We start from the raw sequence: 57,671 nt of genomic DNA, 5'->3' as shown, positions 1-57,671 counted from the left end.
AGAACAGCAGCGGCAAGCCCGGGTGCTGCAGATGCCGGCCCCAGGCCTGCAGATGGTGGCGGGCTCCCAGCCCGCTTTTTTTGACAAAGTTGCGCGAGTTGGGCAGCAGCCAGACAAAGCCCAGAGCCGCCAGCAGATCCAGCACCGAGAGCGCGGCCAGCGCATGGCGCCAGCCCCAGAACTCCGTCATGGCGCTCATGCCTACGCGGCCCAGCATGCCGCCCAGCGCCGTGCCGCCCACATACAGGCCCATGGCAAAACCCAGGCCCTTGGGATCGATCTCCTCGGACAGATAGGCCATGGCCACGGCGGGCACGCCGCCCAACAAGATGCCCTCCAGCGCGCGGGCCGCCAGCAGCGCATGCCAATGCGGCAGATAGGAGGCCACCAGATTGCACACGGCTGCCAGCGCCATGGAGATGAACATCAGCTTGCGCCGCCCCAGACCTTCGGACAGCGCGCCAGCCAGCACGATAGAAACCGCCAGGCAGGCCGTGGAAACCGACAGTGCCAGCGCGCTCTGGGCCGGGCTCACGGCAAAGGTCTGGGCTAGCGCGGGCAACAGAGGCTGCACGCAGTACAGCAGCGAGAAGGTGGCGAAACCTGCCAGGAACAAGGCCAGGCTGACGCGCAGATATTCGCGCGTGCCGCGTTCAATCCACACAGGGGCAGGCGCGGCCTGCAACTCTGGAGCGGAGGAAGGATTCACATCCTGCGTGGCGCGATTCATGGCGGGCAATACGATGGGGACTACGGGCTGAGGGGTTCAGCGCTGCATTGTGCGCCGCATATCCGGTCTCTGCCGTCACCGACGGTTCTGCACCGGGCACTAACCTGCCTGCGGCCAAAGAATTGGCGGGCCTATAAAATGGCGTCCTTCTAGGAATTCCATCACCGCCTGCAACCAGAGACAGCAGGCCTTGGCTGGCAAACCTTGCGCGGTCGGCCCCTTGCCTGCCACACCTCTTTCAGCATGACAGCCGCTGCCGCTGGCTGTCCACTTTGCATTCAATACCGTGTCATACGCCCCAGAAACCCGGCGCCGTCGTACGTTCGCCATCATCTCCCACCCGGATGCGGGTAAGACCACGCTGACCGAAAAGCTGCTGCTGTTCTCGGGCGCAATCCAGATCGCCGGTGCAGTGAAGGGGCGCAAGGCCAGCCGCCACGCCACCTCCGACTGGATGGAAATTGAAAAGCAGCGTGGTATCTCGGTGGCCTCCTCGGTCATGCAGATGAGCTACCGCGACCATGTGATCAACCTGCTCGACACTCCCGGCCACAAGGACTTCTCGGAAGACACCTACCGCGTGCTGACGGCAGTGGATTCGGCACTGATGGTGATTGACGCGGCCAACGGCGTGGAATCGCAAACGCGCCGCCTGATCGAAGTTTGCCGCCAGCGCAACACGCCCATCATCACCTTCGTCAACAAGTTCGACCGTGAAGTGCGCGACCCGCTGGACATCATGGACGAGGTGGAGCGCGAGCTGGGCATGCCCTGCTGCCCCATCACCTGGCCTGTGGGCCAGGGCAAGAGCTTTGGCGGCATCATCAATCTGCGCACGCAGAGCATGACGGTGTTCACCCCCGGCAGCGACCGCGGCCCCAAGGACTTCGAAGTCATGCCCCTGAGCGAGGCCGACAAGCTGCGCACGCGCTTCGGCCAGGCTTTTGACGATGCGCTGGAATCCATGGAGCTGGCCGTGGGTGCCTCGGCCGAATGGGACCATGAAGCCTTTCTGGCTGGCAAGCTGACGCCCGTGTTCTTCGGCTCGGGTGTGAACAACTTCGGTGTGATGGAAGTGCTGGACGCGGTGGTCGACATGTCGCCCCCGCCCGGCCCGCGCGTGGCCTTCACGGAAGTGAACCGCCAGCGCGAAGAAAAAATCGTTCGCCCCGAGGACAAGAACTTCTCGGGCGTGGTGTTCAAGGTCCAGGCCAATATGGACAGCAACCACCGCGACCGCATCGCCTTTGTGCGCGTGGCCTCGGGCAAGTACACGCCGGGCATGAAGATGAAGGTTCAGCGCACCGGCAAGGAACTGCGCCCCACCTCGGTGGTGACCTTTATGTCCCAGCGCCGCGAGGCGGTGGATGAAGCTTACGCTGGCGACATCATCGGTTTCACCATCCACGGCGGCGTGCAGCTGGGCGACTCCATCACCGACGGCCCCAGCCTGCAATTCACCGGACTGCCCTTCTTCGCACCCGAAATGTTCATGACCGTGGTGCTCAAGAACCCGCTGCGCACCAAGCAGCTGCAGCAAGGTCTTATGCAGCTGGGCGAAGAAGGTGCGATCCAGGTGTTCAAGCCCGATGTGGGCGGCAACATGCTGCTGGGCGCCGTGGGTCAGCTGCAGTTCGAAGTGGTGCAGCACCGCCTGAAGACCGAGTACGACTGCGATGTGCGTCTGGAAAGCTGCCAGTACACGGGCGCACGCTGGATCACGGCCGACTCGCCCGCCGAACTGCGCGAGTTTGAAAACGCCTACCCCATGCGCCTGGCGCACGATGCGGCCGACACCCTGGCCTATCTGTGCACCAGCCCGTATGACGTGCGCCTGGCACAGGAGCGTTTCCCCAAGATTCATTTCCACCCGCTGCGCGAGCACGCTGGCCTGAGCTTAGGCTCAGCGAACTGAGCCTCACCCCCTGAGCGGCTTTGCCTAGGTGGCCCCGCCGCTTCCCCCTCTCTGGCTTCGCCGGAGGGGGACGACATCCTCACTGCGAGGCGGCTCTTGCTCGATGTCTCTGAGTTGGACCGCGCTAGTTTCAGGCGAGGATCAACATCGAGAGAGTTTTTTGTGAGCAACGAATTTCTGCGCCCCTTGTCTGAACTGACGGTTCCGTCGAACCTGCTGGGCGTGCTGACCGATATCGACGACACCCTGACCACCGACGGCGTGGTGCCTGAGCATGTGGTGGCCGCCATTGCGCGCCTGAAGGCTGCGGGTCTCAAGGTTGTGCCCATCACCGGCCGTCCCGTGGGCTGGAGCGTGCCTTTTGCCAGCGCCTGGCCCGTGGATGCCATCGTGGCCGAAAACGGTGCCGTGGCCTTGCGTCCCAATGGCGCAGGCGGGCTGGACAAGCTCTACCAGCAGGGCAGCGAGGAGCGCGCCAGCAACTTTGCCAAGATGCAGCAAGTGCTGGAGCAGATCGAAGCCACGGTGCCCGGCGCCAACCGCGCCACCGACTCGGCCGGCCGCGAATGCGATATTGCGGTGGACCACAGCGAGTTCACCCACATGCCCCAGGCCCAGATCGATGCCTGCGTGGCCATCATGAAGGCGGCGGGCATGAATGCCACCGTCAGCTCCATCCACATCAACGGCTGGTTTGGCGAGCACAACAAGCTCGAAGGCGCACGCTGGATTGTGGATGCGCTGTTCGGCATCAACCTCGACGCCACGCTGGGCCAATGGGTCTATATCGGCGACTCCACCAACGACCAGCTGATGTTCCAGAGCATGCCCCTGTCGGTCGGCGTGGCCAATATCGCGCGCTTTGTGCCCCAGCTGCAGCACCTGCCCCGCCATGTGACCGAAGCCGAGCGCGGCGACGGCTTTGTGCAGCTGGCGGACCACATTCTGGCCACGCAAAAATAAGAGCGGATAGCTCTTGCAGATAGTCGATTTCAGATGCATTCAATGCTGAAATCAATCAAACACAAGCGTCAGCAGCTCTCAAATTAAAAAAGCCCGCAGCCATTGGCCAGCGGGCTTTTCTTATGGGCCTGAAGAATCAGGCGCCGACGATGGCGGACACGTCCAGCACATACATCTGGCGCTGGTTCTCGTGTACCGAGTCTATGCACACCTGCTTGCCGTCGCGGCTCCAGCGCGGATGCAGATCGCAGCGGTTTTCCTTGCTCAGATCGGGGCTGGCAAAGAAGCTGCCCAGATTGCGGCGCTCGCCGGTCTGCATGTCGAACAGGAACAGAAAGCGCTCATGCGTCTGGTCGTCCGGATAGGTGTCGCTGAGCATCCAGCGCGTGCTCACCGGCGAGAAGGTCATGTGACCGTTTTCCACCAGTACGTCACGGCCTATCACCTGCACTTCGCCGCCCTCTACATCGTGATAGAGGTGGTAGTGGATTTCGCCGGCGTGCGGCCCCCAGACGATGATGTGCTCGTCGTCCTGCCACAGCGGGTGCGAGATCTGGTATTCGGACTTTTCATAGTCGAAAGTACCCACGGCAGCGGGATCGAAATCATCGGCCAGCTGCGGCAACGGATGGTCCGAGCACTCCAGCAGACGCATATCCGAACCGTCGGGATTCATGGTGATCAAACGGTGCAGAAAGCAGGTCTCGTCCTTGACGCGCTCGGTCCAGCGATGCAAGAACAGAATGCGCGAGGAGGCGGGATTGATCTCGATGTGGCTGACCCAGTGGATGGCCTTGTCCATCGATGCCTTGTGGTGGAAAGCCTTGAGCTCGTCGTAGCTGACCAGCAACTGCGCTGCGCCGCTGGCGATGTCCATGCGCCAGATGCCGTCGTCTGCGGGAGCCAGAGGCAGCTCGAACGGGCCGCCCGCTTCGCTGTAGCCAATGGTCTCGTGCGTCACATACAGGCGGCGATAGTTGACCGACAGTGCCCAGGCGCTGCTGGGCGCCACCACATACACGGGCATGGGCAGCAGGCGGCGCTCCTGCGTATCCACATCCACGACCACGGCGCCAAAGCCGGGGTAGCGGGCATTCATGTCGCCCGTGCGGTCGTTGTAGATCAGCTTGCGGCCCTGGGCGCCATCGAGCCACTGCAGCTGGCTGCCCATCTGCCAGTTCCAGGCGCCGGTTTCGCCCACGGCATGAAAGCGGTCGCCGTCCTCGGTGTCGAAATAGCCGATCGTGGCCTTGACTTCGGGCGTCAGATACTGGTCCATCCAGGGCGTGCGCTGGCCGGTGATCAGGCGGTTGGTCCTGTCCCAATTGGACTTGTTGTAGTAGCCGAAAAAGTGGTGCTGGCTGCCGTCACCCACACGGCGGCAGGGTACGAACTGGTCAGTGGCAGAAGTCGTCATGGCAATGCTTGCAAGAATCAAAAATACGCAGCCGCAAACTCCAACAAATGGCTTGCGGCCGAAACACGCGGCCCATGCAGACGGTCATGCCTGGTGCACGCCGTCAGCAGGAATGCGCCGATTAGTTGGCCGTGATCTGGCCTTGGGCAATCACATGGTCCCAGCGCTTTTTTTCGCGGGCCACAAAGGCCTGGGCATCGGGCAAGGAGTTGGCAACGGCGCTCATGCCCTGATCCTGCAATCCCTTGCGGAACTCGGGTGTGTTGATCACCTTGCGCACATCGGCGCTGATCTTTTGCACCACCGCTTCCGGCACCTTGGAGGAAACCGCCACCGTGGTCCAGGAGGTGGCCACATAGTCCTTCATGCCGGCTTCGGGTGCGGTGGGCACATCCGGCAGAGCGGCCAGGCGCTCCTTGCTGGTCACGGCCAGGGCCTTGAGCTTGCCGCCCTTGATATGGGCCAGCACCGTGGGCGGGTTCTCGAACATCAGCTGGATCTGGCCGCCCAGCAAATCATTGAGCGCAGCCGAGCTGCCGCGATACGGCACGTGAACAATCGGCGCACCGGACTGCATCTTGTACAGCTCGCCCATCATGTGTACCGATGAGCCCACACCGGCCGAACCGAAGTTGATGCTGCCGGCCTCCTTCTTGGCCATAGCCGTCAGCTCCTGCAGATTCTTCACCGGCAGGCCGGGCGCGGCCACCACAACATGGGGCATCTCCGCCAGCACCGTGACCACGCGCAATTCCTTGGCCGGGTCGTAAGGCAGTTTTTTGTACACGCCGTAAGCCGCGTGCAGACCGATGGATCCCACCATCAGCGTATAGCCGTCAGCGGGCTGGTCGGCCACGTATTTGCCGCCCAGGTGGCCGCCGGCGCCAGGCTTGTTCTCCACCACCACCGGCTGGCCCCACATGCGACCCAGCTTGTCGGCCAGCATGCGCGCCTGCACGTCGGAGCTGCCGCCGGCGGTAAAGGGCACGATGATGCGCACCTGGCGCGAGGGGTTGGGATAGGCGCCGTCGTCTGCCCAGGCAGTTGCGGAGCCTGCCAGCAAGAGAGCGGCCACGGCAGCCAGGCCCAGTTGGCGGCTTGTAGAACGGTTCATAGTCAAACTCCTTGGATCGAGGTGCTGTCTCGCTAAACCGATGACAAGCGCCTGCTTTTTTGTGAATGAACTGCAGTGTAGAAATTCATGACTACTCAGAAAAATTCATTTTTAAGCGGTAGCTATACAAGATTGGTATACCTTTGAGCCGTGTGCTCTCCATGCAGCCGCAGCTGCACCGCCTATGTCCCGTCCTTTGAACTTTCGTGAAATCGAAGCCTTTCGCGCCGTCATGCAAACCGGCACGACCACGGCGGCCGCTCAGCTGCTGCACACCACGCAACCCTCCATCAGCCGCCTGCTGACGCAGATGCAGGCCGGTGCCGGTTTGAAGCTGTTTGACATGCACAAAGGCCGTTTGCGCCCCACAGCCGAAGCCATAGAACTGTTTGCCACCGTGCAGCAGCATTTCGTGGGTCTGGATCGCATAGAGCGCGATTTGCAAGGCCTGCGCCAGTCCGGCGCGGGCGCTCTGCGCATAGGCTGCACCCCGGCGCTAGGCCTGTCGGTACTGCCGGCCGTGGTCCACCGTTTTCTGCAGCGCTATCCCGGCACCCATGTGAGTCTGCAGACCCTGGGCACCACACATCTGCGCGAAGGCCTGCTGCTGGGACGCTTCGATCTGGTGGTCAGCACCATGGCCATCGCCTCGCCGGAATTCAATGCCAGCGTTCTGCACGGCACGCAGGCAGTTTGCGTCATGCACCCCGATCACCCCCTCGCCCAGCGCGAAAGCCTGCATGTCAAGGATCTGCATGACCAGCCGCTGCTGACCCTGAACGCTGACGACAACATTTTTTTGCAGCTGCAGCACACCATGCAGGCCCACGGCGTGCTGCCGCGCTCGACCATAGAGACCACCTACTCCGCCACCATCTGCTGCCTGGCCGCGCAGGGCGCCGGCCTGGGCGTGGTCAATCCCTATGTAGCGGCCACCTTTGCCCAGGGCCTGTGCATACGCCCTTTTCTGCCGCGCTGCACGGTGGATGTGGTACTGGCCTTGCCCAATCACCAGGCGCCATCGGAGCGCGCCGAGTATGTGATCGAGCTGCTGCGCGAGCAATCGGCAGCCATGCTCAAGCCGGCCTGAAGGCCTGGCCGGACACCGCGACTGAGCGACACCCCATCGCCAATCGCGATGTCGCGCACCTTACATCACGCCCCCCTTGCAGGGGGGGGTCAAGGGCTTGGCCCTCACTACAATCTTTGGATTCATTTTGTCTAGAAGACACACAGGGAGAAAGCACTGCTATGCGCATGATTCGTCGCACTTTTGTTGCCACCGCCGTGGCTGCCACCGCAGCCATGTCTGCCGGTGCCGCTTTTGCCCAAGCCAAGGAAGTCAAGATCGGCTACGCCCTGGCAGTGAACTCCCACTACGGCGCCGCAGCCAACGCCTGGGCCGAAAGCGTGGAAAAAGGCACGAACGGTGCCTACAAGCTCAAGCAGTTCCCGGCCTCTGCCCTGGGTGGCGAACGCGAACTGATCGAAGGCCTACAGCTGGGCACCGTGGAGGCGGCCATCGTCTCCACCGGCGCACTGAGCAACTTTGTGCCCGATGTGGGCGTGGTGGACATTCCCTTCCTGTTCCGCGACACCCAGCACGCCCGTGCGGTGATGGACGGTGCTTTCGGTCAGGACCTGCTGGCCAAGTTCCAGAAGCGCGGCCTGGTGGCTCTGGCCTGGGGCGAGCAAGGCTTTCGCCACCTCTCCAACAACAAGCATGCCGTCAACGGCGTGCCCGACCTCAAGGGCCTGAAGATCCGCGTCACCGAGAACCCCGTGCACATCACGGCCTTCCGTACGCTGGGTGCATCGCCTACGCCCATGTCCTGGCCCGAAGTGATCGGCGCCTTGCAGCAAGGCACGATTGACGGCCAGGAGAACCCCATCTCGGTGCTGGTCTCCGCCAAGCTGTGGCAAGTGCAAAAGCATTTGACGCTGACTTCGCACGTCTACGCCCCCATGGCGCTGATCGTCTCGCCTTCGTTCTGGGGCTCGCTCAATGCGGCGCAGAAGACGGCCTTCACCGAAGGCGCCAAGAAGGGCGCACTGGCCTCGCGCGGCTTTGTGGATGCCGTGGAAAAGAAGGGCGTGGAAGAAGCCAAAGCCAATGGCATGAAGGTGGTCGAGAAGGTCGATCAAACCGCCTTCCGCACGGCGCTGGAGCCCGCGTACAAGGAGTACGCCAAGAAGTTTGGCCAGAAGACTCTGGACTCGATTACCGCCACCAAGTAAGCAGGCCATTCAAAGCAAAGCCGGCACCATCGGTTGCCGGCTTTTTTGCTTGGGCTCTGCCCTCCGCTGCTGCGGTCATTACGGATGGTTTTATTCAAGCCACGCCGCATGATGGCGCAGCCCTCATTTCCGTGACATTGGCCGGCACCTGCATGGCCAAACCAAAGCCTCACGCACCCTCCTCCTATGCTTGATCGTATTGAACGCACGCTGGTGGCTTGCAACCGCTGGCTGCTGATTTTGCTGTTGCTGGCCATGGCCTGCATCGTGTTTGCCAACGTTGTCCTGCGCTACACCACGGGCGACTCGATTGTCTGGGCCGAAGAAGTGGCCCGTCACATGATGATCTGGGTCACCTTCCTGGGCGCCGGTCTGGTGCTGCGCTTTGGCGGCCATGTGGCGATTGACAATCTGCACCGCAGCGTGGGTACGCGCAGCGCGCAAATCATCCGCACCATTGTGGTCGTGGGGCTGGGCGTGTTCTTCCTGGTGATGACCGTGACCTCGTCGCAGTACGTGTACGCCACGCGCTTTCAGACCACGGCGGCGACCGACATCCCCATCTCCTACATCTACGCGGCCATGCCGGTGGGCTTTGTGCTGATGTTTGTCCATCTGCTCTTCATCGCCCGTGGCTATATCAAGGCAGGCGACTTTGCCGAGTCCGACGAAATGGACGCCGACGCAGCTGCGTCCATTTAAGACAGCGCAGGTTCATACATCATGGGTATCACTTTATTTGTCGCCATCATCGTCCTGCTGGTGCTGGGCTTTCCGGTGGCTTTTGCGCTGGCCATATCGGCCGCACTGGCCGTGTTTGTCGGCGGGCGTTATCCACAGCTCATCGTCTTCAAGGAAATGTTCACCGGCATAGACAGCTTTCCGCTGATGGCCGTTCCCTTCTTCATCCTGGCCGCCGAGCTGATGTCGGGCGGTGCGCTCACCGCCGTGCTGCTGCGCTTTGCCGCGCAGTTTGTCGGCCATTTGCGTGGCGGCCTCGGCTATGCCAACGTCATGTCGCTGACGCTGTTCTCGGGCATCTCCGGCTCGGCCCTGGCCGATGCTGCCGGCCCCGGCTCCATGATGGTCAAGATGATGGACAAGGCCGGCTACAGCCGCCCCTATGCAGCGGCGCTCACCGCCAGCACTGCCATCGTCGGCCCCATCATTCCCCCCTCCGTCAGCATGATCATCTATGCGCTGCAAGATGAGAACGTCTCGGTAGGCGGCCTGTTCATGGCCGGCTTCATTCCCGGCATCCTGATTGCGCTGGCCATGGCTGCGGTCAACTGGTGGGTGTGCAAAAAGCGCGACTACCGTTCGACCGATCCCCGTCCCTCGGCCCGTGAAATGTGGGTCAACAGCTTCAAGGCCATTCCGGCTCTGATGCTGATCGTGCTGATCGTGGTCGGCATCCGCTTTGGCATCTTCACGCCCACCGAAGCCTCGGTGGTTGCCGTGTTCTACGCGCTGATCTGCGGCAAGTGGATTTATCGCACGCTGCAATGGTCGGCCCTGCCCGGCATTCTGGCGCGCTCGGCCATGCTCACGGCATCCGTGCTGCTGGTGATGGCCACCTCGGCCGCTTTTGCCTGGGTGCTGACGGTGGAAGGCATTCCCCAGTATCTGTCCGAGCTGATCGTCAGCTGGGAGCTTTCGCCCACCATGTTCCTGATCGCCGTGAACATCTTGCTGCTGGTCTTTGGCATCTTCATGGAGCCGCTGCCCGGCGTCATGATTCTGGTGCCCATACTGGCGCCCATTGCCTTCAACCTGGGCATAGATCCCACGCACTTTGCCATGGTGGTGATCGTCAACCTCACGCTGGGCATGATCACACCACCCGTCGGCGGCCTGCTGTTCGTCACCTCGGTCGCCACCCGGGTTTCCATCACAGCGCTGACGCGCGAGATGCCGCTGTTCTTGCTGGCACACTTCATCGTGCTGTGCCTGCTGACCTTTGTTCCAGCCCTGTCTACCTGGCTGCCGCACACGCTGGGTTTCCAGTAAGTACCCCAATCAGCGTCTGATCTGATCAGCCATGCAAAGGGCCGCCATCGAGGCGGCCCTTTTTTCTGCGTAAAGCGCTCCGTCCGCTCGGGGCTATGGCTAAAACAAAAGCTTGCCCATGCGCTGTGCAGCCGCCTGCAAATGCGGCAAGCCGGTAAGCGCCTGCTCCAGAGACATGCGTGCCTGCGGTGCATGCACCGCCAGCGCAGCACGGCACAGGCCTTTGTCATCCTTGATCGGTACGGCCACGGCAATCATTCCCAGCATGAACTCCTCGCGATCACAAGCATAGCCATGCTCTTGAATGTGCAGGCACTGCTGGACCAGAGCGGCGGCCGACTGCAATGTGTGGGGCGTGCAAGGCGTCAGCACCAGGTTGTCCAACACCGCCATGCGGCGCTGGGGCTCCATATGTGCCAGGAAAAGCTTGCCACTGGCCGTTGCGTGCAAGGGCACTCGGGAGCCGGCTTCCAGCTGCATGCGCAGCGGCCAATGCGTCTCCACCCGGTCCAGATAGCGCACGCGCGTTCCATCCAGCACCGTGAGGTTGCAAGTTTCACCAAGCGCCTGCACCAATTGAGACAGAACCTCATGGCGCAAAGCATGGCGTGGATCACATTGCAAAGCTCTCACCGCGAGGCTGAGCAAACGCGGTCCAGGCGAAAAACTGCGGTCCCCCTCATGCCGCGTCAGCCACTGCCGCGACTCCAGAGCCGAGCACAAACGCGAAGCCGTGGCCTTGGGAAAGTTCAGCGCATTGGCAATCTCCATCAGCCCTGGAGGCTCGCTGCTTTGGGTCACGTAATCCAACACCGCAAGTGCACGGTCCGACATTGAACTGGGGTCTTCCAAAGATGGCGATGCGGCATCGGAAGCACTTTGTGGAATAGCTACAGGCATGACGGGAATGATGGCACAGCTCGCAAATACGCCAGTTAAAAGCCCAGACGTCCTGGTACTTACACCAGCAAGGGAAAGCGCTGATTACAGCATTTGATCTCACACATAGAGTTCCATCAAAAGGAACAAATAGTTCCTCCAGACAAAACAAAGGAGATCTTCTGTGTCAAATGCAATCGAAAGCTATGACTACGTCATCGTCGGTGCCGGCTCAGCCGGATGCGTTCTGGCTGCACGCCTGTCCGAAGATCCCCGCAACAAAGTCCTGCTGCTGGAAGCGGGGCCGCCCGATCGCTCCCTCTGGATCCACCTGCCCATCGGTTATGGCAAGACCATGTGGAGTTCTCAATACAACTGGCGTTTCGAAACAGATCCCGACCCCAATATGAACGGACGGCGGATCTACTGGCCTCGAGGCAAGACCCTGGGCGGCAGCAGCTCCATCAACGGTCTCATCTATGTGCGAGGCCAGGCACAGGACTACGATCACTGGGCCGCCTTGGGCAACCCTGGCTGGTCTTATGAAGACGTGTTGCCCTACTTCATCAAATCCGAAGGCAATGAAAGAGGTGCGGTCGAGTCCCATGGCGGAACCGGTCCACTCAAGGTCTCGGACATTGGCGCCAAGCATGAGCTGATTGAAGCCTTTATCGCTGGGGCCCAGCAGATCGGCGTGCCACGTACCAGCGACTTCAACGGACGCCAGCAGGAAGGTGCCGGCTACTACCAGCTCACCACGAGCAAAGGCCTGCGCTGCAGCACCGCCAAGGGCTATCTGGGCCCTGCCCGCAACCGCCCCAATCTGCATATTGAAACCGACGCCATGGCCACGGGTCTGGTCATGCGCGGCAAACGGGCCATAGGCGTGAACTTTCGCCAAAGCGGCAATATGCGCAAGGCCCTGGCCAATGCCGAAGTCATCTTGTCCGCAGGCGCCATACAGTCGCCCCAGATCTTGCAGCTGTCAGGCATAGGGCCTCGCGCCTTGCTGCAAAGCCTGGACATTCCGGTCGTGCACGACCTGCCGGGCGTGGGTGAAAACCTGCAAGACCATTTGCAAATCCGCCTGAGCTACGAGTGCAGCAAACCCATCACCACCAACGATCAGCTGAATTCGTGGATCGGTACGACCAAGCTGGGGTTGGAGTGGCTTTTTCATCGCTCAGGCCCGCTGGCCGTAGGCATCAACCAGGGCGGCTGCTTCATGCGCGCTCTCAAGAATGCCGACGGAAGCGCTGCCGCCAGCACGCCAGACATCCAGTTTCATGTGTCCACACTCTCTGCGGACATGGCCGGCGGCAAGGTCCACCCTTACTCGGGCTTCACCATGTCGGTATGTCAGCTGCGCCCCGAATCGCGCGGCCATGTGCGCATCCGCTCCAGAGATCCTTTTGCACCGCCATCGATGCAGCCCAACTACCTGAGCACGGAACTCGATCGGCGTACCAATGTGGCGGCCATTCGAGCAGCCAGGGAGATCGCACAGTCGGCGGCCATGGCGCCCTATGTCAAGCGCGAAGTCAAGCCCGGATCCCCTACGCAAAGCGATGAGGAATTGCTGGAGTTTTGCCGCAACAACGGCGCCACCATCTTTCACCCCAGCGGCACCTGCAGCATGGGGCCGAATCACGACCCCATGTCCGTAGTCGACGCCCGCCTGCGCGTGCACGGCATTCAGGGCTTGCGCGTGGTCGACTGCTCGGTCATGCCCACGCTGGTCTCCGGCAACACCAATGCACCCGTCGTCATGATTGCCGAAAAAGCCGCCGATCTGATCCAGGAAGACGCAAAGCAGTTTCAAGTCGCATGACTGCTCAAAGTTCAAACCACGCGACAAGACACCAGGAGACATCATGGCAAAAGACAGTGATCCCAAGGTAGTTCGTAAGGTAGTCACCTCAGCACTTATCGGGGCCACCATCGAGTGGTACGACTTCTTTCTTTACGGCGTGGTCGCCGGCATCGTTTTCAGCAAGCTCTACTTTCCAGGAGAAGACCCGCTGATTTCCACCCTCCTGGCCTACACCACATTCGCGGTCGGCTTTGTGACCCGCCCACTGGGCGGCATCATCTTTGGCCACTTCGGCGACAAAGTCGGCCGCAAGAGCATGCTGGTGATCACGCTCATGATCATGGGCGTTTCCACCTTCCTCATCGGTCTGACTCCGACCTTTGATCAAATCGGCATTGCCGCCCCCATCTTGCTGTTGCTGCTCAGAATCGCTCAAGGCATTGGCCTCGGCGGTGAATGGGGCGGCGCAGTGCTGATGGCCTATGAATATGCACCCAAAAACAAGCGCGGCTTTTACGCTTCCCTGCCGCAAATTGGCCTGGCCATAGGCTTGTTTCTGGCGTCCGGCGTCGTGGCCCTGCTGTCTTGGTTGTGCACCGATGAACAATTCATGGCCTGGGGCTGGCGCATTGCCTTCCTGATTTCCGGCGTCATGGTGCTGGTGGGCATGTATATACGCATGCATGTGCAGGAAACGCCTGAATTTGCGGCCGTCAAGGAACGCAATGCGGAAACCGCCATCCCCTTTCTGGACATGATGCGCCGCTACCCCGGCAACGTCTTGAAAGGCATGGGCGCGCGTTACATCGACGGTGTTTTCTTCAACATCTTCGGCGTTTTCTCCATCAGCTATCTGAATGACACGGTGAAGATATCCCGAACGGATGCGCTGATGGGAGTGATGATGGCCGCCGTGGTCATGTGCTTCACCATCCCGTTCTTTGGCCGGGTTTCAGACCGCTTCGGGCGTCCTCGCATCTTCATGTGGGGGTCCATCGTCACCGCGATTTCAGCTTTTCCAGCCTTCTGGATCATGACCCATGGCGGCAGCAGCCCGCTGCTTATCTGGGCTTCGGTCGTCATCCCGCTCGGCGTGCTCTATGCCGCCATCTATGGTCCGGAAGCCGCTCTGTTTTGCGACCTGTTTGACGCCAAGGTACGGTACACCGGCATTTCCTTCGTCTATCAATTCTCGGGAATCTTTGCATCAGGCATCACCCCCATCATTGCAACCAGCCTGATAAAGGTCGGTGGCGGATCTCCCTGGCTGGTCTGCTTCTACGTTCTGTTTGCAGGCCTGGTCTCGGCCCTGTGCGCCCGATCGATAGGCAACAGCCCACAAACACATGAGCAGATTCAGGAAGAGACTTCATCGAGCACCCGTTCCTCCAGCAAATTGAGCAATGCCTGAATCGCTTCACACAGGAGTCTGGGAATCAGATGCAAGCTGCCCATGGCTGAAAGAGTGCAGCGCACTGTCTGCATTGCAGTTGCAGCGGGAGTCCTCAGGCAAGCCTGGCCATGCCAGCCTGACCTCCAACTGAGCGCCACCACCAAGTCCGATACGCCATGACGCCTGCCACAACATCGCGCGGCAAGCGTCATGGCTGCGGCACTCAGGTACGCGCCAGCACGGGCGCCAGCGCCTTGCCCGTGTGCGTACCGGCACGAACCAGATCTTCCGGCGTGCCCTCGGCCACGATGCGTCCGCCCTCTTTGCCGCCTTCGGGACCCAGATCGATGATCCAGTCGGCCTCGGCAATCACGTCCAGATCGTGCTCGATCACGATCACGCTGTGGCCGCCGTCCACCAGGCGGTGCAGCACCTTGATCAGCTTGTCCACATCCGCCATGTGCAGGCCCACCGTGGGCTCGTCCAGCACATACAGCGTATGCGGCGCCTTCTGCCCGCGGCGGCCGATTTCGTCGCGCACCTTGGTCAGTTCCGTCACCAGCTTGATGCGCTGAGCTTCGCCGCCGCTGAGCGTGGGCGATGGTTGGCCCAGGGTCAGATAGCCCAGACCCACATCCTGCAAAAGCTGCAGCGGGTGGGCAATGCTGGGCATGGAGGCAAAGAACTCCACCGCCTCGTCGACCTCCATCTGCAGCACATCGCCAATGCTCTTGCCGCGCCAGGTCACAGCCAGGGTTTCCGGGTTGAAGCGCGCACCATGGCAGACCTCGCAAGGCACTTTCACATCGGGCAGAAAGCTCATCTCTATGGTGCGAACGCCCTGGCCTTCACAAGAAGGGCAGCGCCCTTCGCCCGTATTGAATGAGAAGCGGCCCGCCGCATAGCCGCGTGCCTTGGCTTCCAGCGTCTCGGCAAACAGCTTGCGAATCGTGTCCCAGAAGCCGATATAGGTTGCGGGGCAGGAGCGCGGCGTCTTGCCAATCGGCGTCTGGTCCACCTCCAGCACCCGGTCGATGACTTCAAAACCCTTCAAGCCCTTGCAACCGATCAGCGCCGGAGACTTGCCTTCGTCCATGGCATCGCGCCCGGCCTTGGTGGAGCGCTGCTGCACCCAGGCCGCCACATTGCTCAGCAGCACATCGCGCGCCAGCGTGGATTTGCCGGAGCCCGACACCCCCGTCACCGCCACCAGCCGCTCCAGCGGAACCCGCACATCCACGCTTTGCAGATTGTGCATATGCGCGCCCAGCAGACCCAGCCAATGCAGGGCCGAAGACTGGGGGCTGACTTCAACTTCCGTAGCAGCTTGCGCTTTTACTTTCTTGGACTTGGCTCGTTTTGGCTCTGCAAGCTTTGCGTCTTCAGCGCTGACAGCACTCAATTCGATAGCAGGTTGCACCGCCGGCTGGGGCGGCTCGCCCTCGCCAATCCAGCGACGCGGCTTGAACGGATGGCGCATGGCATGCAGCAGATAACGGCCGGTGACCGAATCCTTGGCGTCCATGATGTCCTGCACCGAGCCCTCGGCCACCAGGCGTCCACCGCGTATGCCGGCACTGGGCCCGATATCGATGATGTGATCGGCGCGGCGAATCGTGTCTTCGTCATGCTCGACCACCACCAGCGTGTTGCCCTTGTCGCCCAGCTTGTGCAAGGCGTTGAGCAGGATCTGGTTGTCGCGCGCATGCAGGCCAATCGTGGGCTCGTCCAGCACATAGCACACGCCTTGCAGATTGCTGCCCAGTTGGGCCGCCAGACGTATGCGCTGGGCCTCGCCGCCGCTCAAGGTGGGCGCTCCGCGATCCAGCGTCAGATAGCCTAGGCCTACTTCTTCGAGGAATTCCAGACGGCTTTGAATCTCGGGAATCAGGTCGCGCGCAATATCGGCCTCACGACCCGACAGCGCCAGTGTTTGCGACCAGGCGCGCACATCGCTCACTGAAAGCTCGGCAATATCCGTAATGCCCACGCCATGAAATTGCACGGCCCGCGCCGTGGGGTTCAGGCGCGTGCCATGGCATTTGCTGCACTCCACTTCGGCCAGGTCTTCGACCTCCTGACCTTCGAACTTGACCTCGCGGCCCCGGTTGTCCTCGGCCAGCAAGGTGTCGTCATACACCTTGCGTTGGTCCTTGGTCAGCTTGACACCCGTGCCCACGCAATCCGGGCACCAGCCATGCTTGCTGTTGTAGGAGAACAGACGCGGGTCCAGCTCGGCATAGCTGGTGGCGCAGACCGGGCAGGCCCGCTGCGTGGAAAACACCTGAAGCGCGCCTATGCCGGCCGTGCTCTGCCCGCCGGCCATGGCTTCGGCCAGGTTCTCGATGCCGGACAGCACATGCAGCACGCCCTTGCCTATCTCCAGCGTCTGCTTGAGATGGCTGCGCAACTCAGCCTCGTTGGCCGCCGTCACCGTCACGCTGGCGACCGGCAGCTCTATGGTGTGCTCCTTGAATCTATCGATGCGCGGAAAACCCGTGGTGGGCAAGAACTCGCCATCGACCCGCAAATGCGTATAGCCCTTGGGTCGCGCCCAATCAGCCAGCTCGGTATAGACGCCCTTGCGATTGACCACCAGCGGGGCCAGCAAACCAATGGTCTGGCCGCGGAAGTTCGTCATCAGCTGTGCGGCAATGCTTTCCTCGGTCTGCGGCTGCACCACGGCATGGTCGTGAACGCAATGCTGCACCCCCAGCTTCACATACAACAGGCGCAGAAAATGCCAGACCTCGGTGGTGGTTCCCACCGTGGATTTGCGCCCGCCACGCGAAAGGCGCTGCTCGATGGCCACCGTGGGTGGAATGCCATAGACGGCATCGACCTCCGGACGCCCTGCCGGCTGTACGATGGAGCGCGCATAGGCGTTCAGCGATTCGAGATAACGGCGCTGACCTTCGTTGAACAGAATGTCAAAAGCCAGCGTGGATTTTCCGGAACCGGAAACACCGGTCACCACATTGAATTTTCCGCGCGGCACATTCACGCTCAAGCTCTTCAGGTTGTGCTCCTTGGCGTTGACGATTTCAATCGCATCTTTGCCCTGAGTCGCTTGCACCGCCTTCGCCTTGCGCTCTGCTTTGTAGAGCATGGGCGCCACTTCGTGCACGGCTTCACCGCCCACACCCATGGCCAGATCGTATTCACGCAGCGCCTGTGCAGTGTGCGATCCGCTGACCCGGCGCACATCTTCGGGCGTACCTTCGGCCACCACCAGACCACCGCCGTCGCCGCCTTCAGGCCCCAGATCGATCAGCCAGTCGCTGGCGCGAATCACATCCAGGTTGTGCTCGATGACGATCAGCGAATGCCCGGCCTCCAGCAGCTTGCGCAGGGCGCGCATCAGCTTGGCAATGTCTTCAAAGTGCAAGCCTGTCGTAGGCTCGTCGAACAGGAACAGCGTGCCCTTCTTGGCCAGAGACTGCTTGGATTTGGACTGGGCCTTGGCCGCCTCGGCCAGAAAGCCGGCCAGCTTCAGACGCTGGGCCTCTCCACCCGACAGCGTGGGCACGGGCTGGCCCAGCTTCACGTATTCCAGCCCCACATCGACAATGGGCTGCAGGGCGCGAATCACATCGCGATCCTGCGAGAACAGCAAGGCGGCCTCGGCCACGGTCAGTTCCAGCACATCGGCCACGTTCAAAGGCTTGCCACCACGTTCGATCTTGACTTCCAGAATCTCGGGGCGATAGCGCGAGCCATTGCAATCGGGGCAGCGCAGATAGACGTCGGAGAGAAACTGCATCTCCACATGCTCAAAGCCCGAACCGCCGCAGGTGGGGCAGCGCCCATCGCCGCTGTTGAAGCTGAACTTGGAAGCGGTATAGCCGCGCTGGCGCGACAGCGGCGCCACGGCAAACAGCTCGCGCAGCGTATCCCAGGCCCCCACATAGCTGACCGGATTGGAGCGCGCGGTCTTGCCTATGGGCGACTGATCGACAAACATCACATCGGCCAGATGATCGGCTCCCATCAGACGCTCAAACGCACCTGCGGCATCGGTGGGCTTGCCAAAATGGCGCATCAAGGCGGGCACCAGCACATCCTGAATCAGCGTGGACTTGCCCGAGCCCGAGACACCGGTAATGGTCACCAGCCGCTGCAGCGGAAAATCCACGGTGACATCCCGCAGATTGTGTTCACGCGCGCCTTCCAGAATCAGGCGCGGCGTGGCTTCAGTCACCATGCGCTTGAGGCCAAAACCCACCTGCTTGCGCCCGCCCAGATAGGCACCGGTCAGCGTATCGGCCTTGCGCAGATCTTCGGGCGTGCCGTCAAACACGATCTGGCCGCCGCGCGCACCTGGACCCGGCCCCATGTCAATCATGCGATCGGCGGCAAACATCACGGCCGGGTCGTGCTCGACCACCACCAGCGTGTTGCCCGCATCGCGCAGGCGGTGCATGGCTTCGGTGATGCGTTCCATATCGCGCGGGTGCAGGCCGATCGAGGGCTCGTCCAGCACGAACAAGGTGTTGACCAGGGAGGTGCCCAGGGCCGTGGTCAGGTTGATACGCTGCACCTCGCCGCCGCTGAGCGTGCGGCTCTGTCTATCCAGCGTCAAATAGCCAATACCTACATCGCACAGGTACTGCAGACGCGTCATGATTTCCTCATGCAGCATCTTGAGCGCCTGGAGTTCGCCATCGTTCTTGTCTGCATTGGCAGCCGGTGCCAGCTGCGCAAAAAATTCTCGCAAACGCGTGATGGGCAAGCGCATCAGATCGTGCAGACACAGACCCGGCAAGCCATCGAGCTGCTCGCGGCTCCAGCCCACGCCCAGGGGCAGAAAACGCTGGTACTTGCCACCGGCATCGTGGGCCGGCAACACCGCATCGGCGGCCTGCTTGCTGCCCACGCGCCACAGCAGGCTTTCGGTCTTCAGGCGTGCGCCGCCGCAAGTCGGGCATTCGGTGTAGCTGCGGTACTTGGACAGCAGCACCCGGATATGCATTTTGTAGGCCTTGCTTTCCAGGTACTCGAAGTAGCGGCGTATGCCGTACCAGGTCTGCGTCCATTTGCCGTTCCAGTTCGGCGAGCCTTCGATCACCCAGTCTTTTTGCGCCTGGGTCAGCTTGGCCCAGGAGGTATCGCGCGGAATACCTTCGGCTTCCGAGTGGCGCATCAAGTCATCCTGGATCTCTTTCCAAGCCGGTGTCTGAATCGGCTTGATGGCCCCCGTGCGCAGCGTGAGCTTGTCGTTGGGTATCACCAGGCCCCAGTCCACACCGATCACCCGGCCAAAGCCACGACAGGCATCGCAGGCACCCACGGCAGAGTTGAAGGAGAACAGCGAGGGAATCGGCTCCTGGTAGGACAGATTGCTCTCCGGGCAGTGCAGTCCCTGGGAGAACTTCCACAGCTCTGGCTCCGCACCCTCCACACCACTTTCCGGCAGCAGATAGACCGTCAGCCGGCCGCTGCCGCGCTTGAGCCCGACTTCAATCGCCTCCATGGCCCGCACACGCTCGGCCTTGCTGAGGCGAAAGCGGTCGGCGATCACATCCAGCACCTTGACCTTTTCAGGCACAGTCTGGGACTTCTTTTTGCCCTTGTCTGCTTCCTTGCTGGCCTGCTGCGCGCGCTCCACCTCGCGCTCGGCCTGCACCTTGGTAAAACCGCTGGCAGACAGCCATTGCTCCACCTCCTCGGCCGAGGTATTGGCCGGCAGCTCCACCGGGAAGGTGATGGCGATGCGCGGATCGCCTGCCGCTTCGCAGCGCTGGGCCAGTTCGGCGTAAATCGTGTCCGGCGTATCGTGACGCACGGCCATGCCGGTTTCGCGGTCGTACAGCTGGGAGGCTCGGGCGAACAGCAGCTTCAAATGATCGTTGATCTCGGTCATCGTGCCCACGGTAGAGCGCGAATTGCGCACCGGGTTGGTCTGGTCGATGGCGATGGCCGGCGGCACGCCCTCGACCTTGTCTACCGCAGGCTTGTCCATGCGATCCAGAAACTGGCGCGCATAGGCAGAGAAAGTCTCCACATACCGGCGCTGACCTTCGGCATACAAGGTATCAAACACCAGACTGGACTTACCCGAGCCGCTGGGGCCCGTCACCACGGTCAACTCACCCGTGCGGATGTCGATATCCAGATTGCGAAGATTGTGCTGGCGAGCACCACGAATACGGATCAGGCCCTGCGTCATGTTCTGCTGTCTTTCCTATGGAGGCCAAACATTCTAGGCAGTCTGAGCATGCACTTGTGTCGGCTGGCCCTTTACGCCAGCGCGCCTAATCACCACCCACCAACAGCAAAGCCCCGACCGGCGGGGCTTTGCACGCAAATGCAGCAGCGTTGCTGCTTACTTTGATTCAGCCGCCGGAACGGTGACGGCATCGGCACCGTGCTTTTCGCCACTCATATCCACGCTGTCACCCGCCTTCATGATGGCGAAAAGCGATATCGCGGCAAACACCACAAAACCCACAGCCAATTTCCACATCGTTGTCTCCTGAGTCCTTGATTGAATGAAGCAGGCCGCTTGCAGCCATTCCCCAGCATGCTCGACACGCCCACCAAACCATTGAAACCGCCTTGCATTGCATGCGGCTTACGTTGAACGCTTCAGCAAAGAAAAAAGCCCTGTGCTTTAGACACAGGGCTGGAACTTGGAGTAATGGTCTGCATTATCAGCTGCAGCTGCTGTAGACACCGCTTACGCGGTGCACCAATTAGAAGTTGTGGCGAACGCCAACGGCAATAGAGCTGAAATCTTTGCCTGCAGGTGCGTTATATGCGGCACCGCTGTCGTTGTTCACACGGGTGTAGTAGCCGTACACCTTGGAGCGCTTGCTCAGGTTGTAGTTGTAACCCAGCGTCCACTGCGTGGCTGCGGAGTCGGCAACCTTGCTCCACTTGTTGGCGTGACCAACGTTCACGTGGAATTCGGAAGCGCCCAGAGCATACATACCCGACAGGCGGAAGTTATTACGCGTACCGATCAGTTCCTGGTCGCTGCGCTGATAGTAGGCGCCAACCGTGAATTGACCGAGGGTGTACAGACCGCGCAGAGCAGCTTGCCAGTTGTCGCCAACCTTGCTGTAGCCAGCGCCCAGGTGCAAAGGACCTGCAGCGTAGTTCGCGGCCAGATCGTAGCCGTTCTTGCGAGGACCCACAGTGGGATCCTTCTCATGCAAGGACACCGAAGCATCCACCGTCAGGCCACCCAGGCTAGGAGTGCGATAGCCGATCTTGTTCTTGGTGCTCAGACCACCGAACCAGACGGGATCGTAGTACAGAGCATCAGAAGAAGAACCGGTGTCGTGGTTGTGCATGCTGATGTAGTCAGCCGTTGCATAGTAGGACTCGGGCACGAAGTTGCCCAGGCGCACCATACCGAAGCCGCCAGACAGATTCACTTCGCTCTGACGAGCAAACGACATGCCGGTGGTGGGGTGGGTCCAGGCGGAACCAGTGCCGGTATCGGAGTTGAAGCCAGACTCCAGAGTGAAACCAGCCTTCAGGCCGCCACCCAGATCTTCGGTACCGCGAATGCCCCAGCGAGAAGCATTGTTCTGCATGCCAGTGACGGTCTGATCACCAGTCTTTTGGCGTTCAACCGTGGTGTTGATACGACCATACAGCGTCACGCTGCTTTGTGCCATTGCGGTGGTTGCGCCCATCACTGCCAGTGCGGCCAGAGCGATGCGAGTCATCTTGGTCATGTGTTGCTCCTAATGTTCCGTTTTCTGTTTTTCACCGCATCAGCTGAGGAATTTCATGAATCCCTTGGCGGCTGGTTTCAGATTCTAGGTGGGGGTCGGTAAAAAATTGTGCTTGTCATTCCAAAAATATGCGCGGTGATGCATAAGTGCCACACTTGCGTCACATTCTTTAGACCTCAACGTTTTCCTCAATTGAAAAAGCCTGCGCCATACGAGAGGCACAGGCCTTGATAAGTTTGATTCGCACACCGTTCAGATGCGCGAATTCGTCCATCAGTCTTCCGCGTAAATATCGCGATCCTTGGTTTCGGGCACAAACAAGGTGCCGATCACGGCCGTCACACCGGCAATGATGATGGGATACCAGAGGCCGTTATACATATTGCCGGTCTGCGCCACGATGGCAAAAGACATGGTGGGCAGCAAACCGCCGAACCAGCCATTGCCGATGTGATAGGGCAAGCTCATCGAGGTATAGCGGATGCGGGTGGGGAACAGTTCCACCAGCATGGCGGCGATAGGACCATAGACCATGGTCACCAGCAACACCAGATATGCAAGGATGACGATCATCATGACCTTGTTCATCTTCGCGGGGTCTGCCTTGTCCGGATAGCCATCGTGCTTGAGCGTGGCGGTGACGGTCTTGTTGAATTCCGCAGTCTTGGCCTTCAGCTCATCCGGGCTCAACCCAGCCATGGAGAAGCTGGGGATGGAATCGTCGCCAATCTTGATGACGGCCGGCGTGCCGGCGGGAGCGGTTTCGCTTTCATAGCTCACCGAGCGATTGGCCAGGGCCTGCTTGGCTACGTCACAAGAGCTGGTGAACTTCGATGTACCGGTAGGGTTGAACTGGAAGGAGCACTCATTGGGATCCGCAATGATCACCACCTTGTTCTTGGCTTGTGCCGCGGCCAGATCGGGATTGGCGGCTTCAGTCAGTGCCTTGAAGACAGGGAAGTAGGTGAGCACGGCCAGAACGCAGCCCAGCATGATGATGGGCTTGCGGCCGATCTTGTCGGACAAGGTTCCGAAGACCACGAAGAAAGGCGTGCCGATCAGCAGCGCGGCAGCAATCATCAGATTGGCCGTGACTGCATCGACCTTGAGCTGCTGCGTCAGGAAGAACAAGGCATAGAACTGACCCGTGTACCAAACCACGGCCTGACCGGCCGTCAAACCGACCAGCGCCAGAATCACGATCTTCAGGTTCTTCCACTGACCGAAGGATTCCGTCAGCGGTGCCTTGGACACCTTGCCTTCGGCCTTCATCTTCTGGAACGCAGGCGACTCGGACAAAGTCATGCGAATCCATACCGAGATGGCCAGCAGCAGGATGGACACCAGGAAGGGAATGCGCCAGCCCCAATCGGCAAACGCTTCTTCACCCAAAGTGGTGCGCACACCCAGAATCACCAGCAGCGACAGGAACAAACCCAGTGTGGCCGTGGTTTGAATCCAGGAGGTATAGGCGCCCCGCTTGCCGTGCGGCGCATGCTCTGCCACATAGGTTGCCGCACCACCGTATTCGCCACCCAGGGCCAGACCCTGCAGCATGCGCAGCGCGATCAGGATAATGGGAGCGGCCACACCAATGCTGGCGTAGTTTGGCAAGATACCCACGATGAACGTGGACAGACCCATTAGCAAAATCGTCACCAGAAAGGTGTATTTGCGGCCGATCATGTCCCCCAGACGACCGAACACCAGCGCACCGAACGGACGCACGATAAAGCCCGCAGCAAAGGCCAGCAGCGCAAAGATGAAGGCCGAGCCCGAGTCCAGTCCGCTAAAGAACTGCTTGGCAATGATGGCCGCCAGCGATCCGTATAGATAAAAGTCGTACCACTCGAAAACCGTTCCTAGCGAAGAGGCAAAAATCACTTTGCGCTCTTCTGGACTCATCGGCCGCGGGGCCGACTTGCTTCCCATATTTGCTGTCGCGTTGATGGCCATGCTTGTCTCCTTGATTTTGAAAGATCAGGCGCAGCCAAAACGCCTGTATTTCCAATATCAAATCGGCAACTGACCGCTAACTTACAAAAATTCACTTTCAGAAAATTCCCGACAAGGCTTTACCCGACCCTCCCAGCGCTAACCCTTGGTTCGATTTTTTCGATATGAAAAACCGAGTGAAAACACTGATAACGTAAGTAAGGACGGGGTCAGACGGACTTTCCAGAATGCAAGCGCCTGCAGAAGTTACGCACCACAGCGGCCACTTCAAGCAGACATGCATTCATAGGAGACAAGACTGTGAGAGACCCGGTGATTGAAAGAATCCAGAGCAATCCTGAATATCAGGCTTTGCGCAAAAAACGTAATCGACTGGGTCTGATGCTGACCTTGTTGATGTTGGCCGTCTATTACGGCTATATCGCACTCATTGCCTTTGACAAGGAATTTCTGGCCACGCCACTGGGTGCAGGCGTCACCACACTCGGCATTCCCATCGGCATGGGCGTCATCATTTTTTCCGTGCTCATCACCGGCCTCTATGTGCGCCGTGCCAATGGCGAATTCGACAAGCTGACCCGCGACATACTCAAGGACGCCAAGCCATGAAGCAGCGCACATTCAATCAATGCCTGGCCGCAGCGCTTGCGATCTGCGCCGTCGCTCCGGTGATGGCCGCCGGTGGCGACGTGGGCGTAGCCGCCAAACAAAGCACCAACTGGACGGCCATCATCCTGTTCACCAGCTTTGTGGTGGCCACACTCTGGATCACCAAATGGGCGGCCGGCCGCACCAAGTCGGCGGCAGATTTCTACACCGCTGGCGGCGGCATCACCGGCTTTCAAAACGGGCTGGCGATTGCGGGCGACTATATGTCTGCCGCCTCGTTCCTTGGCATCTCCGCCTCCGTCATGGCCAGCGGCTATGACGGTCTGATCTACTCCATCGGCTTTCTGGTGGGCTGGCCGATTCTGACCTTCCTGCTGGCCGAGCGCCTGCGCAATCTGGGTCGTTTCACTTTTGCGGACGTGGCCGGCTACCGCTTCGAGCAAACGCCGTTCCGGATTTTTGCCTCCTGCGGCACGCTGGTGGTGGTGGCCTTTTATCTGATTGCCCAGATGGTGGGCGCCGGCCAGCTGATCAAGCTGCTGTTCGGCCTGGACTACTGGATTGCCGTGGTGCTGGTCGGCGGCCTGATGATGGTTTACGTGCTGTTTGGTGGCATGACCGCCACCACCTGGGTACAGATCATCAAGGCCTGTCTGCTGCTGGCAGGCGTCACCTTCATGGGCTTCATGGTCTTGTCCAAGTACGGCTTCAGCCCCGAGGCCCTGTTTGCCGATGGCGTGCGCGTTCGCACCCAGATCGCGGCCAACGGCGGTGCCGAGCCGGCACTGGCTGAAAAGCTGGGCCTGGCCATCATGGGCCCCGGCGGTTTCATCAAGGACCCCATCTCCGCCATCAGCTTCGGCATGGCGCTGATGTTCGGCACGCTGGGCCTGCCCCACATTCTGATGCGTTTCTTCACGGTGCCTGATGCCAAGGAAGCGCGCAAAAGCGTGTTCTGGGCCACGACCTGGATTGGCTACTTCTATGTGCTGATCTTCATCATCGGTTTTGGCGCCATCACCCTGGTGCTGACCAATCCTGAAATGGCCGATACCGCCAAGGGCATCATTCATGGGGGCGCGGGCACGGCCAATATGGCGGCCGTGCTGGTGGCCAAGAGCGTGGGCGGCGATGTGTTCTACGGCTTTATCTCGGCCGTGGCCTTTGCCACCATTCTGGCCGTGGTTGCCGGTCTGACGCTGTCCGGCGCCTCCGCCGTCTCGCACGATCTGTACGCCACCGTCATCAAGAAGGGCAAAGCCGACAGCGCCTCCGAACTGCGGGTCTCGCGCATCACCACGCTGTGCCTGGGCTTTGTCGCCGTGCTGCTGGGCATTGTGTTCGAAAAGCAAAACATTGCCTTCATGGTCTCGCTGGCCTTTGCAGTGGCGGCTTCGGCCAACTTCCCACCCCTGCTGCTGTCCGTGCTGTGGAAAGACTGCACCACCAAGGGCGCCGTGATCGGCGGCTTCCTCGGCCTGGTTTCCTCCGTGGGCCTGACCATTGTGTCGCCCTCGGTTTGGGAAGGCACGCTGGGCAATCCTGCCGGATCGGCATGGTTCCCATATGCCTCGCCAGCGCTGTTCTCCATGGCCATCGGTTTCGGTGGCGTGTGGCTGTTCTCCGTGCTCGACAAGAGCGGACAGGCGGCCAAGGAACGTGCGGCCTTCGCTGCCCAGCAGGTACGCTCCGAAACCGGCCTGGGCGCCGCCGGCGCATCGGGCCACTGATGACGATGGGCCCGGTGTCATGCCGGGCCTCGCTCCCTGAGCGCTGAGAACGTGATTACGATTCCCTCGACTGGCCCGCATGAAACACGGCTGTTTCTGCGGGCTATTTTCATGGCGCGGCCAGTGCGTCGGCCTGCGCCAGCTCGAACAGCAGCTCCCGCGCCCACTGGTGGCCTGGTGAGCGATGGGTGCGCTCATGCCAGGCTGCCGTCTTGGTGAAGCCGGGGATCTCCAGCGGCGGCTCCAGCACCACCAGACCCGAATCCGGTCGGACCAGACGCCGCGGCACGACGGCAATCAGATCGCTGCTGCGCAGTATCTCGGGCAGCACCAGAAAGCTGGTGACCGACACCGCCACGCGCCGCTGCCGCCCCAGGCGCTCCAGCGCCTCATCCGTCACTCCGCGAAAGCTGCCGCCACCATAGGAAACCAGGGCATGGTCTAGGGCGCAAAAGCGCGCCAGCGACAAGCTGCGCCTGCGTGCATCGGGATGATCGGCCCGCATCACGCAGACATAGTGCTCATCGAACAGGCGGCGCGCGTGCAGATCCGGCGCAGTGTTCTCCGGCGTGATCAGCGCCAGGTCGATATCGCCGCGCTCCAGCCTCTCGTGCAGCGGCAGATGCTGGGCCGGCACCACGGCCACGCACAGACCGGGCGCACGCTGGCGCAGCACGGCCAGAAACGGCAGCACCACGGCCTGCAGCGCGTAATCGGTGGCAGCGATGCGCAGCGTCATATGTGCCGTGGCCGGATCAAAGGCCTGAGGGCGCAGCAGCGCCTCGGCATTACACAGCAACTCCTTGAGCGGCCCGGCCAGCGCCTGGGCCCGCAAAGTGGGGGCGATGCCACGTTGCGTGCGCACGAACAGCGGATCGCCGAAGCTCTCGCGCAGCCGCGTCAACATGCCGCTGACCGCAGGCTGGGTCAGCGACAAACGCTCGGCAGCGCGCGTCACGCTGCGCTCGTCCAGCAGCGCGTCAAGTGCTTTGAGCAGGTTCAGGTCCAGGTTCTTGATATCAGACGGCACGATGTCATAAATCACAAATATCGATTGGATTTATTTCAACACAGCCCCGATGATTCATGCCTTCCCCGCACACAGAACCCCTGCATGCATTGCATTCATTGGCCCGCCGACCATGAGCGGGGCACGACAGAAGATTTCGCCTCCAACCAGACCATCGCCCAGAGCCTGAGCGCCGCAGCCGTTTCGGCCTGAATTTGGTTTTCCATTTTTTTGATAGCAACCACCGCTTGTCATGCATTATTTCAAGATGCATTTCACTCCATAAACAAGGAATGAAAAGCGCCAGCTGCTATCAAGTTCTTAAACATGTCCGGCGACAACGCCAGGCCATTCACCTCACTCACCGCAGCGTTTCTCCATGTCCGCACTCTTTACTCCTTTCACTCTCAAAAGCCTCACCCTGCGCAACCGCATCGCCATCCCGCCCATGTGCCAGTACAGCGCCGTTGACGGCCTGACCAATGACTGGCATCAGGTTCACTACGCATCCATGGCGCGCGGCGGTGCCGCTCTGGTGATCGTCGAAGCTACCGGCGTCTCGCCCGAAGGCCGCATCTCGCCGGACTGCACCGGGCTGTGGAACGACGGCCAGATCGAAGGCATGTCCCGCATTGCCGCCGGCATCAAGGCCGCCGGCGCCGTGCCCGGCATCCAGATCGGCCATGCCGGACGCAAGGCCAGCGCCAACAATCCCTGGGAAGGCGACGATCACATTGCCGAAGGCGATGCGCGCGGCTGGCAGCCCATAGCTCCATCGGCCATTGCTTTTGGCGGCGGACTGCCGCGCGTGCCGCGCGCCATGACGCTGGAAGATATCGCCCGCGTGCAGGCCGACTTTGTGGCCGCAGCCCGTCGTGCGTTGGAGGCAGGCTTTGAATGGCTGGAGTTGCACTTTGCCCACGGCTATCTGGCGCAGAGCTTTTTCTCCGCCCACAGCAACCAGCGCAGCGATGCCTATGGCGGCAGCTTTGACAACCGCGCCCGCTTTCTGCTGGAAACCGTGGCTGCCGTGCGCCAAGTCTGGCCCGAGCACCTGCCGCTGACGGCGCGTTTCGGCGTCATCGAGTACGACGGCCGCGACGAGCAAACCCTGGAAGAATCCATCGCCGTCACCCGACAGATGCGCGAGCGCGGCCTGGACCTGCTCAACGTCAGCGTCAACTTCGTGATTCCCGATGTGAAGATTCCCTGGGGCACGCCCGCTTTCTTGGCCCCCATCGCCCAGCGCGTAAGCCGCGAGGCCGGCCTGCCCGTGGCATCGAGCTGGGGCATGGATGATGCCCGCATTGCCGAGCGCGTGGTGGCCGACGGCCAGATCGATCTGGTCATGATAGGCCGCGCCCATCTGGCCAACCCGCATTACGTCTATCAGCTGGCCCAGACCCTGAGCACCGAGCGCCCCGACTGGACGCTGCCCGCCCCCTACGCCCACTGGCTGGAGCGCTATCGCGGCGCAGGCAAGCTGGCCACGGTGCAGTAACCTTAGCTCAGTCCGGACTTCACTTCGGCCGCCGCCGGCCAATGCCCGTCAAACCAGCTGTCGCCTTGCAGATAGCTGCGCAGCATGGGCAGGGCGTCCAGCCCCCAGAACACATGGCCGTCGACCTCCCAGGCCGGCACGCCGAACACGCCGGCCTGCTGCGCCTGATCGGTATTGGCGCGCAAGCATTGCTTGACCTCGTCACCGCCCTCGTCGTGATACTTCTGATCCTGTAGCAGGGTTCGCAGCTGCTGCAAGCGCTGTGGATCATTGGCATCTTGGCCACCCACCCAGACATGCTGCATCACGGACTGGGCCACAAAGCGGTTGATGCAGCCATCACGCCCATGGGCCAGCGCCAGCCGCAGCAAGGCAATCGGCTTGAACGGGTGCTGGGCCGGCATCTGCAACTCCACGCCCAGGGAATGGCCCAGCCAGCTCACATGTCGGTAAGTCCAGGCGCGCTTGGCCGGTATGCCGGCCGGGCCGGGGTTGCTGTTGTGCTGCAGCAAGGCCCCCAGCAGCACCGGGCGGTATTCCACGTGATAGCTCAGACCCTGCAAGGCCTTGGGCATTTGCTGCAAGGCCAGCCAGGCATAGGGCGAGACAAAATCCAGATAAAACCTGATGTGTTTCATACCAGCTCGCCTTCGGTTGTGCTTAGATTTGTGCTTCCCGCGGGTCCTTCAGGCCGGCACGCTGCAACAGCGTGCTCCAGGTCTGCAGACGCAGCTCGTTATCGCCCTTGGACCAGGCCCGAATTTCGTCAATCGTTCTGAAGCAACCCTGGCAATGGCTGCGGTCTTCCGTCATACGGCAGACATTGATGCAGGGCGAGGCCACGGGTTGATCGGCCTCGGCCCAGACCAGGGCCACTTCGGCCTTGTTGGCCAGTTGCACCAGTTGTTGCGCTTGCTGTTCTTGAAAAATTTCTGTACTCATGCCTGTACCACCACATCCGACCAGGGAGCGTCCGTCAGCTGCTGCAGCTGCACCGGCGACGCGGGAAAAACACCAAAAGGGTGACCGGCTGCAGCCCACACCGTATCAAAGCGCTGCAACTCCATATCTATCAGAGTCACCACCTTGCTGGCATGCGCCACGGGGCTCACACCACCAATCGAAAAGCCGGTGCTGCTTTTGACAAACTCGGCATCGGCACGGCCGATCGATCCGACCAGGGCAGCCACTTTTTTCTCATCCACGCGCTTGTCGCCCGAAGTCACGACCAGCACGGCCACGCCATCCATCCGGCGCTTGAAGATGATGCTCTTGGCCACCTGCCCCACCAGGATACTGAGCTGGTCGGCAGCCTCCTGCGCGGTACGCGCCGCACCGTCGAGCATCTGCGGCGCATGAGGATGACCGGCATCCTGCAAAAAGCGGCTGACACGCTGCACACCTTCGGGCAGCGCATGAAGTTCTGATCCACACATCATTGTTTTCCTGAGACGCACTGCAGCAACGCAGCGCCTTGATTCCTACTGCGCCAGCCTGAGTTTGAGCTGCACCAGCTCCAGCTGCAAATCGCGCAAGTCCTTTTGCACATAGGCGATATGGCCGGCGCTGTTCTTGGCGTTGCGAGCGTCGCGCAACTCTTTTTTCTTGGCCTCTATGCGCCGTTCCAGATCCAGCGCGGACTGCTGGGCATCGTAGCGATCACGCGCAGGACTGTAGCCGTCCAGAAAAGCCGCCTCCAGCTGCGCCGGGCAGTAGCCGGGCTGAAAGCGCAGGCCTTGCTCCGCATAGGCCTTGCCGCTTTGCGGGGTGCAAAAGTCCCGCAGGCCGCGCATCCAGCCTTGCTGATAAGCACGTGCATCCATTTGCACGCCCTGGTCCTTGCAGGTTCTGAAATGGCGTTGGGCGCGGGTTTTCAGATCCTGTTTGCCTTCCATGGCATCCAGCTGCCCCAGATAGGCCCAGTCCGTATCCCGGCACTCCTGTGCATCCATGGTGCTGCAGCCCCACAGCATGGCCGAGGCGGCCACCACCACGGCCCGTGAAAAACATGATCTCGCTTGCATGGGCGTGATGGTACCAACGCCCATGCACCGCCGTCATGCCAGGGCGATATCAGGCCCCACGTTTGGCCAGCAAAGCCTTGGCCACCCGCGATTGCGTGGGGCGACCCAGATGCTCGCTGATGAACTGGCCAGCATCGATCAGTTTGTCGAGATCAATGCCAGTTTCAATGCCCAGCCCCTGCAGCAGATAGACCACATCCTCGGTCGCCACATTGCCAGTGGCGCCCTTCGCATACGGGCAGCCGCCCAGGCCTGCCACCGAAGACTGGAAGTTCCACACCCCCAGCTGCAGCGCCGCCAGCGTGTTGGACAAGGCCTGACCATAGGTATCGTGAAAATGCCCGGAAATCGCGTCGATAGGGAAATGGGCCAGCGTGGCTTCCAGCGCTTTTTGCACCTTGACAGGCGTGCCTACGCCAATGGTGTCGGCCACATCCACGCGCTGCACGCCAATACCCTTCATCAGCCTTGCCAGATAGGACACGCGCTCGGGCGCAATCTCCCCCTCGTAAGGGCAGCCCACGGTGCAGCTCATGGCTCCACGCACGGCAATGCCTTGGGCTAGCGCCGCTTCGACCACTGGGGCAAAGCGCTCGATGCTCTCGGCAATGCTGCAGTTGATGTTTTTCTGGCTGAAGGCCTCGCTGGCCGCACCAAACACCACGATCTCGTCGGGCCTGGAAGCAACCGCCGCCTCAAAGCCCTTCAGATTGGGCGTGAGCACCGAATAAAGCACCCCGCTGGCGCGCGTGATGCCGGCCATGACCTCGGCGTTGTCCGCCATCTGCGGCACCCATTTGGGCGAGACATAGCTGGTGACCTCGATCTCCTTGAGACCGGCCTCCTGCAGCTTGTGCACCAGCGCAATCTTGACTGCCGCAGGCACAGGCTGCTTTTCGTTCTGCAGCCCGTCGCGCGGGCCTACGTCGATGATTTTCACGCGTGCGGGGTAGTTCATTTCGTTCTCCTATCGTTTCTTTACGCTGACTATTGAACAAGCACACCCCTTGCGAGAGACGTCTAGCAAGGGCCTGGGCGGCCCCGCCGCCCCGCAGCGTTGTCGCCGTCCCCCTTCCGAAGAGAAAGGGGGAAGCCGCGCAGCGGCTCAGGGGGTTCAATATCCTTTTTTTAGGTCTACGCGCCCTGTGACCGGCTCGCCCCGGCTCATGGCCGCCACCTTGCCGGTGATCTGGGCAATGCTGTCGGCCGCCAGCGTGCGGGCCGAGGTATGGGGGGTGAGAATGATTTTTTCGTGTGCCCAGAAAGGGTGATCTGCGGGCAGCGGCTCTTCACGGAAAACGTCCAGCATGGCGCCGCTGACATGACCGGCGTCGATCTGCGCGATCAGGTCTGCATCGACCAGATGGCCGCCGCGCCCCACGTTGATGACATAGGCGCCGGGCTGCAGCAACGCCAGGCTGCGGGCATTGATGATGTCGCGCGTCTCGTCATGCAAAGGCAGCAGATTGACCAGAACACGGGTTTCGGCCAGGAAGGCATCGAGATTTTCGGTGCCGCTAAAGCACTTCACGCCGTCCAGCTCGCGCGGCGAGCGGCTCCAGCCATTGACCGTGAAGTCAAACACCGTCAGCGCCTTGGCCACACGCTCGCCCATCTTGCCCAGGCCCATCACGCCCACGGGATAGTCGGCACGTCGAGGGTTGCGCTGGTGCTGCCAGATGCCTTGCGCCATATCGGCTTCGTACCGATCCAGTCCTCTGAAGAAACGAATCACGGCCTGCGCCACGTATTCGGCCATCTGCACCGACATACCAGCATCTTCCAAGCGGTAAACCGGCAGCGCAGCGGGCACTTCCAGGCGCAGCAAGGCGTCCACGCCAGCGCCTATGTTGAACATGGCTTTGAGGCCTGCCGCCTGCTCGTCGATGAACTGCTGAGGCGGAGCCCAGACCAGCGCATAGTCGGCCTGGGCGGCGCCCGGCTCCCAGATACTTACCTCGGCGTCGGGCAAGGCATCGAACAAGCCCTTGAGCCAAGGCTCGGGCCGCGTATCGTCACAGCAAAATAGAACTTTCATAGATGCGAAGCCTAACGGTTTGGCGCCAGTGCTGCAGACGTGGATGGCAATTGGTCCGCTATTAAAAAAGCAGCTTCCTGCGCTTTATTTCATTGAAATTCAGCATCAGACATGGCTGAAATCATTGACCAACCAGCACAAGCCGCTCTTTTTGTAAAACAGTTCAACCCGGCCGCCCTACGCCCATCAGGCCGTCACCTCAATGCGCAGCAGCTCGGCGCCTTCGGTGACCTGGTCGCCAGGCACATAGAGCAGCTCCACCACCGTGCCATCGCTGGGCGCCGCAATGGTGTGCTCCATCTTCATGGCCTCCATCACCGCCAGCGGCTGGCCCTTGCTGACTTTCTCGCCAGCCTTGACCGCAAACGAGACCACCTTGCCGGGCATGGGCGCGGTCAGGCGTCCGCCTTCATGGCCGCCGCCTGCCGCATGGGCCAACTGGTCCACCTCGGTGATCTGGGTGCTGCCGGCAGCGGTAAAGATCGAGAGCATCTCGCCCAGTGCATGGACCACGACCACGGTGCGCACGCCGCCCCAGTTCAGCTCCAGACGATCGTCAGACAGAGCGCGCCACTGCAGCGCGAATTCGCTGCGGCTCTCGCCCACGCCCACGCCCACTTGATACGTCTGGCCGTCATGTCCGTAGGCCAGACCGGCATTGAATTCCTCGCCACGGTAGGCAAAGCTGAACTGGCGCTCGTAACGGCCGGAGACGCGCCAGCCGTCGCGGCGGCTGAAGGGATCGGCACCCTGCTGTGCCTGCTCGTGCTGCAACTCGTGCACCATGGCGGCGGCCACGGCCAGATCGCGGCCCACCAGATCCTTGCCGAACAAGGCTTCGCGTTCGCGCTCGATCAGCGCCGTGTCCAGCAAGGCGTTGGAGAACGCCTGGCTCTTGGCCACCTGGCGCAGAAACTGCACATTGGTGGTCAGGCCCACGATATGGGTTTGGGCCAGGGCCGCATCGAGGCGTGCCAGCGCCTGGGTGCGGTCGTCGCCATGCACGATGAGCTTGGCGATCATGCTGTCGTAGAAGGGGCTGATGGCATCGCCTTCGCGCACGCCGTCATCCACGCGCACATCGCTGATGGCAAAGCTGGAGCAATCGGGCTTGCGGTACACGGCCAGCGTGCCGGTGGCGGGCAGGAAGTTGTTTTCGGGGTTCTCGGCGCAGATACGCGCTTCAATCGCATGGCCGATGATCTTCAGCTCGCTTTGCTGCTTGGGCAGAGGACGGCCACTGGCCACCAGCAGCTGCCACTGCACCAGGTCTTCGCCGGTAATGGCTTCGGTCACCGGATGCTCCACCTGCAGGCGGGTGTTCATTTCCATGAAGTAGAACTTCATGGCCTCGGGCTGGTCGTAGCCGCCGGGCTGCTCCACGATGAACTCCACCGTGCCCGCACCCACATAGTTCACGGCCTTGGCGGCGGCCACGGCGGCTTCGCCCATCTTCTGGCGCAAGGCCGGCGTCATGCCGGGCGCCGGCGCTTCTTCCAGCACCTTCTGGTGGCGGCGCTGCACCGAGCAGTCACGTTCGAACAGATAGACGCAGTTGCCATGGGTGTCGCCGAAGACCTGGATTTCGATATGGCGCGGGCGCAGCACATATTTCTCGATCAGCACCGCATCGTTGCCAAAGCTGTTGATGGCTTCGCGCTTGCAGGAATCCAGCGAGGCCGCAAAGTCCTCGCTTTTCTCGACCAGACGCATGCCCTTGCCGCCGCCGCCGGCGCTGGCCTTGATCAGCACCGGATAGCCGATGCGATCGGCTTCCTGGTGCAGCATGGCCGGGTCCTGGCCCGCTCCGTGGTAGCCGGGCACCAGGGGCACGCTGGCTTTTTCCATCAGCTGCTTGGATTCGGCCTTCAAACCCATGGCACGAATCGCACTGGCAGGCGGGCCGATGAAGACCAGACCGGCCGCTGCGCAGGCATTGGCAAAGTCTTCGTTCTCGGAGAGGAAACCATAGCCGGGGTGAATCGCTTCGGCACCGGTTTGCTTGGCCGCTTCCAGAATGCGTTCCCAGCGCAGATAGCTGTCCTTGGGGGCGCTGCCGCCAATGTGCACGGCCTCGTCGCAGGCTGCCACATGCTTGGCGCCGGCATCGGCGTCCGAGTACACGGCCACAGTCTGGACTCCCATGCGGCGTGCGGTAGCGGCCACACGGCAGGCGATTTCACCGCGATTGGCAATCAAGATTTTTTTAAACATTCTGTCTCCAATAATTCAGGTCAAATTGCCCGCCAGCGCTTGTTCAATCAGCGCAAGCAGCTATGTTTTTTGTAAAGGCTCGGCATCTCCAGCGCCCAGCCAGCCGCGCAGGCGGCGCATCGCGGTCTTCAAGAAGCGCCACAGCGCCCAGATCACCAGCCACATCAGAATCACCACCACGACCAGCACGCTGCCAAACACCAGCGGGTTGGCCAGTGCCAGCCAGATGGCCCCCACCGCCACCGTGTCTTCGGCCAGACTGGCGCCCACGTTGGAGAAAGGCTCGGGCGAGGTATTGATCAAGGCCCGCGTCGTGGTCTTGGCCGCCTGGCTGGTGGCCGCCAGCGTACCGCCCATCAGGGCCGCCACCATGGCCATGGTGCTGTTGTCGGCACCAAACACCGCGGCCGCCAGCGCTGCACCGGCGGGAATGCGCAGCACGCTCTGAAACAGATCCCACACCGAATCGACCAGGGGAATCTTGTCGGCGAAAAACTCCACGAACAGCAAGCTGCCGCTGAGGATCAGCACCATGGGATGCTGGAGCACGCCCAGGCCGCCAGGCAGCGGCATCAAACCGGTGGCGCCCAGCAAGCCCACGAGAAACACCACGGCATACAGCCTGAAACCGCTGGCCCAGCCCAGAGCCGCCGCCAGCGCCAGCAATGCGCCCATATCCATCTGAGCCACGGCATGGCCGGCCCTGGAAGCCACATCGCCGACCTGACCTGCAGCCTCGCCCACGGCCTGGGCCGTATCGGGGTCCACATGCAGACCGGCGCTGTGCAGCCAGTTGACGATGGTTTGCCAGATGTCCATGGTGTTTCAGCTCTGGGGCGGAGGCTTGCTCAAACAGGCTTCAACCGGGCAGCCAGTTGGGCTTGCGCTTGTTGAGGAAGGCCTGCACGCCTTCCTTGCCTTCGCTGCTGGCGCGGATAGTGGCAATGCCTTCCACGGTCACGGCAATCAGCTGTTCGTTGATCTCGCGCTCGGCCACCTCGATGACCAGGCGCTTGCAGGCACGCACGGCTTCGGGGCCGGCGCTGAGAAAATGCTTGATCCAGCCGTCGACCACGGAGTCCAGTTGCTCGGCGGCGACGATTTCATGCACAAAGCCGATGCGGTGCGCTTCTTGCGCCGAAAAGCGCTCGCCGCTGAGAAAGTAGCGGTGCGAGGCCCGCGCGCCCATGGCTCGGACCACATAGGGGCTGATGGTGGCGGGAATCAGGCCGATCTTCACCTCCGACAGGCAAAAGCCCGCCGTCTCTGCCGCCACCGCCATATCGCAGCAGGCCACCAGGCCCATGCCGCCGGCATACACATCGCCCTGCACCCGCGCAATCGTGGGCTTGGGGCAGTGGTAGATGACGCTGAGCATCTGGGCCAGCAGGTCGGCATCGACGCGGTTTTCATCGCGCGAATACTCGGCCATGCGGCGCATCCAGTTCAGGTCGGCACCGGCGCAGAAAGCCGGGCCTTCGGCCGCCAGCACCACGGCCCGCACATCGGCTCGCTCGCCGGCAGTCAGAAAAGCCTGGGTGATTTCGGCAATCGTTTCATCGCTGAAAGCGTTGCGGATTTCTGGACGGGCCAGCGTGATCGTGGCGATACCGGAGTTCACTACCAGGGTCAGGGCTTTTGTCGTCATTGGCTTGGCTCCAGTCATCAAGGTGCAGGCGGGGCAGCCTGGCGCTGCAAAAATTGTTGTACCAAAGGCAGGCACTGCGCAAGGTTCCGGACTGCGGTGCTCAGGGTGCGCTGTGCTTGCATGGAGACGGGCTTTTAGGCGCTCTGGCGCTTACATGCGGAACACGCCGAAACGCGTGTCCTCAATCGGCGCATTGCGCGTGGCAGCCAGGCCCAGCGCCAGCACGCGGCGGGTGTCGGCGGGGTCGATCACACCGTCATCCCACAGCCGTGCCGTGGCGTAGTAAGGGTGACCCTGGTCTTCGTATTGCTGGCGAATCGGTGCCTTGAAGTCTTCCTCTTGCTCGGCACTCCAGCTGCCGCCCCTGGCTTCGATGCCGTCACGCTTGACGGTGGCCAGCACGCTGGCGGCCTGCTCGCCGCCCATGACCGAGATGCGGGCGTTGGGCCACATCCAGAGGAAACGTGGCGAGTAGGCGCGGCCGCACATGCCGTAGTTGCCTGCGCCAAAGCTGCCGCCGATGATGATGGTGAACTTGGGCACGGCCGCTGTGGCCACGGCCGTGACCAGCTTGGCGCCATGGCGGGCAATGCCTTCGTTCTCATACTTGCGGCCGACCATGAAGCCGGTGATGTTCTGCAGAAACACCAGCGGCACCTTGCGCTGGCAGCACAGCTCGATGAAGTGCGCGCCCTTGACCGCCGATTCGCTGAACAAAATGCCGTTGTTGGCGATGATGCCCACCTGCATGCCTTCGATGCGCGCAAAGCCGCAAACCAGGGTACTGCCAAAGCGGGCCTTGAACTCGTCGAACTGGCTGCCGTCCACCACGCGGGCAATGATCTCGCGCACGTCAAAAGGCTTGCGCGTATCCACGGGGATCACGCCATACAGCTCGCTGCCCTCGAAAAGAGGCGCTTGCGGCGCAAGATCCGCCTTGTTCTCGGCTTTGTTCTTGTTCAAATTGGCCACGGCCTGGCGGGCCAGTGCGATGGCATGCAAATCGTTTTCCGCCAGGTGATCGGCCACGCCCGACAGGCGGGTGTGCACGTCGCCGCCGCCCAGGTCCTCGGCGCTGACCACCTCGCCGGTGGCGGCCTTGACCAGCGGCGGGCCGCCCAGAAAAATCGTGCCCTGGTTCTTGACGATGATGGACTCATCGCTCATGGCCGGCACATAGGCGCCGCCGGCTGTGCAACTGCCCATGACCACGGCGATCTGGGCAATGCCTTGCGCACTCATATTGGCCTGGTTGAAGAAGATGCGACCGAAGTGCTCGCGATCCGGAAACACATCGTCCTGATTGGGCAGATTGGCACCGCCGGAGTCCACCAGATAGATGCAGGGCAGGCGGTTTTGCGCAGCAATTTCCTGGGCGCGCAAATGCTTTTTCACCGTCATCGGGTAGTAGGTGCCGCCCTTTACCGTCGCATCGTTGCAGACGATCATGCAGTCCACACCGCTGACGCGGCCCACGCCGGCAATCACGCCCGCGCCCGGCGCATCGTTGTTGTACATATTGAGCGCGGCCAGCGGCGACAGCTCCAGAAACGGCGTGCCCGCATCCAGCAGGCGCTGCACGCGCTCGCGCGGCAGCAACTTGCCGCGGGCCACATGCTTGGCACGTGCGGCTTCGTTGCCGCCCAGCGCCATTTCGTCGCAGCGCGCATGCAAGTCATTGACCACGGCCTGCATGGCAGCGGCGTTGGCCAGAAAATCCGCAGAACGCGGGTTGATTTTTGTCCCCAGAATGCTCATTGCTTGCCTCTTGAATGCTTGGCTCTCAGAACGTATTCACGCCACTGGAGCGGGTTTGTGCTTTTCCTGCTGCCCGCTCAGGCGGTCTTGACCACGCGCAGATCCAGCAGCTCTATCATCTCGTCGCGAATCTTGAATTTCTGAATCTTTCCCGTGACCGTCATGGGAAAGGCCTGCACAAAACGGATATAGCGCGGCACTTTGTAGTGGGCAATCTGGCCCCTGCAGAATTCGCGCACCCCCTCCTCGCTCAGCTCCTGGCCCGGCTTGACGATGATCCAGGCACACAGCTCCTCGCCATAGCGCACATCGGGCACACCGACCACCTGCACATCCTGCACCTGGGGGTGGCGGTAGAGGAATTCCTCGATCTCGCGCGGATAGATGTTTTCGCCGCCGCGAATCACCATGTCCTTGATGCGGCCCACGATATTGACGAAGCCTTCCGCATCCATGGTGGCCAGATCGCCGGTATGCATCCAGTGCTCGTCGTCAATGGCTTCGCGGGTCTTGGCCTCGTCGTCCCAGTAGCCGTGCATGACCGAATAGCCGCGTGTGCACAGCTCGCCCGAGACGCCGGGCGCCACGATCTCGCCCGTGCTCGGGTCCACCACCTTCACCTCCAGATGCGGCTGCACCTTGCCCACGGTGGCCACGCGCTTTTCCAGCGGCGTGTCGGCGTCGCTCTGGCAGCTCACGGGGCTGGTTTCGGTCATGCCGTAGGCAATGGTGATTTCCGACAGATGCATGTCGCGCACCACGCGCTTCATCACCTCGATGGGGCAGGGCGAGCCGGCCATGATGCCGGTGCGCAAGGTGGACAGATCGAACTGGGCAAAGCTGGGGTGGTCGAGCTCGGAGATGAACATGGTGGGCACGCCGTGCAGACCCGTGCATTTCTCGGCCTGCACCGCTTCCAGCACCGAGACGGGGTCGAAGCCGTCATTGGGATAGACGATGGCCGAGCCATGGGTGAAGCAGGCCAGATTTCCCAGCACCATGCCAAAGCAGTGGTACAGCGGCACGGGAATGCACAACCGGTCCTCGGGCGTGAGGCGCATGCATTCGCCGATGAAGAAACCGTTGTTCAGGATGTTGCGATGCGTCAGCGTCGCGCCCTTGGGAAAGCCGGTGGTGCCGCTGGTGAACTGGATGTTGATGGGGTCGGTATTGCTGAGCGTGGCGGCAATGGCGTCTATGCGCGCATCGCCGGATGTGCCTTGCGCCATCAGCTGCGAAAAGCGCAGCATGCCGGGCTGCTCCTCGCCCTGCCCGGCAATGTCTATCCAAACCACGGTGCGTAGCTCGGGCAAGCGCTTGGCCTGCAGCTGGCCCGGTGCACAGCTCGCCAGCTCCGGAGCCAGCTCGCGCAACATGCCCAGATAGTCGCTGCTCTTGAACTGGGGCATGGCCACCAGCGCCTTGCAGCCCACTTTGTTGAGCGCGTATTCCACTTCCGAAGTGCGGTAGGCCGGGTTGATGTTCACCAGCACCACGCCCACCTGGGCCGTGGCCAGTTGCAGCAACACCCACTCGGCATTGTTGTGGCTCCAGATGCCCACACGATCGCCCTTGACCAAACCCAGATTCAGCAAGGCACTGGCCAGCTGGCGCGCGGCCTGGTGCAGCTGCGCATAATCAAAGCGCAGCCCCTGGTGGCGGCTGATCAGCGCATCGCTATGGGGCTGACGCGCGGCCATGTCGGCAAAGAAATCACCAATGGTCTGCTCGATCAGCGGCACATCGGTGCGGCCTTTGGCATAGCTGGTGGTGAGCAACTGCATGGGCGATGACATGACTGACACTCCTTGAATTCCTGTTTTCCCCGGCAGCGCCAGCGAGAATTGATTGCCGCAGCATAAGGGCTAGCCCTGTTCAGATGAAGTCACAAAGGTTGCAATAATTGCCACATGCTTACCCCCTCACTGGTCAAGACGCCGCTGCCACACAATGCCAGCATTGCGACCAAATCTCACCCGGCAATTACCCCCATGGCCTTTGTTCTGGCCGTTGTACAGGCTTACGAGCAAAGACAGTTATCGCCGCTAGAGGCTTTGAACAAGGCACAAATCCCGCCAGAGCTACTCAGCGATGAAACACAGTGCATCACGGCCTTGCAAATGGAAGCCCTGTGCGATGCCGCCATGCGCGAACTCGATGACGAGACTCTGGGTTGGTTCGAGCGCCGCCTGCCCTGGGGTAGCTACGGCATGCTGGCCCGCGCCAGCATCAGCGCCCCGCATCTGGGCCTGGCCCTGGCCCGCTGGTGCCGCCACCACGGCCTGATTGCTGCCGACATACGCCTGACCCTGACCGAGGAACACGGCATCGCCACCCTGACTCTGCAGGAATGCCGGCCGCTGGGTGCCATGCGCGAGTTCTGCCTGGTCTCGGTGCTGCGCAACATCCACGGCTTTGCCAGCTGGCTGATCAACGACGCCATTGCCCTGCAAAAAGCCAGCTTTCCGTTTGCGGCGCCGGCACATGCCGCGGTTTACGGCGTGCTGTTCCCACCTGGCGAGCTGGAATTCGATGCCACCGAGGCCAGCCTGCAGTTTGATGCCCGGCTGCTGCAAGCCCCGCTGGCCCGCGACGAGGCCGCGCTCAACCGCATGCTGCAGCGTGCCCTGCCGCTGCAGGTGCGCCCCTACCAGCGCGAGCGCACCCTGGTGCAACGCGTGCGCCAGCTGCTGACGGCCAGCAGCGAAGGCCAGCAAACGGCCGAGACCCTGTCACGCCAGCTCCATGTCTCGCAGCGCAGCCTGCACCGCCAGCTCAAGGAGGAAGGCGCTTCGCTGCAGGCCCTGAAGGACGAGATCCGCCGCGAACGGGCGATTGCCCTGCTGCTGCGCACCAGCCGCCCCATCAAACGCATTGCCCAGGCCTGCGGCTTTCTCAACGACAAAAGCTTTATCCGCGCCTTCAGGCTGTGGACCGGTCTGTCGCCCTCGGAATTCCGCAAATCCGCCAGCCACCGCCCCGACTGAAACACCGACCATGTACCAGCTCTACCACTGCGTCAGCGCGCGCTCGTTCCGGCCTCTGTGGCTGCTTGAAGAGCTGCAACAGCCCTACACCCTGCACCTGCTGCCCTTCCCGCCCCGGGCGCTACAGCGCAGCTATCTGGAGCTGAACCCGCTGGGTACCATCCCGCTGCTGCTGCATGGGCAGGTGAAGCTGACGGAGTCGGCCGCCATTTGCGAATATCTGGCCGCTCTGCACCCGAAGCATAAGCTGGGAGTCCTACCCCATGAGGCCGGCTTTGCCGCCTATCTGAACTGGCTGCATATGAGCGATGCCACGCTCACCTTTCCCCAGACGCTGGTGCTGCGCTACCAGCACTTCGAGCCGCCCGAGCGCCGCCATGACGATGTGGCGCAAGACTATGCACGCTGGTTTCTGGCCCGGTTGCGGGCGGTGGAAGCGACGGTGAGCACATCGGACTGGCTGTGCGCAGGCCGCTTCACCGCCGCCGATGTGGCCGTGGGCTATGCGCTGATGCTGGCCGACTTTCTGGGCCTGCTGCCACAATCGGGGCCAGCCACCCAGGCCTACTGGCAGCGCCTGAAGCAACGCCCAGCTTTTGCACGCGCCCTGCAGGCCGAGCAGGCTGCTGCCAGAGCACAAGGCGTGGACAGCACGCCCTCACCTTTGCTTCGCCCGTTTGGATGACTTGACCATGCATGAAATACAAGAAAAATGGCGCTCAATCGCTGACAACATATACACTCTTAGCTATCAATTCAGCAATATGGGCCTCCAGGTCAGCACCCGCATGACGGTGGTGAAGCTGAGCGATGGCAGCCTGCTCTCTCACTCAGCCGTGCCGCTGACGCCGACGCAAAAGCAGCAGCTGGACTCCATGGGGCCGCTGCGCCACATCGTGGCGCCCAGCGCCATGCACCATTTGTTTGTCGGCGATCTGGCCGCGCAGTATCCCAAGGCCAGGATTTACGGTACCAAGGGCGTTCGGCGCAAACGGCCCGATCTGATGACCATGGAACTCTTGCCGACGATTGAGGCGGAACCCTGGGCCGGCGATCTGGAGTACCTGCGCTTTGGCGGCATTCCCATGCTTGATGAAACCGTCTGGTTCCACCCGGCCTCGGGCTCGCTGATAGCCACCGACATACTGCAGTGCTGGAAGGGGCCGCTCAGTCTGCCGGTGCGCCTGTACCTGGGGCTGACGGGCGGCCATGAACGGCTGACCGTGCCGCGCAGCGTGCGCTTGTTGGTCAAGGACAAGGCGGCGGTGAAGGCCAGCGCGGCCCAGATGCAGCAATGGCCGGTGCAGCGCGTCATCCTGCTGCACAACAGCGTGATTGAAGACAAGGCCAGCCTGCGCCTGGCCGAAGCCCTGTCGGTCTGGAACTGACAGTCTTACTGGATTTCGTGCTCATAGCCGTCGCCACCGGTCAGGGAAGCGGCGGCCTTGCGCACTGCATCGAACATGGCGGGCAGATCGCCCATATGGCCGAACACGCAGGCAGCGCCGGCATCCAGCAGTTGCTCCGACGAAGCATGGCCTTGATCGGCAGGGAAATAGCCCCAGACCGTGGCACCGGCGGCCACACCGGCCTGCACGCCGGTGACAGTGTCTTCGATCACCAGGCATTGGGCCGGGTCAACCGCCAGCGCCTGTGCGGCCGCCAGATACACATCGGGAAAAGGCTTGCTGCGCGGCATCTCATGGCCGCTGAAGACCAGCCCCTCAAAGTAGGCCGCCATGCCCACCTGTTCCAGCTGCATCTCCACCTTGGCGCGGTCGGCCCCCGAAGCGCAGGCAATACGCCCCCCGCACAGTTCATGGATTTGCTTGACAGCTTCCAGCGCCCCGTCAATGGCCACCAGCTCGGCACGCAAGGCCGTGTTGCGACGCTCATAGAACTCGGTCATCCAGTCGTCGGTCAAAGGCTTGCCGGTGTGCGACTCGATGACGGCGGCCTGGCTGCGCACCGTCTTGCCTATGAAGTCACGCGTGCACTCCTCCTGGCTGATGGCCCAGCCGGATTCATTGAGCATGGTGCACAGCACACGGTTGGTAATGGATTCGCTGTCCACCAGCACACCATCACAGTCAAAGAGCACAGCGCCAAAAGCAGTCATAAAGCATCGCCCGCACCGACACAAAGCGATGCAAAAAGGCGCCTGTGGCGCCTTTGGTCATAGAAAAATGGATGGCGCGATTATGCGTGCATGCGGTATTTCATGCTTGCGGCCAGAAAACGCCGGCCGACGCGGGGATCACGGGCACGTTGTTGGACTCGCTCAGAACTGCTCGCCATCCACGTAATACCAGCGTCCCTCTTCGCGCAAAAAACGGCTGCGCTCATGCAGACGCACGGCGCGGCCCGCATGCCGGTAGCGGGCAACAAACTCCACCTCGGCCGTGCTCTCGCCCGTGAGCTTAAAGTCCTTGACCTCCAGGCCCAGCCATTTGCTGGCCGGATCGAACTCCAGACTCTGGGGTCGCTGGCTGGCATGCCAGCTGGCCTGCAGATAGGCGGCGTTCTCACGCACAAAAGCCGTGTAGCGCGAGCGCATCAGCGCCTTGGCATCGGGGGCTGGCTGGCTGCCCCAGTGGTCCAGATAGCGGCCACAGCATGCGGCATAGGCCAGCACCTTGCCCTTGGTTGTCGTGTTTCCGCAGGGGCAGGCGGCGGTCTGACTCTTGTCGCTCACGGTGCAATCTTTCTCTGGCAAGCCACGGGCTTGCATCAATATTCATAGCTCGATGTGCTTGAAGGACAAGCGCTAACAGCCATTTTTATCACAAGAATGCACCCCGCCCCCGTGCGCCAGGGTCAGTGCAGACCCGCGAGGAATTCTTCCAGGGCCGCGTTCACCGGCTCCGGGTGGGTGAGGTTGGAAGCATGGCCAGCCCCCACCACATCCACCCAGCGTGCCTGGGGCAGGCCTTTGAACATGGCGCGGGCGCGCTCGGGGGCGATGGCCTCGTCCTTGCTGCCATGAATGACCAGGGCCGGCATGCGGATCTCGGCCAGGCGCGGGCTGATATCGTCGCGCAGCGCCAGCGTGGCAAAGCTCTGGCCCAGATTGACGGGCGTGGCCTGCTTCCATTTGTGGCGCCACTGGGCCGCTCCGCCCCAGCCCTGGCCCAGGATGATGTGCTCCACCATGGTCGCCATATCGTCGGACAGGCCGTGCTCCATCCAGGCTTTGAGCAGGGCTTCGTGATGCGGCATTTGCTCCGGGTCTTCCAGCAAGGCCTGGGTATCGATCAGCACCAGCGCTCCCACCACCTCAGGGTGAATCAGCGCGCAGCGCAGCGAGAGATAGCCGCCTTGCGACATGCCGACCAGCACCGCCTTGTCCACGCCCAGGTATTTGAGCAGCGCGGCCAGATCGTCGGCACTGTCGTAGTAGGTGAAAGGCGCGCAATGCTCGGGGTCTGCCGTCTGCCCATGGCCGCGTTCATCCCAGCTGATGCAGCGAAAACGGCTTTGCAAGGCCTGAACCTGGGGCGCGAACATGGTGTGATCCATGAGCAGCCCATGCGAGAACACGATGACGGGACCACGCCCGCCCGTATCTTCGTAAAAGAGGTTCTGACCGTTGACCGGGGCAAAAGGCATGCTGGAGACTCCTGTGCAATAGGTTGATCGCTGCAGGGCGCTGCGTGCACCCTCTCCTGCGTTCATCCTAGGCAGGCGCCATCGCCACGGCAAGCGGCATGGCCCTTAGGCCGCCACACCCGGTTGACAAGCCCTAGACTTTTCGCGCAGGCGCGCGGCGCCTCAGGCGCTGCAGCCAGCCCAGCAGCAAGCCATAGCCGCTGACCAGCACAATCCCGGCCAGCACCAGGGCGGCACCGATGGCGAAATTGGGCTCCACCGGTTCATCAAGCAGCCAGGCCCCCAGGATCACGCCAAGAATGGGCGTGAGAAAGGAAAACACGCCCAGACGAGAGGCCAGGTATTTGCGCAGCAAGCTGAACCAGACCAGAAAGCTGAAAAAGCAGACGATCACGGCATTGAAAGCCAGCGCCGCCCATACCGGCAAGCTGGAGCGGAAAACCGTCTCGTCAAGGGCCCAGGCCGCCGCCATCAGCAGCACAAAGCCCACCACCAGCTGATAGAACAGGGTTTGCGTGGCCGGCAGGCCGGACAGCGGCGAGACGCGGATCGCCACCGTGGTCAGGCCCCAGGCCAAGGCTGCCCCCAGCGCCAGCGCATCGCCCAGCAGGATGGAGGATAGGCGACCCTGGCCGCCATCTCCCAGAAAAGCCACGGCAATGCCGCCAAAGGCCAGGGCAATGCCCAGCCATTGCAGGGGCGCCAGCCTCTCGGCCGGCAGCTTCAGGTGCAGGCCCAGGGCCGCAAACACCGGGGCCGAGTACAGAAACACCACCACATGGCCTGCCGTGGTCAGGCGCACGGCCTGGCCCAGCAGCACGAACTCCAGCGCAAACAAGGCGCCCACCAGCAGACCTGCCCGCCAGACCCCGGTTTGCAGATTGAGCCGCTCGCCCTTGAAGCGCATGTACAGCCACACCAGCAGTGCCGCAATGCCGGAGCGCAGCGCCAGCTGCAAGGTGGGCGAGAAATCAGGCGCCGTGGCCTTGAGCACGATCTGCTGCAAGCTCCAGATCAGGCACAGCATCAGCATCAGGCCCACCGCCTGGGAATCCAGCGGACGCCGGATGTCCTGACCGCTCATGCCAGAGCGCGCTGGATGATGATTTTCTGCACGTCGCTCGTGCCTTCATAGATCTGGCACACTCGCACATCGCGGTAGATGCGCTCCACCGGGAAGTCGTTGACCACGCCGTAGCCGCCCAGCGTCTGAATCGCCATGCTGCACACGCGCTCGGCCATTTCGCTGGCAAACAGCTTGGCCATGGCCGCTTCCTTGAGGCAGGGCAGACCGGCATCGCGCAGGCTGGCCGCATGCCAGATCAGCTGGCGTGCCGCTTCGATCTGCGTGGCGCAGTCCGCCAGCCTGAAACCCACAGCCTGGTGATTGAAGATGGGCTGGCCGAAGCTCTCGCGCTCCTTGCTGTAGGCCAGAGCGGCTTCGAAGGCCGCACGTGCCATGCCCACGCTCTGGGCGGCAATGCCTATGCGCCCGCCTTCCAGCGCCGACAGGGCAATCTTGTAGCCCTCGCCTTCTGCGCCGATCAGATTGGCGGCCGGAATGCGGCAGTTGTCGAAATTGATCTGCGCCGTATCGCTGCTGTGCTGGCCCAGCTTTTCCTCCAGCCGCGCCACCTGATAGCCGGGGTTGCCGGTGGGCACCAGAAAAGCGCTCATGCCCTTCTTGCCCGCGGCCTTGTCGGTGACGGCAATCACAATCGCCACATCGCCGTTCTTGCCGCTGGTGATGAACTGCTTGACGCCGTTGATCACATAGTCATCGCCCTCGCGGACGGCCGTGGTGCGCAGCGCACTGGCATCTGAGCCCACATGGGGCTCGGTCAGACAGAAAGCGCCCAGCATGGCGCCTTGGGCCAGCGGGCGCAGCCACTGCTCTTGCTGCTGGGCATTGCCGTAGCGCATCAAGATGGCGTTGACCGGGCAGTTGGTCACGCTGATCACGGTGCTGGTGCCGCCATCGCCGGCAGCAATCTCTTCCAGCACCAGGGCCAGGCTGATGTAGTTCAGCCCTGCGCCGCCCAACTCCTCGGGCACGCAGATGCCATAGGCGCCGAGCTGGGCCAGGCCTTGGTGCACATCCTTGGGAAAGTGGTGCTCCTTGTCCCAGCGCGCGGCATGGGGCGTGATTTGCTCGCGCACGAAATCGCGCACGGCATCGCGGATCATTTCCTGGTCAGAGGTCAAAAGCATGGATGTCTCCTATTATTTTTTAATACATTTTTGATAGCGCAGAGCCTAGATAAGAACTAGGCCTGCCCTTGGTTCAACCGTGTTCTCAAGCCATCGTGGCGCAGCAGACAGCCCTGGTCTTCAGGCGTCACCGTGGCCAGGGCCTGCATCAGGCCCTGCACGCTTTGCTGCAGAGTCAGCGGCGCCTGTGCACCGCCCATCTCGGTCTGCACCCAGCCCGGGTCCAGCGCCAGCAGCGTCATGCCCGGCCATTGCTGGCAGGCCGACACCACGGCCATATTCAGAGCGGCTTTGCTGACACGGTATAGCCAGGCATAGCCATCGGCCTGCGCCAGCAGCGACATCTCGCTGGAAAACGCTCCCATCACGCCGCCCGCAGCCTGGACCATGGGCGCGATCTGCGGCAGCACCTGCATGAAACCCAGCACATTGCTGTGCATGACGGCATCGAACTGCGGCTGCGAGGGCGGAACGCCGGCGTCCTTGCCATCCCAGACGCCCGCCACATACAGGGCCAGATCGATGCTCTCGCCGTCCAGCCGCCAGGCCAGGCCGCTGACGCTGGCCGGATCGGCCAGATCCATCTGCAGCACCTCGGCACTCAGGGCCTTCACGCCCGCCATGTCCTCGGCCTTGCGCACCGTGGCGATGACGCGGTGGCCTTGCTGTGCATAAGCCTCGGTCAAAGCCCGGCCCAGACCGCGCGATGCGCCCAAAATTAGTATCAAAGCCATAGCTGCTTGCGCCTATCTTTCATTGAATTCAAGTCAAAAAACACTTCAATCCCTTTCAGTTAAAGCGCCTGCAGCTATCAATTATTTTTTGCCCTGCTCGGCAGCGATTTGGGCGTTGTAGCGGTTGACCATCAACTCCTGCGATTCAGGCGCCGTGGTCATGCCCATTTGCGACTGAATCATCTGGTTGAGCGTGGGCATCACATTGCGCTGCACCTGGGCTTCGGCACTCCACAGCCTGGAGCGCATCAAAGCCTTGGCGCAGTGCAGATAGGCTTCCTGCACCTCGATCTCGATCACCAGCTTGGGCCTGAAGTGCTCGGACGCAAACAGCGCCGTGTAATGCGCCTCGTCGCGCAGCCTGGCCTTGCCGTTGACGCGCAGCGTCTCGTCAAAGCCGGGCACGAAAAACAGCAGACCCACACGCGGGTCTTGCAGCAGATTGCTCAGGCTATCGAGCCGGTTGTTGCCGCCGGCATCGGGTATCAGCAGCGTGTTCGCATCGGGGGCTTTGACAAAGCCCGGCTTGCCGCCACGCGGCGAGGCATCGAGCAGCGCGCTGCTGGCACCGCCCGTGGCCATGACCAGCAGCGGAGACAGGGCAATAAAGCGCAAGCAATAGCGGTCCAGCTCCAGCTGCTGCTTGAGCAAGGCCCGCTCTGCCGGCGGTGCATACAGCTGCTGCAGTTGCTCTAGCGAGGTGATCACGCGTCACCCTCCTGCCCATGCTGGCGGTGGATAGCGGCATACAGGGACAGGTATTCGTTCCACGCGGGATCGAAGCTCAGGTCCAGCTCGGCTTCGAGCCCTGGCGCATGCCGGGCTGCCAGTTGCTGGGCCAGTTGCGCGGCGTGGACCGGATCGTCCACATAGAAAGCGGCCACGCGCGAGCTCATGCTCTCCACCCTTGTAAAGGCCAGAATGCCGCGCTGCTGGCGGGCCAGCTCCGCCTCCAGCCCGTCCTGTGCATCGCGCACGGCATCGAGTTCCTGCTGACTGGAAAACGGCAAGCGCCACAGCATGAAATGCGAAAGATCGGCGCGCGTGGCCACGGCATTGGCCGAGTCGTGGAAGGACAGAATATCCGGTGCATCATCCTCGTCAGCATCCCGGGCCCGCACTTCCAGCGACAGCCAGCGACTGTCCTGCTCCTGCGGAAACTGGAAGCTGCGGCCCAGCACCTCGCGCTGAAACGCATCAAAGACGGGAGCAAAATCCCGCAGCGGCACCGGCCCCGAGCTGCCATCCGACAGCTGCTGCACAAATTCCACCGGCCCTACGCGCACGGAGAAATCCCACTCGCCCAGCACATGGTCGAGCATGATGAAAGCCATGTGCTGGGCATGCGCCGCCATGTCCTCGGGAATGGCTTTGCCAAACGACAGCTCCAGGCCGGTGATGCCGCCGGCGTCGTAATAGCCCACCAGCACCTCGGCGCTGGACAGCTCGAAATCTTCCATGCGCATGGCGAAATCACCGCCGGCGGTGCGGCTGCGAAAGGCCTGCACGCCATAGTTCTCGAAGTGCGGTGCATGACGCACCAGGGCTTGCACATTCTCAAACTGCGCCGTGTTGCCGTGGGCGGAAATCACCAGCCTGGAGCCGGCCTGCCGGAGCTGGCCTTCCAGCTCCACGGCCAGACCCGGCGCATGGCGCTGCAGCAGCTCGTTGGCGCGCTCCACGAAGTCCGGGCCATCCAGGGTTTCCAGCGAGCTCAGCTGCTCGGAAAAATCGCTCCAGAACGCCGCTATCTGCGGCATGCCAAGCGGCAGCACATGAGGGGTGTCGTCTTCTTGAATGTCTGCGCTCATGAATGGTTTTCGCTAAATGCCTGTGCACACCTTGGCAGGTGCGCACAGGCCGTTGAACATCCGCTCAATGTAGTGCACGCAGGCAGGGCTTGAGCCTCACACCAGCTCGATCGCCATGGCCGTGCCTTCGCCACCGCCTATGCACAGCGTGGCCAGGCCTTTTTTCTTGCCATGGGTCTTGAGTGCATGGATCAGCGTGACGATGATGCGCGCGCCGCTGGCGCCAATCGGGTGACCCAGGGCGCAGGCGCCGCCGTGTACATTGACCTTGTCGTGCGAGATGCCCAGCTCGGCCATCAAGGCCATGGGAACGACGGCAAATGCCTCGTTGATTTCCCACAGGTCCACATCCTCCACCTTCCAGCCGGCTTTCTTCAGTGCCTTCTCGGTGGCGCCCACGGGCGCGGTGGAGAACCACTCGGGTGCCTGGGCATGGCTGGCATGGGCCACGATGCGGGCCAGCGGCTTGCAGCCCATGGCTTGGGCGGTGGACTCGCGCATCAAAACCATGGCGGCGGCGCCGTCATTGATGCTGGAGCTGGATGCGGCCGTGATCGTGCCGTCCTTCTTGAAAGCGGGCTTCAGGCTGGCTATCTTGTCGAGCTTGGCCTTGGCCGGACCTTCATCCACGCTCACCGTCACATCGCCCTTGCGAGTCTTGACGGTGACGGGCGTGATTTCCGCATCGAAGGCACCGCTTTGCGCCGCGGCTTGTGCACGCTGCACGCTGGCAATGGCAAATGCGTCCTGCTGCTCGCGGGTGAAACTGTATTTGGCAGCGCAGTCTTCGCCGAAAGTGCCCATGGAGCGGCCTGGCTCGTAAGCGTCTTCCAGACCGTCCAGCATCATGTGGTCAAAAATCTTGTCATGGCCCATGCGATAGCCGCCACGGCCCTTCTTGAGCAGATAGGGCGCGTTGGTCATGCTCTCCATGCCGCCAGCCACCATCACATCACGGCTGCCGGCCACCAGCTGGTCATGGGCCAGCATCGTGGCTTCCATGCCGGCGCCGCACATCTTGGACAGGGTGACCGCACCCGTGCTTTGGGGCAGACCGCCCTTGAAGCCGGCCTGGCGTGCCGGCGCCTGGCCTTGACCGGCCATCAGACAGTTGCCAAACAGCACTTCCTCGACCTTGTCGGCCGCAATGCCTGCGCGCTCCACGGCGGCCTTGATGGCGGCACCACCCAGATCATGGGCGGCCAGATCGGAAAAATCGCCCTGAAATGCGCCCATGGGCGTGCGGGCGGCGCTGACGATGACGATGGGGTCGTGTTGCATGGTGAGTCTCCTGGGTTGTAGTGGTGAACAATGCAAAGTCAAAAGATGAGCGCTTGATGGCTGCCTGAAATACGTTTCAGGCTCGCTTCAGGCAGGACACGGAACGGAACGAACCGAGAACATGGCCGGCCATTGCTCGTTTTCGTCCAGAAAGCGGCTGCTCTCGTAGGGGAATACATCGGGCATCTGGCCGGCACGGATGCTGACCTGGTGCTGCTGCCAGAAAGCGGGCTCCAGCAGATCGGCGTGGTGGCGCATGAAGACCTCTCGCACCGCCGGGTGACCCAGAAGAAAAGGGCCGAAGGTTTCGGGAAACACATCCTTGGGGCCTACCGAATACCAGATCTCGCCCGACATCTCGTCGGCGTCATCTCGCGGCGCAGGCACGGCGCGGAAGTTGCATTCCGTCAGGTATTCGATCTCGTCATAGTCGTAGAACACGACCTTGCCGCCGCGCGTCACGCCAAAGTTCTTCCACAGCATGTCGCCTGGAAAGATATTGGTGGCCACCAGCTCCTTGATGGCATTGCCGTATTCGATCACCGCCCGCTCCATGGCGGCGCAGCGCTCGGGCTTGGTCTCGGCTTCGGCCAGACATTCCTGCAGAAAGAGGTTCAGCGGCACCAGACGCCGCTCGATATAGAGGTGGCGGATGATGACTTCTTCCTGCCCGTCGCCATCGCGGTCGCTGATCTCGATCTGCTCGGGGGCCTGTGCCTGCAACTCGGCCAGCAGCTCGTCGCTGAAGCGACTGCGCGGCAAGGCCACCAGGCTGTATTCCATGGTGTCGGCCATGCGCCCGCCCCGGTCGTGGCGCTTGACGAGGCGGTATTTGCCTTCGACCTGGGCGCGCGTGATGTCCTTGCTGCTGGCGATGCGGTCCTTGATGAGCTTGAACACATAGGGAAAGCTGGGCAGATCAAACACCAGCATGACCAGGCCCTTGATGCCGGGCGCTATGCGCAGCTGATCGCTGGAGTGGCGCAGATGGTGCAGAAAGTCGCGATAGAACAGCGTCTTGCCCTGCTTGGCCAGACCCAGGGCGTTGTAAATCTCGGCACAGGGTTTGCGTGGCATCAGGCTGTGCAAAAAGCGCACATAGGCGCTGGGCACTTCCATGTGCACCATGAAATAGGCACGCGCAAAGCTGAACAAGCCGTGCAAATCGTCTTCGCCAAACAGGGCTGCGTGCAATACCAGCTTGCCCTGGGCGCTATGAATAATGGGGACGGCAAAGGCCAGCTCGGTATAGCCGGTGATGATCTTGCCCACCAGGTAGGCACCCTTGTTGCGAAAGAACAGGCTGGAAAGCACCTGCAGCTGGAAATTGGGGCGCAGCGTGAGACCTTGCAGGCGCCCGCGCACACGCTCGGTCAGGCGCGCCACATCCCGGGTCAGATCCTCGAACGGGCATTGCAGTGCCAGTTGCGCCACCATCTGCGTCAGGCTGGCGGGCAACTGCTCCCGGCTGGCGGGGTAGTAGCCACGGTAGATGGGCACCGCGCCCGGCGCGTGGTTCTCCAGATATTCGGTGCTGACCGCCGCACGCACAAAGATGAAGTCGTTGTGAAAGTGCGTGCGGTGCAGGATCTTGGTGGTGACCGAGTTGAAAAAAGTCTCGGCCAGCTCGGGCTGCAGGTGATCGACCATCAGCCCTATGTAGTGCAGCTTGACCTGCTGCCACACATTCATGGGCTGCCGACTGGCGGCAAATTCTTTTTCCAGTCTGCGCATGCATTCACGCACATGCAGGTCGTAGAACTCTATGCGTTCACGCTGGGCGCGTTGCTGGCCCAGCCAGTCCATGGTTTCAAAGCGGTGCTTGGCCCGCGCCGATTCGGCGCTGAACATGCGGTAGTGCTGGCTGAAACCATGCATGAGCGCCTGCGCAATCGCATAGGCCTGTGGGGCATCCAGTCGTTGGGGAAACATGGCTGGGCTTGCTGCCTTTCAGGCCTTGGAGTTTGCGCAGGGCTGCATGATGGCTGCGGGGTTTAGCTGCGTTCGCGCTTGGCCACTTTTTCGATGGCAGCGGCGTACACCTCATCCAGCCCACCCACGCCAGGCACGGTCATCTCCAGGTTGGTGATGTGACCGTTCTTGAGGCTGTAGCACCAGCTGTGCAGCGTGACCTTCTGGCCGCGGGCCCAGGCATCCTGCATCACCGTGGACTGGGCCACGTTGACCACCTGTTCGATGGCATTGAGTTCGCACAGCGCATCGTGGCGGAACTGGGTGGAGATGCTTTCCAGCAGCTTCAGGTGCTTGTCGCGCACATCGCGCACGTGGCGCGTCCAGTTGTCCACCAGGCCCAGACGCAGATTGTTGAGGGCGGCATAGACGCCGCCGCAGCCGTAGTGGCCCACCACCATCAGGTGCTCGATCTTCAGGTGGTCCACCGAGTACTGAATGGTGGACAGGCAGTTCAGATCACTGGGCACCACCACATTGGCCACGTTGCGGTGCACAAAGACCTCGCCAGGCTCCAGACCGGTGATCTGGTTGGCCGGGACGCGGCTGTCGGAGCAGCCAATCCACATGTACTTGGGTTTTTGCTGCGCCATCAGTCCGGTGAAAAAGCCCGGACGCTCTTTTTCCACCTGATCCGCCCATTGGCGGTTGTGGATAAAGAGGTCTTCGATGGAGGTCGTTGTCATGAGGTGATCCTTCTTTTTGATGGTGAGTGACAATGACGGCGCAGCAATCCTGTTACGGCCTGCTTTATCAGCAGGTTTCAGCGAACAATTCGCGGCCAATCAACATGCGGCGAATTTCGCTGGTGCCAGCGCCAATTTCATAGAGTTTCGCATCTCGCCAGAGTCGGCCCAGCGGATACTCGTTGATATACCCATTGCCGCCATAGATTTGCACGCCTTCGCCAGCCATCCACGTGGCCTTCTCGGCACACCACAGAATCACGCTGGCGCAATCCTTGCGTACCTGGCGCACATGGTCGGTTCCCAGCAGATCCAGGTTTTTAGCGACCGTATAAGCAAAAGAACGGCCTGCTTGCAGCACGGTGTACATATCAGCCACCTTGCCCTGAATGAGCTGAAACTCACCAATGCTCTGGCCAAACTGCTTGCGGTCATGGATATAGGGGACCACATTGTCCATCACGCTTTGCATGATGCCCAGCGGCCCGCCGGTAAGCACGGCACGCTCGTAATCCAGCCCGCTCATCAGCACCTTGGCGCCCATGTTCAGGCCACCCAGGATGTTTTCAGCCGGCACTTCCACGTTTTCAAACACCAGCTCGCCCGTGTGGCTGCCGCGCATACCCAGCTTGTCCAGCTTTTGCGCAACCGAAAAGCCCTTCATGCCTTTCTCGATCAGAAACGCCGTCACGCCCCGTGCGCCCATCTGCGGCTCGGTCTTGGCATAGACCACCAGCGTGTCGGCATCGGGGCCGTTGGTGATCCACATCTTGCTGCCGTTGAGCAGGTAGTAGCCGCCCTTGTCTTCCGCCTTGAGCTTCATACTGATCACATCGGAGCCAGCGCCCGGCTCGCTCATGGCCAGCGCGCCCACATGTTCGCCGCTGATCAGCTTGGGCAGGTACTTGGCTTTTTGTGCCTCGTTGCCGTTGCGGTTGATCTGGTTCACGCACAGATTGCTGTGCGCGCCATAGGACAGCCCCACCGAAGCGCTGGCGCGAGAGATCTCCTCCATGGCCACCATATGGGCCAGATAGCCCATATCCGCGCCGCCATACTGCTCGGAGACGGTAATGCCCAACACACCCAGGTCACCGAACTTGCGCCACAAGTCCATGGGGAACTGGTCGTTGCGGTCAATCTCCGCTGCACGCGGAGCGATTTCGCTTTGGGCAAACTCACGCACCGCATCACGCAGGGCATCAATATCTTCACCCAGTTGAAAGTTCAGTCCAGGCAGATTGCTAAGGCTCATGGTTGTCTCCTATCGGTTTTGTATTGAACAATGAGTTGGAAAAGTCGGACGTTTCAGTCGCTCAGGCCCGCACGGCCTTGCACCGCCATCAGGGTGCAGCCCATGGTTGCTATCAATTTTTCCTGGCCGTTATCGATCGCATAGGCACGGCCCTCGGTGACGGTGATGGTCCGGCCGGGCTTGATCACCCGCCCTTCCATGCGAAAGCGCTGGCCTTTGGCAGGAGCCAGCAGATTGATCTTGAACTCGATGGTCAAAACTGCGGCGCTGGCAGGCATTTGCGTCAGCCCCGCATAGCCACAGGCGGAATCCAGCGCCGTGGAGACCATGCCGGCATGCAAAAAACCGTGCTGCTGCGTCAGTCCTTGCGCCCAGGCAAGACTGATATCCACAGCGCCCGGCTCAATGCGGCTCAGTTCTGCGCCCAGGGTCTGCATCGCACCTTGCAGGGCAAAGCTCTCACGCACACGCTGCTCAAAATCCACGTCTTCCGAGGTCAAGGCTGGCATCTGGTCTGCTTCCGGTTCAAGAAATTCAGAGAATTGACGTTTACGTAAACGTCAATTATGCAGTACTTTTGCCGGAAGTCTTCTTGAGTAGCGTACGCGCTTCTTTTTCCTGCTCGCGCACCTCATCCAGCGTAGCTTGCAGATCCGCCATCTGCGACTCCAGCTGCTTGCGATGCACGGCCAGTACATCGAGAAACTTTTGCAGCTGCACGCCGGTATCGCGCGGGCTGTCGTACAGCTCGATGATTTCCTTGGCCTCCGTCAACGACAATCCCAGGCGTTTGGCACGCAAAGTCAGTCGCAGGCGCGCGCGATCACGAGGCGAGTAAACGCGGTTGCGCCCTGCTGCTCCCGAACGCTCGGGCTGCAGCAAGCCCATATCCTCATAAAAACGGATGGCCCGCGTGGTGAGATCAAACTCCTTGGCAAGATCGCTGATGGTGTAACTGGTCGACATAGCAAGATATGGTTGGCAGAAGCTGAAGAGCGGCACATCACACGTGCGACTGTGCATACGCCGAAGCTCTCTACAATGGGTTGTTAATACTGACGTTTACGTTAACGTCAATGTAATCGATAAGCAGGCCCACCATGACCCAGACCCAAGAATCAGCACTCCACTACCCTCTGGGCGATGCCATCCCCGGCGAGTCAGAAACCATGGAAGTCGCTCCGGGTATTTTTTGGCTGCGCATGAGCCTGCCCTTTGCGCTGGACCATATCAATCTCTGGCTGATACGCGACCGCATGGAAGACCGCTTTGGCACGCTACGCGAAGGCTGGACCGTGGTGGACTGCTGCGTCAACAGTCCGCAATCGCAAGCTCAGTGGAATGCCATATTCGACAAGCGGCTTGAAGGCTTGCCCATTTTGCGCGTCATCGTCACCCATATGCATCCTGACCATATTGGCCTGGCCGGCTGGCTTTGTGAACGCTGGCAGGCTCCGCTCTCCATCAGCGCCACCGACATCAATGTCGCCCGCGTTGCCATGACCGACCACGACGGCTTTGGCGGTGAATCAGGCACCAGGTTCTATGAGCTGCACGGCCTGCGCGATGAAGGCTTTCTCGGACACGTTCGCGGCCGCCGCAGCTATTACTCGTCTTTGGTACACAAGCTGCCCCAGTCATACCACCGCCTTATGGACGGCGATCTACTGAGCATCGGCGGCCATTCATGGCAATGCATCGCCGGTTATGGCCATGCACCCGAACACATCGCTCTGTACAACCAGGATCTGAACCTGCTGATCAGCGGCGATATGGTGCTACCCCGCATCTCCGCCAATGTCAGCGTGCATGCCAGCGAACCAGAGGCCAATCCCTTGCAGCTATTCATGGATTCGCTCAAGCGCTACTTTGATTTGCCGGCGGATGCCTTTGTGCTGCCGTCCCACGGCAAGCCTTTTAACGGCCTGCATACCCGCGTACAACAGCTGCTCGATCATCACCAGGAGCATCTGAACGATATCCTGCAGGCCGTGCCGGGCAAGGAGCTCAGTGCAGCCGACATCCTGCCCCTGCTCTTCAAACGCAAACTGGATGCCCACCAGACCACCTTCGCCATGGGTGAAGCTCTGGCCCACTTGCATTACCTCTGGTTCAAGCAGCAATTGCAGCGCCGTGAAGATCCACACGGGGTATTGCGCTTCTCGCTGCCTCAGCCGAAATAGCAACTGCATTCACCCAATAAAAAGAGAGCGCATGGCGCTCTCTTTTTATTGGGTCTGTGGTATTTCATGACTGCATCACTTATGCAGCACGCACTGATTGCTATCTCTTTTGTGGTTGCTCTTTCGCCACCACAATAAAAAAACCCCGCAGCCTTTCGACTACGGGGTTTTCACTGTAAGAGCCTGACGATGACCTACTTTCACACGGGAACCCGCACTATCATCGGCGCAAATTCGTTTCACTGTCCTGTTCGGGATGGGAAGGAGTGGTACCAAATCGCTATGGTCATCAGGCA

At 61.5% G+C, this 57,671-nt stretch carries 49 protein-coding genes and 1 rRNA gene (1 of these 50 running past the window's edge); 15 read left to right on the top strand and 35 right to left on the bottom strand.

The genetic code is table 11. The features are described from left to right. On the bottom strand, positions 1-730 hold the 5' portion of the coding sequence (locus ACNAZA_RS00250) for an MFS transporter (RefSeq protein ID WP_415794369.1). The gene continues 545 nt to the left of window position 1, outside the view; only the first 730 of its 1,275 coding nucleotides appear in the window; its start codon is at positions 728-730; its stop codon lies beyond the left edge, outside the window. A 286-nt stretch (positions 731-1,016) separates the two neighbouring features. Between ACNAZA_RS00250 and ACNAZA_RS00245 the strand changes: the two genes are divergently transcribed. Continuing rightward, entirely contained in the window at positions 1,017-2,645 is a 1,629-nt protein-coding gene (locus ACNAZA_RS00245; protein ID WP_415794368.1) for a peptide chain release factor 3, read from the top strand. Between the two features lie 162 nt (positions 2,646-2,807). Then, positions 2,808-3,608: an HAD-IIB family hydrolase gene (locus ACNAZA_RS00240; protein WP_415794367.1), complete on the top strand. Its 801-nt coding sequence runs from the start codon at positions 2,808-2,810 to the stop codon at positions 3,606-3,608. Between the two features lie 136 nt (positions 3,609-3,744). Here the strand turns inward: ACNAZA_RS00240 and ACNAZA_RS00235 are convergent, their stop codons facing one another. Continuing rightward, positions 3,745-5,025 (bottom strand): TolB-like translocation protein, encoded by a 1,281-nt coding sequence (locus tag ACNAZA_RS00235; RefSeq protein ID WP_415794366.1) that lies wholly within the window; start codon positions 5,023-5,025, stop codon positions 3,745-3,747. A gap of 121 nt (positions 5,026-5,146) precedes the next feature. After that, the gene (locus ACNAZA_RS00230) at positions 5,147-6,139 is read right to left on the bottom strand and encodes a Bug family tripartite tricarboxylate transporter substrate binding protein (RefSeq protein ID WP_415794365.1); all 993 of its coding nucleotides are present in this window, start codon (positions 6,137-6,139) and stop codon (positions 5,147-5,149) included. A 184-nt stretch (positions 6,140-6,323) separates the two neighbouring features. Here ACNAZA_RS00230 and ACNAZA_RS00225 point away from each other — a divergent pair, with 184 nt between their 5' ends. The 4 genes from ACNAZA_RS00225 (at position 6,324) to ACNAZA_RS00210 (ending at position 10,387) form a co-directional block, all read left to right on the top strand. After that, positions 6,324-7,229: a LysR substrate-binding domain-containing protein gene (locus ACNAZA_RS00225; RefSeq protein ID WP_415794364.1), complete on the top strand. Its 906-nt coding sequence runs from the start codon at positions 6,324-6,326 to the stop codon at positions 7,227-7,229. A gap of 161 nt (positions 7,230-7,390) precedes the next feature. Continuing rightward, positions 7,391-8,377, top strand: a complete 987-nt coding sequence (locus tag ACNAZA_RS00220) for a TRAP transporter substrate-binding protein (RefSeq protein WP_120966188.1) — start codon at positions 7,391-7,393, stop codon at positions 8,375-8,377. Positions 8,378-8,563: 186 nt separating this feature from the next. Continuing rightward, the gene (locus ACNAZA_RS00215) at positions 8,564-9,079 is read left to right on the top strand and encodes a TRAP transporter small permease (protein WP_415794363.1); all 516 of its coding nucleotides are present in this window, start codon (positions 8,564-8,566) and stop codon (positions 9,077-9,079) included. A gap of 21 nt (positions 9,080-9,100) precedes the next feature. After that, the gene (locus ACNAZA_RS00210) at positions 9,101-10,387 is read left to right on the top strand and encodes a TRAP transporter large permease (RefSeq protein ID WP_120966185.1); all 1,287 of its coding nucleotides are present in this window, start codon (positions 9,101-9,103) and stop codon (positions 10,385-10,387) included. A gap of 99 nt (positions 10,388-10,486) precedes the next feature. Here the strand turns inward: ACNAZA_RS00210 and ACNAZA_RS00205 are convergent, their stop codons facing one another. Further along, a complete protein-coding gene (locus ACNAZA_RS00205) occupies positions 10,487-11,221 on the bottom strand; it encodes an IclR family transcriptional regulator (protein ID WP_415794362.1) in 735 nt (244 codons plus the stop codon). A gap of 229 nt (positions 11,222-11,450) precedes the next feature. Here ACNAZA_RS00205 and ACNAZA_RS00200 point away from each other — a divergent pair, with 229 nt between their 5' ends. Continuing rightward, complete coding sequence (locus ACNAZA_RS00200) at positions 11,451-13,097, top strand: GMC family oxidoreductase (protein WP_415794360.1); 1,647 nt, start codon at positions 11,451-11,453, stop codon at positions 13,095-13,097. Positions 13,098-13,140: 43 nt separating this feature from the next. Further along, the gene (locus ACNAZA_RS00195) at positions 13,141-14,490 is read left to right on the top strand and encodes an MFS transporter (RefSeq protein WP_415794359.1); all 1,350 of its coding nucleotides are present in this window, start codon (positions 13,141-13,143) and stop codon (positions 14,488-14,490) included. A 205-nt stretch (positions 14,491-14,695) separates the two neighbouring features. Here the strand turns inward: ACNAZA_RS00195 and uvrA are convergent, their stop codons facing one another. From uvrA to ACNAZA_RS00175, 4 genes are all read right to left on the bottom strand, one after another. Beyond that, positions 14,696-20,641 (bottom strand): excinuclease ABC subunit UvrA, encoded by a 5,946-nt coding sequence (gene uvrA, locus ACNAZA_RS00190; RefSeq protein ID WP_415794358.1) that lies wholly within the window; start codon positions 20,639-20,641, stop codon positions 14,696-14,698. 156 nt (positions 20,642-20,797) lie between these two features. Next, positions 20,798-20,938: a hypothetical protein gene (locus tag ACNAZA_RS00185; protein ID WP_415794357.1), complete on the bottom strand. Its 141-nt coding sequence runs from the start codon at positions 20,936-20,938 to the stop codon at positions 20,798-20,800. A 229-nt stretch (positions 20,939-21,167) separates the two neighbouring features. Further along, positions 21,168-22,160 carry a porin gene (locus tag ACNAZA_RS00180; protein ID WP_415794356.1) on the bottom strand — a complete coding sequence of 331 codons (993 nt, stop codon included), beginning with the start codon at positions 22,158-22,160 and terminating at the stop codon, positions 21,168-21,170. 273 nt (positions 22,161-22,433) lie between these two features. Beyond that, positions 22,434-24,116 (bottom strand): MFS transporter, encoded by a 1,683-nt coding sequence (locus tag ACNAZA_RS00175; protein ID WP_415794355.1) that lies wholly within the window; start codon positions 24,114-24,116, stop codon positions 22,434-22,436. A gap of 300 nt (positions 24,117-24,416) precedes the next feature. Between ACNAZA_RS00175 and ACNAZA_RS00170 the strand changes: the two genes are divergently transcribed. Continuing rightward, positions 24,417-24,725: a DUF485 domain-containing protein gene (locus ACNAZA_RS00170; RefSeq protein ID WP_120966176.1), complete on the top strand. Its 309-nt coding sequence runs from the start codon at positions 24,417-24,419 to the stop codon at positions 24,723-24,725. Next, positions 24,722-26,455 carry a cation acetate symporter gene (locus tag ACNAZA_RS00165; protein ID WP_415794353.1) on the top strand — a complete coding sequence of 578 codons (1,734 nt, stop codon included), beginning with the start codon at positions 24,722-24,724 and terminating at the stop codon, positions 26,453-26,455. Before ACNAZA_RS00170 ends, ACNAZA_RS00165 begins: the two co-directional genes overlap by 4 nt. A 109-nt stretch (positions 26,456-26,564) precedes the next feature. Here the strand turns inward: ACNAZA_RS00165 and ACNAZA_RS00160 are convergent, their stop codons facing one another. Continuing rightward, complete coding sequence (locus ACNAZA_RS00160) at positions 26,565-27,485, bottom strand: LysR family transcriptional regulator (RefSeq protein WP_415794352.1); 921 nt, start codon at positions 27,483-27,485, stop codon at positions 26,565-26,567. A gap of 358 nt (positions 27,486-27,843) precedes the next feature. On the opposite strand from ACNAZA_RS00160, the gene ACNAZA_RS00155 reads away from it, so the two are divergent. Then, a complete protein-coding gene (locus ACNAZA_RS00155; RefSeq protein WP_415794351.1) occupies positions 27,844-28,965 on the top strand; it encodes an NADH:flavin oxidoreductase/NADH oxidase in 1,122 nt (373 codons plus the stop codon). Positions 28,966-28,967: 2 nt separating this feature from the next. On the opposite strand, the gene ACNAZA_RS00150 is transcribed toward ACNAZA_RS00155, so the two are convergent. The 11 genes from ACNAZA_RS00150 to ACNAZA_RS00100 all read right to left on the bottom strand — a co-directional run bounded on the left by ACNAZA_RS00150 (position 28,968) and on the right by ACNAZA_RS00100 (position 40,443). Next, complete coding sequence (locus tag ACNAZA_RS00150) at positions 28,968-29,603, bottom strand: 2-hydroxychromene-2-carboxylate isomerase (protein WP_415794350.1); 636 nt, start codon at positions 29,601-29,603, stop codon at positions 28,968-28,970. A 22-nt stretch (positions 29,604-29,625) separates the two neighbouring features. After that, a complete protein-coding gene (locus ACNAZA_RS00145) occupies positions 29,626-29,907 on the bottom strand; it encodes a DUF1289 domain-containing protein (RefSeq protein WP_415794348.1) in 282 nt (93 codons plus the stop codon). Then, entirely contained in the window at positions 29,904-30,401 is a 498-nt protein-coding gene (locus ACNAZA_RS00140; RefSeq protein ID WP_415794893.1) for a YbaK/EbsC family protein, read from the bottom strand. The genes ACNAZA_RS00145 and ACNAZA_RS00140 overlap by 4 nt, the downstream gene beginning before the upstream one ends. Positions 30,402-30,446: 45 nt before the next feature. Further along, a complete protein-coding gene (locus ACNAZA_RS00135) occupies positions 30,447-31,013 on the bottom strand; it encodes a DUF2799 domain-containing protein (protein WP_415794347.1) in 567 nt (188 codons plus the stop codon). Between the two features lie 25 nt (positions 31,014-31,038). Beyond that, complete coding sequence (locus ACNAZA_RS00130; RefSeq protein ID WP_415794346.1) at positions 31,039-31,947, bottom strand: hydroxymethylglutaryl-CoA lyase; 909 nt, start codon at positions 31,945-31,947, stop codon at positions 31,039-31,041. Between the two features lie 156 nt (positions 31,948-32,103). Further along, a complete protein-coding gene (locus tag ACNAZA_RS00125) occupies positions 32,104-33,027 on the bottom strand; it encodes a 2-hydroxyacid dehydrogenase (protein WP_415794345.1) in 924 nt (307 codons plus the stop codon). Between the two features lie 186 nt (positions 33,028-33,213). Beyond that, positions 33,214-35,241, bottom strand: coding sequence for an acetyl/propionyl/methylcrotonyl-CoA carboxylase subunit alpha (locus ACNAZA_RS00120; RefSeq protein ID WP_415794344.1), 2,028 nt, complete (start codon positions 35,239-35,241; stop codon positions 33,214-33,216). A 60-nt stretch (positions 35,242-35,301) separates the two neighbouring features. Beyond that, positions 35,302-36,060: a DUF4126 domain-containing protein gene (locus ACNAZA_RS00115; RefSeq protein ID WP_415794343.1), complete on the bottom strand. Its 759-nt coding sequence runs from the start codon at positions 36,058-36,060 to the stop codon at positions 35,302-35,304. Positions 36,061-36,100: 40 nt separating this feature from the next. Beyond that, complete coding sequence (locus ACNAZA_RS00110; protein WP_415794342.1) at positions 36,101-36,889, bottom strand: enoyl-CoA hydratase/isomerase family protein; 789 nt, start codon at positions 36,887-36,889, stop codon at positions 36,101-36,103. A gap of 150 nt (positions 36,890-37,039) precedes the next feature. Further along, the gene (locus ACNAZA_RS00105) at positions 37,040-38,647 is read right to left on the bottom strand and encodes a carboxyl transferase domain-containing protein (protein WP_415794341.1); all 1,608 of its coding nucleotides are present in this window, start codon (positions 38,645-38,647) and stop codon (positions 37,040-37,042) included. Between the two features lie 77 nt (positions 38,648-38,724). Beyond that, positions 38,725-40,443, bottom strand: coding sequence for an AMP-binding protein (locus ACNAZA_RS00100; protein WP_415794340.1), 1,719 nt, complete (start codon positions 40,441-40,443; stop codon positions 38,725-38,727). A gap of 114 nt (positions 40,444-40,557) precedes the next feature. On the opposite strand from ACNAZA_RS00100, the gene ACNAZA_RS00095 reads away from it, so the two are divergent. From ACNAZA_RS00095 to ACNAZA_RS00085, 3 genes are read left to right on the top strand one after another with little or no spacing between them, the layout of a single operon-like run. Further along, positions 40,558-41,634, top strand: a complete 1,077-nt coding sequence (locus ACNAZA_RS00095) for an AraC family transcriptional regulator (RefSeq protein WP_415794338.1) — start codon at positions 40,558-40,560, stop codon at positions 41,632-41,634. Between the two features lie 10 nt (positions 41,635-41,644). After that, the gene (locus tag ACNAZA_RS00090) at positions 41,645-42,319 is read left to right on the top strand and encodes a glutathione S-transferase family protein (protein ID WP_415794337.1); all 675 of its coding nucleotides are present in this window, start codon (positions 41,645-41,647) and stop codon (positions 42,317-42,319) included. A gap of 7 nt (positions 42,320-42,326) precedes the next feature. Beyond that, positions 42,327-43,022 carry a DUF4336 domain-containing protein gene (locus tag ACNAZA_RS00085; protein ID WP_415794336.1) on the top strand — a complete coding sequence of 232 codons (696 nt, stop codon included), beginning with the start codon at positions 42,327-42,329 and terminating at the stop codon, positions 43,020-43,022. Between the two features lie 5 nt (positions 43,023-43,027). On the opposite strand, the gene ACNAZA_RS00080 is transcribed toward ACNAZA_RS00085, so the two are convergent. From ACNAZA_RS00080 to ACNAZA_RS00015, 14 genes are all read right to left on the bottom strand, one after another. Beyond that, positions 43,028-43,753 (bottom strand): HAD family hydrolase, encoded by a 726-nt coding sequence (locus ACNAZA_RS00080; protein ID WP_415794334.1) that lies wholly within the window; start codon positions 43,751-43,753, stop codon positions 43,028-43,030. A gap of 162 nt (positions 43,754-43,915) precedes the next feature. After that, complete coding sequence (locus ACNAZA_RS00075) at positions 43,916-44,365, bottom strand: YchJ family protein (RefSeq protein ID WP_415794333.1); 450 nt, start codon at positions 44,363-44,365, stop codon at positions 43,916-43,918. Positions 44,366-44,451: 86 nt separating this feature from the next. Next, entirely contained in the window at positions 44,452-45,243 is a 792-nt protein-coding gene (locus ACNAZA_RS00070; protein ID WP_415794332.1) for an alpha/beta fold hydrolase, read from the bottom strand. A gap of 133 nt (positions 45,244-45,376) precedes the next feature. Beyond that, positions 45,377-46,327 carry a DMT family transporter gene (locus ACNAZA_RS00065; protein WP_415794331.1) on the bottom strand — a complete coding sequence of 317 codons (951 nt, stop codon included), beginning with the start codon at positions 46,325-46,327 and terminating at the stop codon, positions 45,377-45,379. Then, positions 46,324-47,454: an acyl-CoA dehydrogenase family protein gene (locus ACNAZA_RS00060; protein ID WP_120966159.1), complete on the bottom strand. Its 1,131-nt coding sequence runs from the start codon at positions 47,452-47,454 to the stop codon at positions 46,324-46,326. The genes ACNAZA_RS00065 and ACNAZA_RS00060 overlap by 4 nt, the downstream gene beginning before the upstream one ends. A 56-nt stretch (positions 47,455-47,510) precedes the next feature. Beyond that, positions 47,511-48,188 (bottom strand): SDR family oxidoreductase, encoded by a 678-nt coding sequence (locus ACNAZA_RS00055; RefSeq protein WP_415794330.1) that lies wholly within the window; start codon positions 48,186-48,188, stop codon positions 47,511-47,513. An 81-nt stretch (positions 48,189-48,269) separates the two neighbouring features. Next, positions 48,270-48,896, bottom strand: a complete 627-nt coding sequence (locus ACNAZA_RS00050; protein ID WP_415794329.1) for an MSMEG_1061 family FMN-dependent PPOX-type flavoprotein — start codon at positions 48,894-48,896, stop codon at positions 48,270-48,272. Beyond that, positions 48,893-49,999 (bottom strand): hypothetical protein, encoded by a 1,107-nt coding sequence (locus ACNAZA_RS00045; RefSeq protein ID WP_415794328.1) that lies wholly within the window; start codon positions 49,997-49,999, stop codon positions 48,893-48,895. Before ACNAZA_RS00045 ends, ACNAZA_RS00050 begins: the two co-directional genes overlap by 4 nt. A 96-nt stretch (positions 50,000-50,095) precedes the next feature. Continuing rightward, the gene (locus ACNAZA_RS00040; protein WP_415794327.1) at positions 50,096-51,280 is read right to left on the bottom strand and encodes an acetyl-CoA C-acyltransferase; all 1,185 of its coding nucleotides are present in this window, start codon (positions 51,278-51,280) and stop codon (positions 50,096-50,098) included. Between the two features lie 87 nt (positions 51,281-51,367). Continuing rightward, positions 51,368-53,212 (bottom strand): bifunctional isocitrate dehydrogenase kinase/phosphatase, encoded by a 1,845-nt coding sequence (gene aceK, locus ACNAZA_RS00035; protein WP_415794326.1) that lies wholly within the window; start codon positions 53,210-53,212, stop codon positions 51,368-51,370. Positions 53,213-53,274: 62 nt separating this feature from the next. After that, complete coding sequence (can, locus tag ACNAZA_RS00030; RefSeq protein WP_415794325.1) at positions 53,275-53,937, bottom strand: carbonate dehydratase; 663 nt, start codon at positions 53,935-53,937, stop codon at positions 53,275-53,277. A 67-nt stretch (positions 53,938-54,004) separates the two neighbouring features. Further along, positions 54,005-55,192 (bottom strand): isovaleryl-CoA dehydrogenase, encoded by a 1,188-nt coding sequence (locus tag ACNAZA_RS00025; RefSeq protein ID WP_415794324.1) that lies wholly within the window; start codon positions 55,190-55,192, stop codon positions 54,005-54,007. Positions 55,193-55,245: 53 nt separating this feature from the next. Further along, entirely contained in the window at positions 55,246-55,701 is a 456-nt protein-coding gene (locus ACNAZA_RS00020; protein ID WP_415794323.1) for a PaaI family thioesterase, read from the bottom strand. A gap of 55 nt (positions 55,702-55,756) precedes the next feature. Then, positions 55,757-56,158 carry a MerR family transcriptional regulator gene (locus ACNAZA_RS00015; protein WP_415794322.1) on the bottom strand — a complete coding sequence of 134 codons (402 nt, stop codon included), beginning with the start codon at positions 56,156-56,158 and terminating at the stop codon, positions 55,757-55,759. A 134-nt stretch (positions 56,159-56,292) separates the two neighbouring features. Here ACNAZA_RS00015 and ACNAZA_RS00010 point away from each other — a divergent pair, with 134 nt between their 5' ends. Further along, positions 56,293-57,375, top strand: a complete 1,083-nt coding sequence (locus ACNAZA_RS00010) for an MBL fold metallo-hydrolase (RefSeq protein ID WP_415794321.1) — start codon at positions 56,293-56,295, stop codon at positions 57,373-57,375. Between the two features lie 181 nt (positions 57,376-57,556). On the opposite strand, the gene rrf is transcribed toward ACNAZA_RS00010, so the two are convergent. Further along, a 5S ribosomal RNA gene (rrf, locus tag ACNAZA_RS00005) occupies positions 57,557-57,669 on the bottom strand. Positions 57,670-57,671 lie beyond the last annotated feature (2 nt).

The organism is Comamonas aquatilis (genome assembly GCF_965139575.1).
GTDB lineage: Bacteria > Pseudomonadota > Gammaproteobacteria > Burkholderiales > Burkholderiaceae_C > Comamonas > Comamonas aquatilis.
The sequence above is the reverse complement of the archived record's forward strand: the minus strand, read 5'-3'. Positions and strand labels throughout refer to the sequence as shown.

Excerpts from the sequence above, each read along its gene's own strand:
- ACNAZA_RS00020 (WP_415794323.1), bottom strand. The coding sequence starts at position 55,701 with ATGCCAGCCTTGACCTCGGAAGACGTGGATTTTGAGCAGCGTGTGCGT.
- ACNAZA_RS00110 (WP_415794342.1), bottom strand. The coding sequence starts at position 36,889 with ATGACGACAAAAGCCCTGACCCTGGTAGTGAACTCCGGTATCGCCACG.
- ACNAZA_RS00185 (WP_415794357.1), bottom strand. The coding sequence starts at position 20,938 with ATGTGGAAATTGGCTGTGGGTTTTGTGGTGTTTGCCGCGATATCGCTT.
- ACNAZA_RS00145 (WP_415794348.1), bottom strand. The coding sequence starts at position 29,907 with ATGAGTACAGAAATTTTTCAAGAACAGCAAGCGCAACAACTGGTGCAA.
- ACNAZA_RS00055 (WP_415794330.1), bottom strand. The coding sequence starts at position 48,188 with ATGGCTTTGATACTAATTTTGGGCGCATCGCGCGGTCTGGGCCGGGCT.
- ACNAZA_RS00195 (WP_415794359.1), top strand. The coding sequence starts at position 13,141 with ATGGCAAAAGACAGTGATCCCAAGGTAGTTCGTAAGGTAGTCACCTCA.
- ACNAZA_RS00075 (WP_415794333.1), bottom strand. The coding sequence starts at position 44,365 with ATGCAAGCCCGTGGCTTGCCAGAGAAAGATTGCACCGTGAGCGACAAG.
- ACNAZA_RS00085 (WP_415794336.1), top strand. The coding sequence starts at position 42,327 with ATGCATGAAATACAAGAAAAATGGCGCTCAATCGCTGACAACATATAC.
- ACNAZA_RS00205 (WP_415794362.1), bottom strand. The coding sequence starts at position 11,221 with ATGTCGGACCGTGCACTTGCGGTGTTGGATTACGTGACCCAAAGCAGC.
- ACNAZA_RS00150 (WP_415794350.1), bottom strand. The coding sequence starts at position 29,603 with ATGAAACACATCAGGTTTTATCTGGATTTTGTCTCGCCCTATGCCTGG.
- ACNAZA_RS00165 (WP_415794353.1), top strand. The coding sequence starts at position 24,722 with ATGAAGCAGCGCACATTCAATCAATGCCTGGCCGCAGCGCTTGCGATC.
- ACNAZA_RS00140 (WP_415794893.1), bottom strand. The coding sequence starts at position 30,401 with ATGTGTGGATCAGAACTTCATGCGCTGCCCGAAGGTGTGCAGCGTGTC.
- ACNAZA_RS00120 (WP_415794344.1), bottom strand. The coding sequence starts at position 35,241 with ATGTTTAAAAAAATCTTGATTGCCAATCGCGGTGAAATCGCCTGCCGT.
- ACNAZA_RS00015 (WP_415794322.1), bottom strand. The coding sequence starts at position 56,158 with ATGTCGACCAGTTACACCATCAGCGATCTTGCCAAGGAGTTTGATCTC.
- ACNAZA_RS00125 (WP_415794345.1), bottom strand. The coding sequence starts at position 33,027 with ATGAAAGTTCTATTTTGCTGTGACGATACGCGGCCCGAGCCTTGGCTC.
- ACNAZA_RS00220 (WP_120966188.1), top strand. The coding sequence starts at position 7,391 with ATGCGCATGATTCGTCGCACTTTTGTTGCCACCGCCGTGGCTGCCACC.
- ACNAZA_RS00070 (WP_415794332.1), bottom strand. The coding sequence starts at position 45,243 with ATGCCTTTTGCCCCGGTCAACGGTCAGAACCTCTTTTACGAAGATACG.
- ACNAZA_RS00010 (WP_415794321.1), top strand. The coding sequence starts at position 56,293 with ATGACCCAGACCCAAGAATCAGCACTCCACTACCCTCTGGGCGATGCC.
- ACNAZA_RS00095 (WP_415794338.1), top strand. The coding sequence starts at position 40,558 with ATGCTTACCCCCTCACTGGTCAAGACGCCGCTGCCACACAATGCCAGC.
- ACNAZA_RS00100 (WP_415794340.1), bottom strand. The coding sequence starts at position 40,443 with ATGTCATCGCCCATGCAGTTGCTCACCACCAGCTATGCCAAAGGCCGC.
- ACNAZA_RS00060 (WP_120966159.1), bottom strand. The coding sequence starts at position 47,454 with ATGCTTTTGACCTCTGACCAGGAAATGATCCGCGATGCCGTGCGCGAT.
- ACNAZA_RS00225 (WP_415794364.1), top strand. The coding sequence starts at position 6,324 with ATGTCCCGTCCTTTGAACTTTCGTGAAATCGAAGCCTTTCGCGCCGTC.
- aceK (WP_415794326.1), bottom strand. The coding sequence starts at position 53,212 with ATGTTTCCCCAACGACTGGATGCCCCACAGGCCTATGCGATTGCGCAG.
- ACNAZA_RS00065 (WP_415794331.1), bottom strand. The coding sequence starts at position 46,327 with ATGAGCGGTCAGGACATCCGGCGTCCGCTGGATTCCCAGGCGGTGGGC.
- ACNAZA_RS00175 (WP_415794355.1), bottom strand. The coding sequence starts at position 24,116 with ATGGCCATCAACGCGACAGCAAATATGGGAAGCAAGTCGGCCCCGCGG.
- can (WP_415794325.1), bottom strand. The coding sequence starts at position 53,937 with ATGACAACGACCTCCATCGAAGACCTCTTTATCCACAACCGCCAATGG.
- ACNAZA_RS00090 (WP_415794337.1), top strand. The coding sequence starts at position 41,645 with ATGTACCAGCTCTACCACTGCGTCAGCGCGCGCTCGTTCCGGCCTCTG.
- ACNAZA_RS00040 (WP_415794327.1), bottom strand. The coding sequence starts at position 51,280 with ATGCAACACGACCCCATCGTCATCGTCAGCGCCGCCCGCACGCCCATG.
- ACNAZA_RS00045 (WP_415794328.1), bottom strand. The coding sequence starts at position 49,999 with ATGAGCGCAGACATTCAAGAAGACGACACCCCTCATGTGCTGCCGCTT.
- ACNAZA_RS00215 (WP_415794363.1), top strand. The coding sequence starts at position 8,564 with ATGCTTGATCGTATTGAACGCACGCTGGTGGCTTGCAACCGCTGGCTG.
- ACNAZA_RS00105 (WP_415794341.1), bottom strand. The coding sequence starts at position 38,647 with ATGAGCATTCTGGGGACAAAAATCAACCCGCGTTCTGCGGATTTTCTG.
- ACNAZA_RS00025 (WP_415794324.1), bottom strand. The coding sequence starts at position 55,192 with ATGAGCCTTAGCAATCTGCCTGGACTGAACTTTCAACTGGGTGAAGAT.
- ACNAZA_RS00080 (WP_415794334.1), bottom strand. The coding sequence starts at position 43,753 with ATGACTGCTTTTGGCGCTGTGCTCTTTGACTGTGATGGTGTGCTGGTG.
- ACNAZA_RS00230 (WP_415794365.1), bottom strand. The coding sequence starts at position 6,139 with ATGAACCGTTCTACAAGCCGCCAACTGGGCCTGGCTGCCGTGGCCGCT.
- ACNAZA_RS00235 (WP_415794366.1), bottom strand. The coding sequence starts at position 5,025 with ATGACGACTTCTGCCACTGACCAGTTCGTACCCTGCCGCCGTGTGGGT.
- ACNAZA_RS00180 (WP_415794356.1), bottom strand. The coding sequence starts at position 22,160 with ATGACCAAGATGACTCGCATCGCTCTGGCCGCACTGGCAGTGATGGGC.
- ACNAZA_RS00210 (WP_120966185.1), top strand. The coding sequence starts at position 9,101 with ATGGGTATCACTTTATTTGTCGCCATCATCGTCCTGCTGGTGCTGGGC.
- ACNAZA_RS00135 (WP_415794347.1), bottom strand. The coding sequence starts at position 31,013 with ATGGGCGTTGGTACCATCACGCCCATGCAAGCGAGATCATGTTTTTCA.
- ACNAZA_RS00155 (WP_415794351.1), top strand. The coding sequence starts at position 27,844 with ATGTCCGCACTCTTTACTCCTTTCACTCTCAAAAGCCTCACCCTGCGC.
- ACNAZA_RS00130 (WP_415794346.1), bottom strand. The coding sequence starts at position 31,947 with ATGAACTACCCCGCACGCGTGAAAATCATCGACGTAGGCCCGCGCGAC.
- ACNAZA_RS00115 (WP_415794343.1), bottom strand. The coding sequence starts at position 36,060 with ATGGACATCTGGCAAACCATCGTCAACTGGCTGCACAGCGCCGGTCTG.
- uvrA (WP_415794358.1), bottom strand. The coding sequence starts at position 20,641 with ATGACGCAGGGCCTGATCCGTATTCGTGGTGCTCGCCAGCACAATCTT.